Origin of the sequence: Exiguobacterium sp. TDN 0502, assembly GCF_050846835.1 — a bacterium.
Lineage (GTDB): Bacteria > Bacillota > Bacilli > Exiguobacteriales > Exiguobacteriaceae > Exiguobacterium_A.
The window spans coordinates 114,764-161,171 of sequence record NZ_JBOZGJ010000007.1; the positions used below are offsets into that span (position 1 = coordinate 114,764).

Below are 46,408 nucleotides of genomic sequence, written 5' to 3' on the forward strand. Positions count from 1 at the left end.
TGACGTTTATCGATTTTTTCTGGTTGAGAAGATGACATGTCCTTCACTCCTTTTGTTTTCTCTATTCGATAATATTGACACAATGTCAATTTGTTTGCTACGCTTTTGTCAAAATTGATTGAGCATTCATTTGAGGAGGATGACGTATGACACTGCAAGCAAAACGGAGCGATGCTGTTGCTCGGGACGAGCAAGATGCACTCGCCGCCTATCGTGATGAGTTTTATCTGCAACCGGGTAGTATCTATATGGACGGAAACTCGCTCGGCTTATTGTCGAAGCGTGCCGAGAAGACGTTGCTCGAGTCGCTATCAGACTGGAAAGAACTCGGAATCGATGGCTGGATGAAAGGACGTCATCCTTGGTTCGAATTATCAGAACGTCTCGCTGCTCTCAACGCTCCGCTCGTCGGCGCACAAGCTGAAGAAGTCATGGTCACTGGTTCGACGACCGTCAATCTCCATCAACTCGTCGCAACATTCTTCCAACCAACGGAAGGACGAGACAAGATTTTAGCGGACGCGCTGACGTTCCCGTCAGACATCTATGCCCTTCAAAGCCAACTTCGCTTACGTGGCCTGGATCCGGAGACACACCTCATCCAAGTAGCAAGTCGTGACGGTCGCTTTTTAGAAGAAGACGATATCATTGCCGCGATGACGGATGATATCGCGTTGATCGTCTTGCCGGCCGTGCTTTACCGAAGCGGACAAATTCTCGACATGGAGCGTTTGACGAAAGCAGCACACGACCGCGGCATCCTGATTGGTTTTGATGGTTGTCATTCCGTCGGAGCCGTTCCCCACGCTTTTCATGACTGGGGTGTCGACTTTGCCTACTGGTGTAATTACAAGCACTTGAACGGTGGTCCTGGAACGGTCGGTGGATTATTCGTCCACGAACGTCATTTCGGAACGTTGCCTGGTCTGACGGGCTGGTTCGGTTCACGCAAGGATAAGCAGTTCGATATGGATCATACGATGACACCGGCGGCGCATGCCGGTGCCTTCCAGATCGGAACACCACACGTCTTAAGCCTCGCTCCACAAATCGGTGCATTAGAGATGTTTGACGAAGTCGGTATCGAAGCCGTTCGGACGAAATCACTCGCGCTGACGCAGTACATGATGGAACTCGTCGAACAGGAACTCACACCGTACGGTTTCGTCATCGGGAACCCGGTCGACGATACACGCCGCGGGGCGCATCTCAGCCTCGAGCACCCGGAAGCAGCACGGATCTGTAAAGCACTCAAGGAAAATCGGATCATCCCTGATTTCCGGGCACCGAACATCGTCCGTCTAGCACCCGTCGCGCTCTACAATACATTTACCGATGTCTATGATGTCGTCGCGACACTCAAACGAATCATGGAAGATAAAGAATACGAACGTTTCGCGAATGAACGCGAAGTCGTTGCTTAAGGAGTACACCATGGAACAACCTACTGAACTACGGCGTGATCTCAAGACACGCCAACTCACGATGATTGCGATGGGCTGTGCGATTGGTACCGGTCTCTTCCTCGGAAGTGGACTTGCGATCGGACTTGCCGGACCGAGTGTTTTGATCAGTTACGCAGTCGGCGCCTTCATCGTCTTACTTTTAATGGGCTGTCTGGCTGAAATGACGGTCGCCCATCCGACATCTGGCTCGTTCGGTACGATTGCCGAACGATACATTAGTCCTTATGCGGGTTTTCTCGTCCGCTATTCATACTGGATCGCAAACGTTCTCGCGATTGGCGTTGAGGTCAGTGCGATTGCTATCTATATGAAGTACTGGTTCCCGGACGTTCCCGGGGTCGTCTGGATTCTCGTATTCGCTGCCGCGTTGATTTACATCAATGCCACGACAGTCAATACGTTCGCGACCTTCGAATACTGGTTCTCAGTCATTAAAATCAGTGCCATCTTGCTATTCATCCTGCTCGGTGCCTACTTGGTCATCGGTAGTCCAAGTCCTGAGATTGGTCCACAAAACTTCACGAACGACGGTGGCTTCATGCCGTTCGGTTTCTCAGGTCTCTGGATCGCAATCTTCATCTCCCTGTTCAGCTTCCTCGGAACGGAATTGATTGCCGTAACTGCTGGTGAAGCGAAGGACCCGGACGTCGCCGTACCGAAAGCATTAAAAGCGACGGTCTTCCGTCTCTCGACGTTTTATGTCATCACGATTGCTTTGATGTTGATGATCGTCCCGTGGCAACAAGCAGGCGGCGTCGATCAAAGTCCGTTCGTCAAAGTAATGGAGATGCTATCGATTCCGTATGCAGGCGGCATCATGAACTTCATCATCCTGACAGCGGCGCTGTCTGCGATGAACAGTCAACTGTATGCTTCGACACGGATGATGTATTCGTTATCGAAGGCAACGTATGCGCCAAAAGTATTTGGACGCTTGAATCGAAAAGGTGTACCACTCTTCGCACTCGCCTTGTCAACGCTCGGGATTTTTCTCGCAGCGATCATCAGCAGTCAATCGAGCGTCTCTTATCCATTCATGATGGGGATTTCGATGTTCGGGGCGATTTTCACGTGGTTCATGATTTTCATCTCCCATCTGTACTTCCGTAAAGCCTGGGAACGTGAAGGTGGACGGACGTTACCGGTTCGGATGATGGGCTATCCCTATCTGACTGCCCTCGGTGCATTGTTGTTATTCGCACTCGTACTGACGACATGGTTCACAGATTTCCAAATCGTCTTGAAGTTTGGTGTACCGTGGTTAGTATTCTTGTCGATCGCCTATTTCTTCTGGAAACGGGCGCATCCGGAACAACCACAGACCGCTGAAAAACGAAAACTGAATTAATTCGATAAAGGGGATGAATGGGAATGACAAAGACAGATCCTACGTCTATTGAAGCATCGATTCAAACGGATTTTAAGAAAGATATGTCCTACGGGGATTATTTGCAACTAGATCCATTGCTTACGAGTCAACATCGCTTATCGGGGCATCATGACGAGATGCTGTTCATCATCATTCATCAAACGAGCGAACTATGGATGAAGCTGATCCTGCATGAGATGCGAGCAGCGACGCAAGCGGTCGCAAACGATGATCTCGAATCATCGTTTAAGATGCTCGCACGGATCTCAAAGATTCAGCACCAGTTGATTCAGTCGTGGAATGTTTTGTCGACCTTGACCCCTGCCGAATATCTGGAATTCCGTGATGCGCTTGGGCACTCGTCCGGTTTCCAATCGTATCAAAACCGCCAAATCGAATTCGCCCTCGGCTTCAAGAATGAGCAGATGCTAAAAGTGTATGCGCATGACGAAACACTCTATCCGATGATGCTGGAAGATTTGAAGACACCAAGCATCTACGACGAAACGATCCGGGCGATGGCGCGCCATGGGCTACCGATCGACGAATCCGTCCTTGAGCGTGATGTCACGCAAGACTGGACGCCGAATGCAAGTGTCGAAGCAGCTTGGGCAAGTGTCTATCGGGATGTCGAACAATACTGGGATTTGTATGAGCTCGGTGAAAAACTACTTGATATCGGGAGCCAACAACAGATGTGGCGCTTTAACCATATGAGCACCGTCGAGCGGATTATCGGACAAAAACCAGGTACAGGCGGGTCATCTGGTGTCAGTTATCTACGGCGCGTGCTCGACCACCGGTTCTTCCCGGAACTGTGGTCGGTCCGCACGACATTATGAGGAGGATGCAGCAATGACGCGATGGATTGATGTTTCACAACCACTTGATCGCCACGTCACGACGTGGCCGGGCGATACACCATTTGAGGCTACACTGACATGGAATAAGACAGACACCGGTTCCGTCAACGTCGGCAAAGTAACGATGAGCCTGCATACCGGCACTCATGTCGATGCACCATTTCACTTTGATGATGCCGGACAAAGGATCATCGATCTAGATCCGGATCTCTATATCGGACATGCGCGTGTCATTTATTTGCCGGGTCGAACAGACATCACGGCCGCTGATTTGGAAGGATTTGATCTCACTGACGTCCGACGCTTAATCATCAAAACGGATGGCTGGATCGATAAGTCGACTTTCCCGGAGACGATTCCCGTGTTGACGCCAAGTCTTGCCGAGCGACTCGGAGAACTTGGAATTTCGCTGATTGGTCTCGATTTACCAAGCGTTGATGCAATCGATAGTAAGGAAATGGCCGCCCATCACGCCCTTGCGCAGCATGATGTCCATATCCTCGAAGGACTTGTTCTTGATACGATCACGCCCGGTGATTATCATTTAAATGCTGTTCCACTTCCACTTGTTGACGGCGACGGTAGTCCCGTCCGTGCCTTACTTCGTCCTTACTAAACAAAAATCCGCCCAGCAGAGCGTCTGCTGGGCGGATTTTTTACTGATGTAGCGGCTCAAACAAACTCACTTCGATCTGATGAATGACGTGTCCGAGGATCGCAAGCGACGCATCGACCTCAAATCCTTGATCGAGGGAATGATTGGCCCCTTCAATGACATCAATCTTCAGTTGCGAGGCCCGACACGTTTCGAGGAGCGATTCATCATAAAACTTATCGGCTGTCCCGATGACGAGGAGCCCAGCTTGCGACGAATTGGAGATTTGCTTGACCACTTCATTCAGGACGGGTGTTAAAAAGACAAAGCGTGCTTGCTGTAAGTTTGGTTTAGCAAGTAAAGCGGCAAGCGGAATCGTTCCTAACGACTTCGCAATGAACTGAACGTTCTCATATGGATGCGTCGCGAGTACTTCTGAGACGACAGCGTCGACCCGGCGCGTCATGCACGTATTCGATTCAGCGTCCGTCATCGCAAATAACTCTTCTGTCACATAATGAATACAGACGACATCGATGCCTCGGGCGAGTAATGCCATCCGGCTGTAGTAGAAGTAAGGATGATCGTATAGGTACGACGCTCCCGAAATCAAGAAGCAGACCTGTTTGGATCTCATTTGAAAATGATCATATGAAACGGTCGTCTGATCGACGACGATGGATGATTGTTCGATGCGCATGAAACCCCTCCACACTTTTTCTAGACTTTACCATTTCAGAAGTGGACTGTCATGCCTTTTTCGCTCTTTCTTTTTTCATGAATAAGGAGTGTGATGTAAGAAACCATCGGCTTATATCATCCCTAACGAAAGCCACTTTGTTGCTTTCTTTTCCTGTAGGAGTCGAGGATGAATCTGCTTCTTCTCCCATTTAACAAAAAAGGTCGCTTTCCGATTTTTCATTCGGAAAACGACTTTCTGTTCGTCAAATAGTTGTGGATTACCCTCTATCTTTTACTACTTATTAGCCAATCGGAGCAAACACCGACTGCTCGACTTGTTTTAACTCGTAAAACGCACCTTGTCGTGCCATCAATTCGGCATACGTTCCGACTTCGATGACCTGTCCTTGATCCATGACGATGATGTGATCCATCGCTTCAAGACCTACTAAGCGGTGACTGACGAGAACGAGTGTCGCGTCCGTTGCTCGCGCGAACAATCGATTGAGAATCATCTGTTCCGTCAAAGCATCAACGGAAGACGTCGGTTCATCCAGCAAGTAAAGCGATGCTTCCCGTAAGAGCACACGGGCAATCGCCAAGCGTTGTTTTTCTCCTCCAGACAAGTTCTCCCCTTTCTCCAATACACGGTCGTTTAATTCGAACGTCGTTAATCCGACATCGTCGAGTGCTTGTCGCATCGCTTCGTCCGTTGCTGCTTCATTTGCGAGTAACAAATTGTCGCGAAGCGTTCCATAAAAGTAGTGATTCTGCTGCAGGACGACATTTGCGTGCTGCCAGAGTCCTTCCGGATCAACGGTCTGACTGTCTTGACCAGCAATCGTCAATCCGTCCGTCGGATACATCCGTAACATCAATTGAAGTAACGTGGATTTCCCGGAGCCACTCGCCCCGACGATTGCCGTCTTCTTCCCGGCCGGAATCGAGACGGTGACGTCACGTAAGACTGGACGTGGGGCATCAGGGAACGTGAACGTCAACGCGTTCGTTTCAAAGGATGGTGCCTGATCGAGGACGAATGGAGGATACGTCGGCTCCTCTTGTTCGGTCACGACTTCATCAAGTCGTTTCGCAGCATGACGGCTATCTTCGAAGAAGCCCGGTAAAATCGCCATCGGTGCCGCATTTTCAAAAACGGTCAGCGATGTCATGACGAGTAAGGCGAGGAAGACCCCTTCGAGCTGTCCGCTCGCGACGAGATAGGCACCGACACCCAGAACGAGCCAGGAGATGATCAACGTCACCATCGTATTCAAGGCCAGGTTCGAAACGGCGTGTAAGCCATTGCGTTTTTCTTCCTCGACATACCGTTTTGCGACGGCATTCAAGTCCTGTTCTTTTTGATCAAGTTGCTGGTAAATCTTTAAGTCACGATAGCCTTGGAACAACTCTGTCACTTCTGTCGACAAGTCACCACGTCGGACACGGACTGAGCGGGCGAAACGCTGTTCACGGTACGCGAACCAACCTGGAATCAAGAAACCGGTCAGAATCAGACCAAGCAATAACAGTCCGGCAATCGTCCACGAGAAGAAACTGACGAAAAAGATCGTACAGAAGAAGACGAGCAACAACACGATCGGTGGATAAAGGACGCGTAAGAACGTATTTTGCAGACTTTCGACGTCACCGACAATCCGGGCAAGTAAGTCCCCACTGCGGTACTTCCCGAAAATCCCTGGCGCAAGCGGCTCGAGTCGACGGTAAAATGACGTCCGGATGTCACTGAGGATCGTAAACGTCGCCCGGTGCGAATAATAGCGTTCTGCATATCGACTGACGGCACGCGTCAGGCTCGACACTTTTTGCAGCGCAATCAAAACGGCGAGCGTCTGGATCGGTGGCAACAAGGCTGCCTTTGAAATCAGGTAACCACTTGCTGCGAATAACCCGACCGCCGTCACTCCGGCGAGGACACCGAAGAAGATCGACCAGGCGATATCCCGTTTTTGATGCACCATCAACCGAAAGACTCCTAGTAATTCCTTCATCGTGTTTCCTCCCCTCTCTGGACGCTCCGCATCCGCGCATATTCCGAATCGCGACCGAGCAATTCTTTGTGTGTGCCGCGGTCGACGATTCGTCCGCCGTCGAGGACGACGATTTGATCCGAGCGCTCGATTGTATGCAGGCGGTGTGCAACAGTGATGACCGTCGCTGTTTGTCCAAGCTGCTCAATTGCTTGTTGGAGTAGTCGCTCCGTTTTGACGTCGAGTCCTGTCGTCGGTTCATCAAAGACGATGACGTTCGGTCGTTTCAAGAATGCGCGTGCCAACGCAACACGCTGTTTCTCGCCACCCGATAGACCACGTCCGCCCTCTCCGATCACCGTGTCGATCCCTTCAGGTAACGTCGCAATCAGCTCCTCGAGCCCTGCTGCCTGCGCCGCCTCAAAAATCTCTTCCGGCGTCGCTTGACGGAGTTCACCGATCGCGATGTTTTCTGCCAGCGTTCCGGCATACAGATACGGATGTTGCGAGATGTAGCTCAACTGACGGAACCAACTTGCTTCCGCCACCTGACTGCGCTCGATCCCGTCAAGCAGAATCCGTCCTTCTTTTGGATCCGCGAGTCCGGCAATCAACTGTAAGACAGTTGACTTACCAGCGCCACTGCGACCGATCAACGCCACCTTTTGATACGGTTCGATCACAAGTGTCACGTCTTGTAAGGCAAAACGTCCTTCTTGATACGTAAAATCAACTTCATCCAAGGCGATTCGTGGTGGACGGTTCATCGAAAGTTCTGATTGACCGAAGGCAACGGGACGATCGTCTGCCGTCAGTTCGGCTGCGATCTGTTTCGCTGCCGCGACACTACCGCGTCCCGTATGGAAGGCAGCTCCCATCTCTTTTAAGGCAAGATAGTATTCTGGTGCCAACACGAGCATCAGGAACGCCGGGATGAAGGTGATGCTTTGGAACAAAATCAAACGCAGACTGACTTCAAGTGCGATCATTCCCATACTGAGCATCGAGATGAACTCAAGCATCAACGACGACAAGAAGGCGAGCTTCAAGACCGTTAACGTCGCATCCCGGAAATCAAGACTGCTTTTTTCGATGACGTCACGTTGTCGTTTCGCACGACCAAATAACTTCAAGGTCGTCAGTCCCTGCAACGTATCAAGGAACGTTCCCGAGAACGCCGTCATCTTCTCGAGTTGAGCATCGGCCCGCTTTTGCGTCATGATGCCGATGATGATATAAAACAACGGAATGAACGGTGCCGTGATCATCATGACGAGACCGGTGATCCAGTCATAGCTGAATGCCGCGATCAAGACCATCAAGGGAACGATCGTCGTCTGGACGACTTTCGGCAAGTATTGACTGTAATAGCTGTCCATCTCGTCTACGGCGTCGAGCAAGACACTGACTTTCTGTCCCGCTTGCCCTTGTAGCATCATCTCGACCGAGCGACCTGTGTATTTCGCAACGAGCGCTTCCCGGAGTGCCTGCTTCATGTGCGCCGATAACGTCGTACCGAGACGACCGTTCCAATACGTCACGGCGACCCGGAGCAACAGCATCCCGAGAACGACGAGCAGTAACGGAATGACGGCTTCAAACGGTTGACCTTTTAGGAAAATGCGATCGACCGTCAACACGATGCCATACGATTGACCGACGACCGCGACCCCCATCAGGAAAGCTGCAATGATGAATTGAACGAGAATACTGCGTGGAATCTGGACGATTCCTTTTAATGGATTCATATACAAACGTCCTTTCACAAAGTGTGAACGACTTTTAGTGAATATTTTCACATATCGTACATTTAGTATACCGAATCCAGAACGGGGATGCCATGCAGATGCTGTCGAAAAGGTGTGACGGTTTTGTGAGAGCATATGAATCGACAATTCTTTCGAATGAAACTATTATGGATATACATTATCCACGTTTAACGAAAGGGGACTTCTCATGCAAATGAAAACCGGGGTCGAGCAATCCGTTTATGCGATGTTGCTCTTGACCTTCCTACCGGAGCGCGCCGTGTTACCTGGCGAATTCATCAGTCAGCAACTTGGGGCTTCACCGACTTACTTCCAAAAGCTCTTACGAAAACTCGTCCAAGCGGATCTGTTGTATTCCGTACCGGGTGCCAAAGGGGGCTTTCGCTTACGGCGTCCGGCAGACGAAATTCAAATCTTTGATGTCTATCAAGCGATCGAGGGCAAACAGACGTTGTATGCGTCAAGCGGTGTCTTCGAGGATTTGATGGGGATTCAGGAACAGGAAATCGGTCTGCTCTCGAATCTGATGACAGAGGCAGAAGAGGCGTGGCAATCAACACTGAAACGTGAATCGATTGGCTCGATTCGTCAAGCGATCGATGCCTCCTGTCCACCGGAACACTTAGAACGGTTGCATGCGTTAATCACAGACCGGATGATGACACTTTAATGAACAGAAAGAGGTTATGACCATGGTATTAAATCGTTATTTTGACTTATTCGACGCGTCACGCACGGACGCACAAGCGTTTGAGGATCTCGTGTCCTTATTTACGACAGACATCACGTTCGTTTTGAACGGACAACCAAAGCATGGCATCGACGCCTGGAAACAATTCGTCCGTCATGTATTCACGGCGAATCAGGATATTAAGCACATGTATGCAGGCTGGGAAGAGACAACACCCGGAACGTATGAAACACGCTGGGCCGTGTGCGGGAAACGGGCCGACGGTAGTGTCTTCACGCAGGACGGAAAAGATATCGCACGTCTTGATGAAAACGGACGAATCGCTTACCTGGAGAACGTTCCGGATGATCCGACGATGTTCCGTTCATAAGGTAAGTTCCTATCAGCAAAAAAACGGGGTTCCGCTTTTAAGCAGACCACCGTTTTTTGCATATCCGTTACAGGTTTTTCGCTTTGAAGGTATCTCCACCTTCGATCGTGCCGCTATCAAAACCTTTTTGGAACCAACGCTCCCGTTGTGCCGATGTCCCGTGGGTGAAGCTTTCCGGTACGACATATCCTTGTCCTTTTTCTTGCAGCGTATCATCCCCGACAGCATTCGCTGCCGTCAACGCTTCTTCGAGATCCCCTTCTTCGAGTAAGTTTTCACCTTGCGCATGGTGTGCCCAGACGCCGGCATAATAATCCGCCTGTAGCTCGAATCGAACGAGGTACTTATTGAATTTCTCCTCACTCATCTGTTGTCGCAGTGGCATGATCTCGTCTGACTTTCCGAGTAACGTCTGGACGTGATGCCCGACTTCATGGGCAATGACATAGGCCATCGCAAAATCGCCCGGTGCCCCGTACTTTGTCTGCAGTTCATCATAAAAGCTTAAATCGATGTATAATTTCTGATCACCGGGACAATAAAAGGGACCGACGGACTTCCCTGCTTGTCCGCAAGCCGAACTGACTTGATCCGTATATAAGACGAGCTTCGGTTTTTTATAGGTTTTGCCATCCTCTTTGAATTCTTTCGTCCAGACGCGTTCCGTATCCGCTAAGACAACGGAAACGAAATCCGCTGCTTCTTTTTCCTGTGCTGTTTCTTCGTACGTCGTATTTTGCTGATCTCCGCCGGTTAAGTCTCCGAGTAATTCAGCTGGATTACCGCCCATCAAGGTGATGACGATCAGCAGGATGATTCCGACACCACCACCGATGCCGGCAATTCCTTTCCCTCCCATTCCCCGTCGATCCTCGACGTTTGAACTGCGTTCTCTTCCCTTCCATTTCATACGCTTTCCCCCTACTCGTTTCGTTGTAGGTCTTTACCCGAAAGCGTTCGTCCGTAACGCTCCGTCTTAGGATGGACGTTACTTCTCGTATTCATTGCTAAAATAAGTACATCCATTTCTAGGAATATCGCCCTCCTGTAGAGAAGAAGTTCAGCACGGATTTTCGCAGAAAGGAGTTGTCCGATGCACTCGTTCCGTCAACGTCTCAAGAACTTCATGTATACGTATCGTAAGGACATCCTCGTCCTATCTGGTATGTTTTTATTCATCTTAGCTTATAGCTTCCCATTGTTTCGTTCTGGCATGGTGACGTTCAGCGACATGTCTTTCGGACTGTCCTCCCATCGCTATTTAGAAGAAATTTATGGGGCATGGAACAACCGCTGGAGCACGACGACGCTTCTGAATGTCGCACGACTGCTCTACATCCTACCGTTTTATCTACTCAGTCTATTGTTTGGCTCGTCCGGTCCCGTCTTGATCAAGTCATTCATCATCGGACTGTTGACGATCTCTGCTTTATCGATGTTCGCTTTTACGAAACGACTCCATTCCGTTTATGTCTCGAAGCACTTTTCTTATCTCTCACTGATTGCTTTCGCAATCGCCGCGTTATTTTATGCCTTAAATCCGTGGGTGATCACGCGGATTCAACATATCTATCTATTATGTGGGTATTCCGTCTTCCCTTACGCTTTGATGTTGTTCTTCAATATCTTCGACCCAAAGTTTCGGGAACAGCTAGATCCCGGTTTTCGCTTGTCTGATCGGTTGAGTCGACGGACATGGATTGATATTACCGGACTGTCGATCGTCTTTGCCTTCATGGCGGCGGGCATTCATTATTTTTTCTTCTCGCTGATCTATATGGGCATCATGGTCGGACTCATTTTCTTAAAGACGAGTTGGACGCGTCGCAAAGAACGGATGTGGTCACCGTTACTGTGGTTTTATGTTCGGGCGACCTGTGCATTTGGTCTCGTTTTTCTGCTGTTCAACGGCTATTGGTTCTTGATGTATGTCGGCTCGATTCTGACTGGCTCGCAAGCCTCACAACATAATATCAATGTCTCTGATACGTTGATGTTGTTCAGTCGACACTCGAGCTGGACGAATGTTTTATTTTTGACGAGCTACTGGTGGCCGATGTTTGATTTGACGACGTTACCGCTGACGTTTTGGATTGGTGGTACCACCACCCTTTTACTCATCCTACTAGGAGCTATCGTCGCCTATCGCCAACCAATCCATCTGTTCTTTAGTCTGCTTGCGATTCCGCTGATTGTCTTTGCGACCGGTACCCATGAACAAGTTGCCGATGCGTTCGTTCTATTCGTGACGAAGACACCGTTGATCGGTGCGATGTTCCGCGACCCAAATAAGCTGGTTGGTCTCTTGATGGTCAGTTATAGCTTGTTGCTCGCCGTCGGATTAAATGCCGTCTTTACCCGCGCGTCCCGGACGATTCCCTTACAGCTGTACCGAATCGTTTCGATCGTCGGAACACTAATTGTCGTCGCCTGCTTTTTCCTCCCTTACCGGACGGTCTACATGGAAGGTTTTTATCATCCAGTCAAGATGCCTAAGGAATACACCACAATCCAAGATGAAGTCGATGGGAAGTGGTTGCAGTTCCCGATTGCGGACGAGATGACGCAACCGAGTACCGGTATCGCAACCCCACGCTGGAATCAAAATCCACGAAAAGGTGGCGAAATCAAGGCGACAGGTGACGTACAAGTCTATACGTCGGCACACGATACCGTCTTTCATCATGAAGGAGCATCACCGACGATTGGTTACATGATGACGTTCATGCAATATCTACTCGACACCGGTCGATCGGAACAAGCCGGTCAGATTGCAAAAGCATTCGGATTGAAGCAATTCGCCTACCGCGATGAATATACTGGGATGAAAGATCGACAGGACTTCAATCTAAAGGTTCTACAGGAGCAACGTGATCTCGTACAGACGAAACAAGTTGGCCTGTTCACCTTGTTCGACTTGATTGCACCGCTTGATACCCGGACTGTTCCACAATTGGTGTTGACCCCTTATGGACTCGAACGGTCAATCAGTTATCCAACACTGGATGGATACGATCTCGGTCGCCAATCGATTTTGTATGCGACACAAGCCCATCAGGACAGCCTCTCCTGGATGAAACAGGGGGATCTTGTCGAGATGATCGAGGAAAACGACCTCGTTCTCAGCCAGGTGCCGGAAGAATACTACTGGAAACCGTTCGATGCGATCGACTCAGCGAACGCTTTCCTGAACTGGGGGAAAACGTTTCTCGCGAACAATGACTGGCGCTGGTATTTACGGACGCAAGGCATGACGAATCCGTCGTTTGACCTCGACTTTGGAGACGGAATTGGTCTATCGTTTGCTTCTGCCCGGATTGACGCCCCGGTCTACAAATTAGATGGCTTAAAAGCGAAACAAGTCGCTTCCTTTAATTCGATGCTTGAGGATGAGACGTTCTTTAAAGCCGATAATCCGGACATCGTCGACTTATCTCCAAATCCGATGTCAAAAGATAATGACTTACCGGTCCTCCACGCCGAAGTCGCAGAAGGTGATCCAAAATACATCTGGCAAGTCGCGAAATCCGGTAAGTTGCCGGCACGACCGAATAACGCCTACCGCTTTGATATTACAGCGAGCGGTCGTGGGGTCGACCGGCTCCACGTCAAGGTCCGGTTCTTTGATGCGAAGGATCGCGAGCTGAATCAAACGTATGTCGTCGCTCCGCGTGATTCCGGTGATGTCGACGCGATCCACTTGCAAGGTGAATATGTCACACCACGAAACGCAAAAACGATGCGGATTGATCTACTCAGCTTCCAGCGCCCCGAGCGGAAAACGTATTGGTGGGTCCATGATATTAAAATATTCAGCTATGAGGATTATATGATTCCGAATACGTTTACGATGACGAAAAATCTGCCAGCCGGTCGTTACGCTGGTTTTGCTCGCGTACTGTTGAATCAAAAAGGCGGGCAACTCGATCTGACCTTTAATAAACGAGGCGTTACGATTCCGACTCAACAACGATCCGGTGCCAAACTCGCTTGGGTTCCGCTCGGTTCGTTCACGATACCGACCGGTCCTGCGACGCTCAGTGTGACGAACACGGAAGGCTTTAATGCCATCCAAAATATTGTTCTGATACCGGAAGAAAAGCTGACCGCTTTACGAAAACGCGTCGACGATACGCTCGCTTTCACGAAGACCTTAATGGTACTCGAGGCAGAGACCGGATTCGACTACACAGGGCACTTGCAGTCGGAACGAAACTATCCTGGACTGAGCTTTGGGAAAGGAATCGCTGCGCAACGGGGACGTTTACAACGTTCGATCGATATTCGCGAAGCGACCGATTATCAGCTCCAATTGATGTTGACTCCGCCACCAGGCAACGATGGTCGAATCACTGTCAAAATCCGAGACGGAAAGCAGGTCGTCTTCGAACGCGCTTTGTCTCGTGCTGATATTCTAAATGGTCAAAAACATCAACAGCAGATCGGGAATCAGACGGTGACGTATGATCCGCTACACTTAGCATTTCCGTACCGGATGACGAAGTTGAGTGATGTCTACCAGACGCTGTACGACGTCAAGTTATCCGATATCCCACTCAAGAAGGGACGTTATCAGTTAGAACTATCCTATGCGAGTAAGGTACCGTCACTCGTCGAGTGGAAGGATCTGCACAAGTTCGACCCGAACGAGATCGTCACTGATAAAGCCCTCGCCGCTCCGGAAGCAGCAGCAAATTGTGCGACGTGTGTCTCGATCACGGACGATATGTTCGACGCGAGTGAGACCGAAGACGGCTATACGATTGATTATGAACCGACCTGCTCGTGTGATTGGTATATTTATGCCTCGCAAAAAATGAAGGTGAAACCGGATCACGAATATTTGATCCAGTTCGACGCCGTCAGCAAGAACGTTCGTCAGCGACACCTTAAAGTGTATTACCTGGATAAAGATGATCGTGTCATCGGTACAGATTTCATCAATGAAGTCGAAGAAAAGAAAAAGAAGCAGTGGAATCATTATGAACAAATCGTCATTCCACCGAAGAAGACCGTCCGGATGCAGTTGCATATCTGGACGCGCGGAAACGAGAAAAAGGCTGGGCAGTTGCGTCTGAAAAATCTCGAAGTGCTACCGTACGATCAACTGATTCTAGTCGATCAACTTGTTCTCTCCGAGCAAAGCGAGATGTTGTTCGCAACAGAACCTGCGCGTGCGCTTGACGTCGATGCCTCACAGATGGGACGGGATATAAAAAGCGATGCGCCACTCGAGCGCTTCACGGTCAACGATTCTCCGACACCGTTATTTAAACTCCAGACAGATCAGGAAACGATGCGTGGTGACACGGCATTAAACGGAGTTAGTCAGTTGTATCGTTCGAACGAAAAGACGGCACATGTGACCGTCGTGTTGCGTCCGATTTATTACGCCGGACTGACCATCCTCGTCTTAGCGCTCCCACTTAGTATCTTGTTGATTTATTTCATGACAAGCAATCGTGGTCTGGCTGTGCAACAACGCCTATCGTCCGTGTTCAAGCAACGTCTTCCTCGTCTGAAACGAAAACAGAAATAGTTTATCTAAAAAGCTAAAAGGACAATGGAGACCCCTCGGATCCCCATTGTCCTTTTCATTTGACCGGTACTTCGTCTTTCCGGTGGCGCTGATACAGACTGACCATTGTTTTTAAGAAGGCGACGGAATCCTTGACGAGATTGACGTGCGATCCTTCGCGTTCGATGCAGGTCACAGGCTGTTGATAGACCCGTAAGCGTTCTTTTTTCGCTGCATACATCAGCTCCAAGTCAATCGCAAGACCACTCTCGACGTGTAGATAAGGCAACAGGCGATGAACGACACGACGGTTGATGATCTTCAGACCGGTTTGCGAATCCGTCACCCCTTTTGGCAGGAAGAAGCGTGTCAGATTCCGTTTGCCGAAGCTCATGAATCGACGGACAGCTCCCCGGTCTTCAATCGTCAAATCCTTCGTTCCGACGACGATGTCATAATACCCTTCCTGGGCAATCGTCAACAGACGGGCGATGTCTTCGATCCGAAACGAATTGTCCGCATCGACGAAGACATAATAATCACTTGAGATGTTTTTCATCCCTTCAATGAATAGACCGGCTTTTCGTGTATTCTGCTCGACTTGATGGACTTCAAGATAGCCGACGGTGAATAATGTATCCGTCGCTTCCATGACGATCGAACGATACTCCTGTAAGAGTGCCTTCGATCGGTCAGATGATGCATCATCAAAGAAGTTGATCGAGGCATGGATATAATCTTCGCTGATGAAGGTCGCAAGTGACTCCAAAAAATCTTTTACGTAATTAAAACGTTTCTCTTCGTTAAATATTGGCAATATAAAGGCTATAGTATCCTTTAAAATGGGATATTCAGGATGGATGATATGCTGGATTTCCGCAAATAATTCATTCGGATACGCGGGACGGTAGGAAAAGAGCCGTAACATACCGTCGCCTTGGACCAAATGATACGGAAAATCACCTTTTCGTCGAATCGCTTCTTTGACCAGCAGAATCTTTGATCGGGGACGTGTCGAACGAATCTGATTCGCGATGGCCAGCTCATCTTCACGTGTTTCATAATCAACGATATACAGTAAAATCTCATGCGTTTCCGCTTCCTGAATTTCTGTAATGGCAATTTGTTGGAAAGAAGCAGGACATTTCCCTGGTTGTGTATAAAAAAGAACAGGATAATAGGAAATCAGTGATTCGTAAGGAATCTGACGAAAATGATCCGTGAACACAGCAATGTATTCTTGACTCATAAGGCTCATCCTTTCCATGGAACAACTCTGACTGGTGGGAGGTGTACTGATGACAAGCTTTATCCAACGACATGCTGTCCTCTTAATTTTTCCGATTCTTGATGTGGCACTGAATCTCGTCAACTATGCCTATCACTTATTACTGGCTCGCGAACTCTCTAGTGCTGTTTACGGATTGCTCAACGCCTATTTAGCGTTCTTGGGTCTTTTACTGATCATCGGTAGCGCCTTACAATGGACCGTCACCCGGGACCACAGTCAACAAAAAACAAATGATTACAAAAATCTCAGTATACGCATTTTAGCGATTACAGGATCTATCTTACTTATTTTACTTTATGCATTACCCTATTTCCTGCCATTTACCAAAATAAACCTTCTGATTGTTTACTTTATTGTCGGTTTCCACATTCTTCTGTCCTTTCGCCGTGGTGTATTGCAAGCAACTGAACGCTTTTATGCACTCAATCTCTCGTATTACATCGAATCCGTCGTTAAAGTCCTAGCCACCTGGCTTTTGATCCAACAAACGAATGTCACCTATGCGCTCATTTTCATTCTGCTCGGTATGATTGCTTCCTATCTGTTAAGCCTTACGCAAGTCGCCTTTCCAGTTAGTAGCGGACAGATGCAAGCCGGCGGACTTCTCCACATGATTCATACACAGGTCGTCATGACCCTATTCTTCACACTCGATAGTTTGCTTGTCACACGCTATTTTCCACAGCTAGCAGGAGATTATTCCGTTGCTTTACGATTCGGTCAACTGCTGTTGTTCGTTGCACTCTCCCTGGCACAGCTGTTGTTGCCACGTTTAAGCCAAAAGAGCCAAGAGGACTCGTTCCATCTTTGGGAACGCCGTTTTTACGGTCTTCTCCTGAGCGGTCTTGTTTTTGCTGTTCTCATCTACTGGACAATCGTTCCATATCTGATTCCTCTATTGTTCGGTGATGGTTATGAAGCGGCAACACATTACATCAAATATATGGTTTTTGTCTATGCCGGTATTACCCTGATCCAGTATGAGGCCCTCGTTCAGTTTTCGCTTCATCGAACCGGTTACCTCAAAGGTTATTGGCTAATTCTCATTCTGTTTGCCATCGTACTGACGACGTTGCACGCAACGATTGAAACATGGTTACTTGGTCAGGCATCTGTCTTCCTGATCAGCGCCGTCGTACTACGCTTCACCTTGCCGCGACACCCTGATTTAGTGAAGGAGGTATGACATGAAACCCCATCTACTTTTTTTATCTTGGCGGGACATCAAACATCCAAAAGCCGGCGGTGCAGAGGTCTTTACCCATGAAATGTTACGTCGTGTCAGCGATGACTACGAGATCACACACCTCTCGCCTGCTTTTGACGGCGGGCACGATGTCGAATACCTCGACGGCATCACGTACATCCGTAAAGGCACATCGTTATCAATCGTTCCCTATGCTTTTTCTTATTATCAATCGCACGCTGCAACGATCGATCTCGTTGTCGATCAGATGAATACCCATCACTTCTTTACGCCACTCTATGTCCCACAGTCAAAACGTGCTCTCTTCATTCACCAGTTAACACGCGAAATTTGGCAAATCAATGTTCGACCACCCTTCTCGTATATCGGTGAATGGACGGAGACACCGCGTCTGAAGCTTTATCAAACCGGACGCGCCTTGACCGTCAGTCAATCCACGGCAGACGACCTGCTTGCTGTCGGCTTTTCCAAAGACGAGGTGACGATTTTACCGGAAGGTCTTTCTTTTACACCATGGCAAGAAGCCGACTGGCAACCAAAGGAAGAACATCCGACATTTCTATATGTAGGACGTATGTCTGCCTATAAAGGCATCAATGATGCGCTTCGAGCATTCGTCATGCTGAAACAGGAATATGCAGATGCCCGTTTCTGGGTCATCGGGAAAAAGGATGAGAACTATATCGCCCAGCAGCTTGATCCACTCGTTCCGGAAGAGATGCGAGCGTCCATCACCTATTTCGGCTTCGTCAGTGAAGAAGAAAAACTTAAACGGATGAGTCGTGCTACCGCTCTCCTCTTTCCTTCAAAACGAGAGGGATGGGGGCTGACGGTCAGTGAAGCCGCCGCTGTCGGAACTCCGACAATCGTCTATGATGCACCCGGATTACGCGACGCCGTCCAGTATGGGATGACCGGTTATATGGCAAAAAGTCAGACACCCGGTGCACTCGCTGCCGAGATGCGCGCCTGCTTACGTGAGCCGGAAGAATACGAAACGATTCGACTGGCCGGTCATCGGTTTGCGCAAACTCTGCACTGGGACCATACAGGTCAGGCATTCCGCCGATGGTTAGAACAGGAGCTATTACCCGTTGCACTAAAGGAGGATTACTCATGATTGGAATCGCGATGTCGACTTATGAAAACGAAGCCATCATTTCCGAAACGATTCGCTCTCTAAAAAGCCAGCAGGCTCCGTTCTGCTGTGTCATCGCAGATGATGGCTCAACGGATACGACCGTTGAGACGATCCGGCGACTGACAGACGGGGACGAACGTTTTGAAGTACTTGCCTTGCCACACGGGGAACGAGGCATTGCTCGAAAAACAGCAATCGACCGCCTCAAACAATTAGGTGTGCACTATCTATACATCATCGATTCAGACATGGTCCTCGAAGATCAACTTCTAAAGAGTTGTCTGCTCTATCTCGATGCCCATCCGGAAGTAGGTGCTCTCGTCATACCGGAGCTCGCATACAGTGATTATGCGAACTACTTCAGTCAGGTAAAGGTTTTTGAACGCAATCTGTTTAATGTCCCAAGTGATCAGCTCGATACACATACGATGGAAGCCGCACGCTTTTGGCGGCTCGACGCGTACATCGCTTCAGGTGAAATCAATCCGACACAAATCAGTTTTGAAGAGACGCAGCCGACGATCCGTTACTTGGAACAAGGTGGAGTCATCCGTCGCGCCACTTTTACACACGTGCGCCACAACGAAAAGCAGGTCGAATTAAACGACCTGCTCCGAAAGAAGCGCTATTACTTCGATGTGATGCCTGCGACGCTTGACGCAGAACAAGGTGGCTTCATGAAAGCCTTACGTCGCTGGTACTTTTTCCGCCCCGTTCTGTATCACCAGGCAAATTTAAAGAAGTATCGACGTCATCCTATTTTGACGATTGGTGTCATCTACATGTACCTGCGCCTCAGCTTTATTGGTGTCGAGTCTTTATTTTTCAAACGGGTTTCGTAATACTTCCGACGACTGATTGATACAAGATGTAGGTACCGAACTGCGTGGGGAATTCTAAACGCTCTATCTGGTCTTCTTCACGCACCTCTTGTTCGGAGTGACTAATGATCAAAGAGCGTTGACTGGCAATCGCTCCGTCTTCAAAAAATAAACAGTATGGACGATCTGAACTCAAAAGCACGCTCTCGAAATGGTTGACCAAATTGCGTTTCCGTTGCTTCGTTTCGACGACTTCATCACCAATGTTAGTCATGATGGAGAGTATTCGCTCATCAATTTTTAAAGGTTTTGTCATCATCCGACTGACATTTCCTGCATTTACTGCTGCGAGCAGCGTGTGCACCTGCATATAATCGGTCAACACGATTTGTTTCGTTAGTGGTGCACGTTGCTTCGCGATTCGTAATAATTCGACGCCGTCCATTTCTGGAAGTCGTAATTCCGTCAGTAAGACATCCACGTCGGATGCTGCGAGTTGCTCGAGTGCTTCTTCTCCCGATTTTGCCTCACAGACATCTTGCCCAGAAGCCAGCAATTTTCGACGCAAGATGTGTCGTGTCGGTTCATGAGAATCAACTAATAAATAAAGTGCCATATGTGATCGCCTCCATTTTGTTAAAAGAAAGGATGTTGAAAACATGTATATTCTCTTACTATCAGGTGGATCCGGAAAACGACTTTGGCCACTGTCGAACGATTTAAATTCGAAACAGTTCTTAAAAATTCTTGAAGATCGTGAGGGAAACAAACAATCGATGATGGAGCGGGTCTTCCAGCAACTCCAGGAAGTCGGCTTAGATGACCGGACCGTCATCACGACGACAAGCTCACAAGTCGATGCGATTGAAAATCAACTCGGTTTTCGAACGTCCATCATTCAGGAGCCTTCCCGCCGCGATACGTTTCCCGCCATCATGCTCGCAACGAGTTATCTCGCCGAGCGAATCGATTTAGAAGAGACCGTCATCATCATGCCGGTCGACCCTTACGTCGAACTTTCGTTCTTCGAGCGGTTCGACCAACTGGACCAAGCCGTTCAAGCGAATCCAGATGCATTACATCTGATGGGTGTCGAACCGTTGCATCCGACGTCTAAATATGGTTATATCATTCCGCAGACGGCAGAAACGATGTCCATCGTCGAACGCTTCCAGGAGAAACCGACGGTCGAGGTCGCAGCAACCCTGATTGACCAAGGTGCACTTTGGAACTGTGGTGTCTTTGCCTGCCGACTTGACTTTTTAATGCGGCGTTTAGAAGAACAAGATGTTCCAACGACGTTTGAAGCACTGCGTTCGGATTATGAGACACTGGAAAAAACTTCGTTTGATTATGCTGTCGTCGAGAAAACGGATGCTTTATTCGTTCATCGGTATGATGGCTACTGGAAAGATCTCGGAACATGGAACACTTTGACGGAAGAAATGCCACACCCACTTCACGGAAACGCCCGGATGCTCCACTCGACGAACACACATATCGTCAACGAGTTGCAGGTACCCGTGTTAGGCATCGGACTTGATAACCTGATCGTATCCGTGAGTCCGGACGGTGTCCTCGTTGCTTCAAAAGATGAAACGCCTGCCTTAAAGGACTACTTGACAGATGCGACACTTCCACCACAATTTGAATGGAAGCGATGGGGATATGCGACGATCTTACATCAACAACAATTAGAAGACGGACGGTACGCCGTCACCCGACGTTTGCATATCAAGGCACATCAACAAATTAGTCACCATTATCACGCACACACCGATTCGACGTGGAGTATTTTACAAGGACGAGCGGAGGCGTTGATTGATGGACAGTTGCAACAACTCGGTCCGACTTCCGTCGTCCACATCCCGCAAGGTGTTCCGCATACGCTGACAACCCTTGACGACTTGATCATGATTGAAATCAAATATTCCATCGATTGGACAGAACAAGATAACTATCCGCTACCGACGCCCCTCCGATCTAACCCTTGACTACAAGAACGACGCCAGATGAGGCGTCGTTCTTTTTAGTTCAAAAAAACTTCACTGGTCACGAACGTCACTGGACCTGTCATTTCAAAATCTCCAGCATGACGCGGGAGAAAGAACTGACTACCTTTTTGTAGATGTATATGTTGTTCTCCTTGACATGCTTCGCCTTCCCCTTCAATGACCGTCAACAAGCGAAAAACCGAATGATCCCGCAAGACATAACGCCCCGTCACATCATGGCGGATGATCGTGAAGGAAGGTACTTGTAAAAGTTTCGTCATCACGCCGCCCTCTTTTTCAATGGTTTCTAACTGATTCATCCACGGTTCATCTGGAATCGTCGTGACCGCAATGGCTTTTTCGACATGCAACTCGCGTGGTTTTCCATCATCACCTAGCCGGTCGTAATCATACAGACGATACGTTCGGTCACTCATCTGTTGAATCTCAAGAAGAACGATGCCGGGTCCTAACGCATGAATCGTACCACTTGGAATATAGTAAAACTCTCCTTTTTTTACACGTTGATGCCGTAATGACGTATGCCAATCCTTTTCTTGCGCACAACGGAATAGATCATCCCGTGTTTTTAGATTATGACCAAGAATGATTTCTGCATCGGGTGTGGCTTCTAGGATATACCAACATTCGTTCTTGCCGTATGGTTCTCCTTCAAGCCGTCGTGCTTCCTCATCATTCGGGTGCACTTGAACGGATAAGTAAGCCGATGAATCAAGCAACTTCACGTGCAATGGAAATGCATCGAGCAGATAATCACCAAACAGTTCCGTTCGATCCGTGCTCCATAGTTCATCTAGCGTCTTTCCTTGATAAGGTCCATCTAAGAAGGGCGTCCGACCACTTGCATGGGCGGAAGCCGTCCAACATTCTCCAATTTGCCCTTCCGGTAAATCAAACTGAAACAACGCTTCTAATCGTCGACCGCCCCAAATCCGTTCTTTAAAAACTGGTTGAATGGCATACATATCGACGCGGACTCCTCATCAATCCGGAGTGACGCTTCACCTCCATTATGTTTAGTTACCTCTTTATACCCATTTACATGTATATATTATCCAAGTGAAGGTGAATTGATGCATAAAAAAACCAGGTCACAGATGTTTCTGCGACCTGGTTTAGAAATAAGTTACGATCCGTCATTCATAAGTTGATTTGTTCAATGATCGTCTGCGGATCAACGCGCTTTGTATAATCCGATGGTACTTCTGCAAAACGAATCACACCGTCCGTATCAATAATGAACGTCGCCGGTTTCGGTAACTGCCAATCCTCATTTCCGTTGTGTTTTGCTACATCAAGTCCCGATGCCTTGTAAATCTCGATCAAGTAATCTGGCAGGTCGAACACTAAATCAAATTGGCTTGATACATGTAAATCAACGTCACTCAAGACAGGGAAACTTAACGCATTCTTATTTGCTGTCTGCTCAGCAAATTCAGGTGTCTCTGGACTGATCGCAACGACGGTCGCTCCCTGAGCACGGATTCGGTCGATTTCCCGTTCGTACGCGCGAAGCTCGAGATTGCAGTACGGACACCAGCCGCCCCGATAGAACGTTAAGATGACAGGACCTTGCTCGAGTAATGTCTCGATTGCCACCGGCTCCCCTGATACATCGGGTAACGTAAAGTGTGGAATCGTATCACCGACCCCTAAACCTTTAGCGATACCGGAAGCAGCGAGTTCAGCTGTCGCTTCCGCCATCAAACGTTGTTTTTCAGCAGGTGCCTTTTGTCGGAATTCCGATTGATACTGTTTGATTTCTTCGAGTAATCGTGTCATGTGTTCTCCCCCTTTATTGCTGTATAGAATAACAAGGAGATTACTCGTTTGTCTCTTCTGACGACTCTTCTGCCTTCTTCCGGAATCGTTTCACGAAGCCCATCAGTTGTTCCGGTGTCAGTTCAAGCTTATTCTCATAGACATATTTTGTTCCATATCCGAGTGCAAGGGTCGCGGTCGAAGCAACTCCCGCTGCAATGACGGCACCATACCCCGGAACCAGCTTCGCAATTTGCCGAAAAGCGGTCTTTCCGGAGTTTCCGACGATCGTCACGACAAGTAATTCCTTCGCACTCTCTTTGGATAACTGTCGTTCATACAGATTCGATAACTTGAGCATCAAACCGATTTGAATTGAAGTCAACGGAATGATATCAGCTCCCGGGAACGGCACGGCACCAATCGCCCCAGCGGCTGTTCCGGCACCAACGATCCAGTTGTTGGCGATCTTTCCGCGAACGGTCGGATCCATCTGGCGAACGAACACATTATCCTTGTCGAACTTTTTTAAGATGTCGAGGACCTCCCGGCGCAGCCGATCGATGTTCGTTCCTTCTCGTGCTGATACGGGAATGATTTTCGGTCCTGGTAGTTTTTCTGCAATATGGCGGACGATTGTATCAACATCATTCGTCGCATCCATCTTCGTGACGACAATTAAGACGTTTTGATTATGTTGATAAATCTTCCGGAAATTTTTCGTCTCCGTCTCGGATAAGACGGTACCTGCCGCATTTAAAAAGTAAAGGATGACATCGGCACTTTGATAGTACGTCCATGTCGCTTCCGAGTTCTGTGTATTGGCATCATTCAATCCCGGTGTATCAACGAAGATGACTTTATCTTCCGGGTGCTGTCGAACCTGATCGATGCGAACCGTTTCGCCTGGACGTGCTCCGACCGTTGCTACCTCCCGACCGAGAATTGCGTTTAAGGTCGAGGATTTTCCCGCATTGACGTCTCCGATCAACGCGACGGTCACGTCCTGCTCCAACGATTGATTAAAATCCCGTCGCTCCGCTTCAAACGACTGATCAAAGATTTCCTCCAGTTTACGTTTCCGCTTTTGTTGATTGGTCTCGAGTCCTTCACCAAAAAAATCATCCATCGTGATCCCTCCCCCTTCTTCTACTGTCTGTCTTTTCCCGTTATCCCTTGCTTTCAACACAAAAAGGTAAGTGAACACGATGTCCACTTACCTTCTAAATTTGTGTACTGCGTCGCTCAAGCAACACCGTATCGCGCCATCTGCCGCCGAGCCGACCAATTCGCTCCCGGCGTCCGACTTCTCGAAACCCGAATCGCTCATGAAGGCGCAGACTCGCTTGATTTTCTGGGAAAACTTGCGATTGCAGGGTCCAGATTCCTGCTGCTTCACTTGCTTGAATGACGTCGTCCATCAGGCGTGTGCCGACACTTTTACCGCGTGCTTCTTCTGCGATATAGAGGCTGATTTCAGCAACACCGGCGTATGCCGGGATCGAAGAAAATGGACTTAACGCGACCCAGCCGAGCAGTTGCTCGTCTTCCATCGCAACGAGACGGCTGTGTGCGTGGTGATGCTGCGTCCATTCTTCGTACGGTAATGCTTCCGTGCGAAACGTCGCGTTTTCCGTCTTTATTCCTTGTTCATAGATCCGAACGACTTCCGGATAATCCGATTCTTTCATTAGTCTAATGTGCATGGTGTCTCCTCTGTCCGTTCTATCATCTTATCAAGTTCTATACTTCTAATCGCACTGCCATTTCCCGACCGAATCGGTCCCCGTGGTCGATGAAGCCGAGACTCGCATATAAACGGTGTGCCGCCTGATTATCCGGTCGATAACCGACGACGATTCGTTTCGCTGCGGGTAACATTCGCATCTCGCCAATCACGGCTTGCATCGCCAATCGCCCAATTCCGTTCCCTTGCTGCGCTTGATCGATCATGATGCGGTAAATCCAGTAGCCGTCGAGTTCTTCTAGCTCCGTGTTGTACATCACAAAACCAACGATGGTTTCATCTGCAATGATCGCCCGAAGGACGAGGCTAGGTTCGAACTTCGCTTGCGCGATCGAGTAGACGTTCGCTTCCATGAAGTCCTGTTGTTCCGTCGTCAGCGTCAGCCCACAACACGCTTCCCAGTTCTCTGCTGTTACCGGTACAAGTTGAATCATGTTCATTTCCCCTTTTAGTTAGACGGGAGTTGCCTCCAGCGTCTGTTGATCACATCGTTGCACGGTGATCGCCCCCTTTCCTTCTCTTTCCTATCGGCTGACTCGCTTCATTGTTGAAGGACTGCTGCGTTTTCAAGCACCGCAGGTAGTTCGGCTAATGACGTAATCGTAAACGTCGGCTTGATATCCGTCGCTGGTTTTCCGTCTGGATTAAACCAACAGGTTGCGATACCAGCTTGATTGCCACCTGCGATGTCAGCTGACAAGGAATCTCCGACGATGATTGTTCGCGCCGGGTCGAATTGCGGAATCCGCGCAAACACATGATTGAAGAACCCTGCCATCGGTTTTTGAAAACCTGTCTCCTCTGACACGAAAATCGTTTCAAAGAAGTCTGTTAATCCGGCGCCATCAAGTCGTGCGCGTTGCGTCTTCGAAATCCCGTTCGTGACGACGTACATCGTGACGTTTCCGGCTAGCTGCTCAAGCAGCGCCGTCGCACCGGGAATCAATTCTGTTCCTTGTGCGAGATAGCCGCGATACGTTTCGTCAACTTCTCGTCCGTCGACCGTTCGTCCTTCTTCCGCAAAGAACGTCACGAATCGCGAATGAATGACGTCTTCACGTGTCACTTCTCCCCGTTCGAGTGCTTTCCAAAGCGCTTGATTGAGTGTTTTATAGCGCGCTTCTCGCTCCGGCGTCCACTGCAACTCTTGCTGCTCAAGCAGACGGCGAAAGGCACTCCGTTCCGTCGCTTCAAAATCAAGTAATGTATGGTCAATATCGAATAATATCGTCGTGTAAAACATGTTCAGGCTCCTTTTCGTACGTGTTGTACAGTCGTTGTTTTGCCACCTAGTTGAAATAACAGCACGCCGCCACCAATCAATAGGACACCGAGTGCTTTTGTCCATGTAAACGGAACGGCTTGTAATCCGAACCAGCCGAGCGTATCCCAGAGTAGGGCAAACAAGATTTGCGATACCATGACGATTGAAATCGCACGGCTCGGTCCGAGTTGTTGAACCCCTTGCGTCACACAGAGGACGACACCGACACCAATGATCCCGCTGAACCAAAACCACGTTTGCGCATCTTTTAGTGCAAATAGTTGTGATCCTTCGACGATCAGTCCAATCGTCAGTGAAGCGAGGAACCCGAGTCCAAGGACTAGCGTCGTCGTCGCCCAAGCACCGACATGTTCTTTGACTTTAGCGTTAAACGTGTTTTGAATACAGACGAGCATGCCCCCACAAAGGGCAAGGATGATTCCCGTAACCATGTCGCACCTCCTTCATTCGTAAATGCTTTCTCCGACTCGCTCCATCAATCCGTCTCGATCAATGATTTCAATCGTATGCTGCGTCCGGCGAATCAACCCATCATCGACGAACTGGCGTAAGACACGATTGACATGACGGTAACTCGTTCCGATCAAATCCGCCGCATCGACGAGTTCCTTACTTGCAAAAGCATCCGTATTAGGTGTCATCGACAGCAAATAACTGGCGAGTCGAACTTCGACCGGGTACAACAGATTGAAGCTGAGCGTATGCGATTTCAATTCAAACTTTTTCGTGATCGTCTCGAGTAAAAATAATAAAAAGGCAGGATGATGGACACGTGCCTCTTCCAAATCCGGATAGGCAATCCGTAAGACGGTCACTGGTGTCACGGCCTCGACCGTGTTCATCAAATCAATCTTTCGGACGAACTCAATATCGCCGACGAGATCAAACGGATGCTTGAAGGACAACACGAGACGTTTCCCTGTTGCCGACATATGCGTGATCTTCAATTTCCCTTCGACGAGCAGGTAGAGTTCATGTGCAACATCCCCTTGCCGGCACAACGTCTCCCCTGATGCAAACGTCTGGACGTGCATCGCCTTGCGTAAGCTTTCATCAAAGACATGTGATAACTGATAGCGTTCCAAATAGGTCATCATGTCCGTCACGCTCTCACCCCCTTAGCTCTTTAAGATGAAGATCCCTGCAATCATCATCGCGATACCGATGATTTGTGGTCCGCGCAGTCGCCGCTTTATGACGCCAAACCAGCCTCTGCCGTCAATCCAAAGCGCCAGCGCCAATTGCGCCAGTAAAAAGAGCGAAATCGTCAAGGTCACACCCATCCGGTGGACCGCTGTCATGTTGCTGAATAAAATGATTGCCGCAAAGGCACCGCCAGCTAGATAGAGCGGTTTGACACGTCGCATCGCTGAAAAACTGCGGTCCCGTAAGACGATTGCTAAGAGGATCGCAACGATGAACCCGGTCATCTGAGTAATCGTCGCCGCTTGCCATGTCCCAATCGCTTGACTGATCCTTGCATTGGCAACACTTTGGAGCGTTAAGAAAAAGCCGCCGGCCATCGCAAATAAGATACCACGCATATGCATACTCCTCTCCTGTTCCATGATACTCTCATTTAACGAGAGTCACTCGGATTTGAACAGGACATTTGTCCTGAGATATTCAGAAGTTCAGACTTTATGTTGACTAAAAAGGATTTTATACAAAGCCAAGTGTATCAAAAAAGCGATTCTTCTCAGCAAGAGAACAATCGCTTTGGGTCTAAATGATTTATACTTCTTCTTCCAATCGTTTAATCGCTTCATCTAGCTGTTGCTGATCCTCATCCGACAGCTTCGGGTATTGCGGATCGAGTTCTTTCAATACATCATTCATGACTTCCGTAATAATATACCGCGAGTACCACTCATCATCTGCCGGCAAGATATACCATGGCGCATACGATGTCGATGTCGCCGTGACGAGTTCGGCAAAAATGTCATGGTACTCGTCCCAGTGTTTCCGCTCCTCGATATCATTGAACGAAAACTCGAAGTTTTTCGTCGGATCTTTCAAGCGGTCCAACAACCGCTTTCGCTGTTCTTCTTTTGAGACGTGGAAGAGAAACTTGACGACACGGAATCCGTTCTCAACGAGATACCGCTCAAAGTCATTGATTTGGCGGTAACGCATCTGCCAGACATCCCCGTCACTTGGTTTCTCTTCATCTTCAATCAAATCATGAATCCGGGGCGCGATGACTTCTTCATAATACGAGCGGTTCAAGATGCCGATCTCGCCTTTTCCCGGTAATCCTTCATGGATTCGCCATAGATAATCATGTTTTTGTTCCGTATCCGATGGCTTCTTGACGGAAATTGTCCGAAGTCCCTGCGCGTTCAAGTTGGAAAAGATGTAACTGATGGCTTCATCCTTTCCCGCTGCATCAATCGCTTGCAAGATGACGAGTACTCCGTGTTTTTCTTCAGCATGTAGCCGCCAATGTAATTCCTTCAGCGTTTCAACGCTCTTCGGAATCTTCTTCTCTCGTAACTCCTCTTCTGAAACGGTATGTTCTTCTGACGTCGGATAGTTCGCAAACGAAACTTGCTCGCCTTCCTGAACACGATAGGATGATAGTTTCACGATATGACCCCTTCCTGAATGCCTTCTAAAGGGGGTTTACCCTGCCCACTCACTCTAAAAACGTTCAGATGAACTTATCTTCCTAAAAGAACGCGGACTCCTTCTTCAAGTGTCATCACCGGACGGCCGAGTAACGCTTCAAAATCATCACTTTCAACGGCTAATGTGCCGGCAGCGATATCTGCCTGAATCCCGATCAGCATCGGAAGCAAGAAATCAGGTAATCCGGCTGCTTGCATCCGCTCCCCATATGTCGCACTATCAACCTGATCCAAGACGACGGATTGATTGAGGACCGATCCGACTGCTGATGCCAGTTCTGCTTGTGTGTGCAATGGACCGGACAGTTCATAGATTGATCGCGGATGTTCAAGCGTCAGCCCTGTCGCGATTGCCCGTGCATACTCATCTTGTAATGCCCATCCGACTTTTCCTTCGCCGGCTGCCGTTAACCAGTCTGCGCCTTGCGCAACGGCATCAATCGTTCCGAGCTCATTTTCAAGATACCAGTTGTTGCGGAAAAAGACATACGGAATACCTGTCGCCTGAATCGCTTCTTCGGTGACACGATGTGTCCGTGCGAGTCCGTTCGTGCTGTGTGCCGCATTCGCGATGCTCGTATAGCCGATCAGTTTGACGCCTGCTTCTTTTGCTGCCGTGACAGCGGCTTGGTGTTGCCGGATCCGCGTGCTCTCTTCACCGTCTGTCGAGATGATCAGCAGACGGTCGATGCCTTGAAATGCTTGTCCGAGTGTTTCCGGCTGATCAAAATCACCATGCCGGACGTCGATTCCTTGCGCTGCAAGCGACGCTGCTTTTTCGACGTCACGGACACTAACCGCTACGTTTTCGTTGCCGACTTGTTCACTGAGATGTTGCACGATCCGCGCCCCTAATTTTCCGGTTGCTCCTGTAATTAACCATTTCATGATAAAACCACTCCTTTGAAGTTTGATGTTGTTCTTCATGATACGCCAGGTGATACACTAAAAAAAGTAGGCACTTATCTGAAACTAGGTCCCTCAAAACGAACCAATGGGAGAGGATAAACGTGGCTGTATTCGATTCAACGACCAATCAACGGACGGCTTGTCCGGTCACTCGGGTCCAACAGATGGTTGCTGGCAAATGGAAGATCATCTTGCTCTGGCACCTGACACACGGGACGCATCGTTTTCATGAACTGCAACAATTAACAGGTATCTCTAAAGGAACATTAACGCGTCAGCTTCGCGAGCTCGAGGCGGATGGTTTGATTCAACGACACGTCTTTGGCGAAGTTCCTCCTCGCGTTGAATATTCCCTGACGGATGCCGGACATAGTTTTTTACCGATTCTTGACCAAATGGCAGCTTGGAGTCAGCAACACTTCCAGGGGGAATGATCGTGAGTAACAAAAAAACATGCGCTTCTTCTCGATTCAGAAAAGAAGTGCATGTTGTCATTCATTCCGTCGCTGTCACCGTCTGACGTAGGTGAGTGTCGATGGCTTCAGCAACACGTAATCCGGAGATGACAGCACTCTCGACGCGCGTCCGTCCTGACGCATCATCAGCTTCAAGAAACGCATCACCAGCAAGCCAAAGCGGGTGTGCCGTCAGTTTCAAATGCGGTGTCCGGTAAACCGCGCGTGCCTGGGCGTAACGCCAACGCTTGAGCTGACGCGAGACAATCGTCACCGGTCCGAGTTGCTGTTGTAACAGACGCTCGACTTCAGCGAGTGTCTCTTCTTCCGGACGCTCGTACCAGCCTTCACTGAAGCGGGCTGTCATATAGACGCTCAGGAGTGTCGTCTTCGAAATCTGTTTCTCGGCATTATTGACGAGTTTTAACATCCCATCGACGAGTTGTTCGTCTTGTAGGCCGACTTCCCCGATTGTCAGTCGCTCTTTGATTTCAAACAGACCGACGAACGTCGGCTCGAACGTCACCTGACGTAACTGATCGTGATCGTCATCAGTGAGCGTCAAACGAGAAGTCTGCAACAGTTCATATGCTTGCGGCACCGGTGCCGTCACGAGTAGCGCATCGTACGCACCTTGATGATCCGTCGCCTGTGTGACGAGGTCATTTTCCGTTGCCGTAATATGCGTGACCTGTTCGTTCAACCGGACGGGAATCCCTCGACCAATCGCTTGGACGAGTTGATTCATCCCGTTCGTCGCGATATAGCGTGGAAAATCCGTTCCGAACCACTTGCGGACCCAGCCTTTTTCAAGCCAGTCGTCGACTTCACGTTCCAATTCTTTCGTTCGGACTGTGAAGAAGACGGCACCATGATCCGCTGTTCCTTCATCTATCCGCCGTGTCGCCATTCGCCCCCCGACGCTTTGGCTCTTTTCGATGATTTCAACAGCATGTCCTGCTGCCTGTAATTGACGTGCCGCAAAGATCCCGGCGAGTCCACCGCCGATGATTCCGATTCGTTTTCCTGTCATCTTGCTTCCCCCTCAGATTCCTCATTTCCCTAAGTATAGAGGTTTCTTCCAAGACATGGGTGAATCAATACCCATCCGATATGCTCGTCTGTAATTCCAGCTGGATGAGCGCGATGTTTTCCTCGAAGAACGCCTGGTGCTCTTCTAAGCCACGCTTAACACACCAGCCGACGGCCGTGAGCGCTTCCCATAAACGATAGTATGAAATATACGTCTCGATCGGCACGTCTGGGTGTAACGTCGCGTATCCTTCTTGAAATGCCGTGACGTAAACAGAACCACATGTATTGAGATTACGGACGATCTTCGTGAAGTCCATCTCGACGGCCCCGTAGCGGGTCGTCTCGAAATCGATCACCCCTGTAACTTGATCACCTACCGTCAGTAAATTTGCTAGGCGGAAGTCACAATGTGTGGCAACGGGACGTGAAGGCTCCGGTAACGACTGTTCTCGTCTGACTAACTCATTTTGGATGTTCTCTAAAAAAACCGAATCGAGTTCGGATCTGATGAACGGTAGGAATCCATCGAGTTTTTCATTCCGGAAGCGTCGCCAGTCCTGAACCGGATAGGCATAAAATCCATCTTCCGTATACTCGCCGTAAGCTTCTCCTGTACACGTATGCAGCATTGCGAGCGTTCGACCAATTTCGTACGCCAATTTTTTAGTCATCGTGACCGGTGCCTGTCCCGGTAAGGCAGCAAGCACGAACGCCCCGGTCGTCTGTCCGGGAGCTGCTTCAGCTAAAATGTGCGGTACTGGTACATGTCCTCTCAGTGCATGAATCCAGCCGCGCTCCCGGTGCCACTTTTCCGCCGTATAGGGTCGCTTCAGGAAAATGACCTGACCATCCGCTAAAACGAGACGGTCGACTTCGGAACTATACGATTCGTCAACGGTTGCGTACGCCGCGACATCGAGTTGAAAATGTTCAATCCATTCGTCTCGTGTCATTTCGCAGTGCCCAGCATCTTCTGTAACGTTTCCCCTGGCAGTCCGTCAATCGGTCCGATATAGGTCGATTCAAAGCCGAGTCCCATCAAAATACGACGCGACGCCTCATGCGCTGGATCAATCGTCGCCGTGACGACCTGCAACTCTTCTTCTATCGCTAGCTGTAACAGGCGCTTAGCAATCGCTGTACCGTATCCTTTTCCCCAGTAATCCGGCAGTAACATATAGCCGAGTTCTGCTTCGAACGGCTGGGTTTGACTCCGTGTCATGTGTCCGATCCCAATCCATTCCTCTCCCGCAAACGTGAGGTAGGATCCAAGTTGGTCGTGCTGTTGCTGCTCAAGGATGCGCGCAAAACGCTGTTTCGTTTCTGCCTCCGTTAACGCCTGTTCCGTGATGTAACGCATGACACGTTCGTCTTGCACGAGCGTCGCGTATCGTTCGTAATCGGGCGCTGTCATTTTTCGTAATTCAATCATCTTACTCTCCTTTTCATGTCCGGTAGTCATTGTGAATCGGGCTGAAGACATCTTCCGTCGACGGACGGACGATCGCAAAGTGCTCAACATTGTAGTGTCCGTGTAAGACTTGATTGTGATGTGCGATCATTTGCTCCGGCGTCAGGACATCGGAGCCGTTTGTTGTATGCCCGTCGGCGACGAGTGTGACATCAAAACCATGCACCGTCGCGCTGCGCACCGCGGTATCAATGCAGTGTTCCGTCTTACAGCCTAAGACAATCAGATGGTCAATTGATGCTTGCTGCAGATGATCAAGCAAGGGGGTGCCATGAAACGCATTCGTCGCCGCTTTATCGAACGTGACACTGGACGCTGGAACGGGAATCGAGTCATGGACTGCAAACCCAGGTCCTGTTCCACCGGCGACGTCGAGATCCCGAATAAAGACGACCGGGATGTTCCGATCGTCTGCTTCGAGTACGACCGCTTCGATGACGTGCGCGACTTGTTCTTTTAAGTATACCGGACGTTCTTCCGTATTCCCGTCGACGAGTTCCTGTTGAAAATCAATCACTAGGACCGCTTGTTTCATCGTCGTGTTCCTCCTTGTAGAATGGGTTGCTTGTTCCCTTCCCGTTCGCACGAGCAATCTCCTGCTACTTAAGATTATGAAACTTTTAGGTTTTGAGTTTCGTTAAGAAAAAGGAAAGGATGTGTCTGGATGATTTGGTTTGGCGTCATCTTCTTATGTGTGCTTCTCGTCAATCTGACACTGGAGAAACTGATCATGAACCGGACGATGACAGGGCGCTGGTTCGTACGTAACCTATTCATTTGTCTTGGAATCACCTTATTACTATTCGGAATCGAACGTTATGTCCTATCCGGACTCTAAAAAAAGCAGCTAGCGATTTTCGCTACCTGCTTTTTGGTTTAATAGACTTCGTAGTTTTGCCCCGTCTGTGCCCCTTCGACACTTTTCTCAAACGCCGTCGCAACACTTGACGCCGGAACGGCTTCAAAACCACGGAAGAAGGGTCCGTACTTTTCAAGCGACTCGATCAGTACGTTCGGACTGACACTGTTGATCCGAATACCTCGTGGCATCTCGATCGCTGCTGCATGAACGAACGCTTTGACTCCACCGTTCGCAAGCGCAGCAGATGCGCCTTGACGGATCGGATCGTCCATCATGATACCGGTCGTTAGTGTAAAACTTCCCCCGTCTCGTACGGACTTCAAACCAAGCAAGACGAGATTGACCTGACCTTTTAGTTTACTGTCGATCCCGATTTGATTAAGCTCCGGTGTTAAGTCCGTCAATGGACCAAAATGAGCGCCACCGGTCGCACTGATGACGGCATCAACAGAACCGACCGTTTCATACATCGCCCGGATACTTGCTTCTGATGTGATATCGACTTGTACATCTGCTCCGCTTCGTCCGGCACGAATGATGTCATGTCGCTCACCCAACTGCTCGACGACTGCCTGCCCAATCGTTCCGCTTGCCCCTACTACTAAAATTCGCATGATTCCTTCCCCTTTCACGTCTAGCTTACTTATCTAGCCTACTGCACAGTAGCTGATGGTTTCAAGGAATCTACCGGGTGCGTCTTCAAGAAGACAAGGATTTCATCAAACAGACGTTGTTTATCCCGATCGAGCGTCAGTAAATGTTTACTGTTCGGAAGAAGGACCTTTTTCTGATCTCGGCTCGGCACCGTCGTTTCGATTCGCTCGAGACTTGCATGATAGACGGCATCATCTAAGGCACCAAGGAACAAGGCGATGGGTTGTGTGATCTTCGGCAAGACGACTCCTGTGTCGAGGATGAACTGTTGCAGTGCCTGTAAGTCTTTCTCCGGGCGTAGAAAATGATGGTCAACAAAATCTGCGATCCACTCCGGTGAACGATCGTCAAACTGAAAATACCGTTCTGTATAGCGACGAACGCGGTGCTCAAGTCCGGCAATCGTCCGCTCAAGAATCGGCGTCGAGAGTAAGATGAGTCCTGCACATCCTGACTGCTCTGCCAGTCGAAGTGCCATCACCCCACCGAGTGATTGTCCGATCAAAAAGATGTCGTTGTGCCCTTGATCACGTAAAAACGCGAGTCCGGCTTGCGCGGACTGCCAGACGTCTTCGATCGTCGTCGCAAACAACCGCTCCGGCGATTCCCCGTGTCCGGCATAATTCGGTGCATAACAGGTATAGCCGGCTGTATGTAAAAAGCGAGCGAGACCCCGCATCTCATTCGCACTACCCGTAAAACTGTGCAACAACAAAATAGCAGGTCCAGGTCCTTCTAAGTACAAATCCTTTGATTTGGTGATCAAGCGCGCCCCTCCTTTTCATCTCTTCAGACTTCCTCTACCGAAACACCCTCCCGTAACGATTCTATAATCCGAAAGCCTGGGTAGTTTGCTTCGGATCGTCGTTCGCCAGAGCGGTAATAAGCATTCCAGTAACTGATCATTCGGTCTTCGATCCGCTTCATGTATGCCGGATCATCCTCGACGAATCGCCGCTTCACTTCCGGATCCCATTGCTCGATTGCGGATACGATGATATCAACGATTTCACGGACATACTCACTAGCGAGTTCGATGAGATAGGCGAGGACCCATCCGTCGCGCGGACGAGTTTTAAGTAACTGCTGGAGATAATGCTCACGAACATGACCATCATGGTGACGGGTGTAAAGGCAATATAAAATCGTCTGTTGCGTCGACGTCAACTTCTTAATCCGCTCCGAGTCGATTTCTGAAACGTATACACGCATCGGAATCTGTATCTGTTCGTGCTCTATCTTCACTTTGATTGTCCCTGGTGATAAGCGTCTCCATCCAAACGGTAGACATGCTTTAACGACCCGAACGTCCTGTTCGTACCGTTTAGGAAATGCTGTAATCCATCGGTTCATCTTATTCTCCTCTCATCTAAAAAACTCCAAACGGCAGACGCTTTGATGCGCCTATCATTTGGAGTCGATCTGTTTTCTTATTCAACCGTTACTGACTTCGCCAAGTTACGTGGCTTATCGACGTCACAGTCGCGACCGAGTGCCGCGTAGTATGAGATCAATTGAAGTGGTAAGACAGACAAGAGCGGTGACAAGAGTGGCTCGACTGCTGGGATGACGAATGCATCCGTCGGCAATTCAAGACCTTCTGCTGCGATGACACACGCGTTTGCCCCACGTGCGACGACTTCTTTGACGTTCCCACGGTTGTTGAGGTGAACGTGTGGTTGTGTCACGAGCGCGATGACCGGTGTGTTGTCTTCGATCAATGCGATTGGACCGTGCTTGAGCTCTCCCCCCGCGTATCCTTCTGCTTGGATATACGAGATCTCTTTAAGTTTCAATGCACCTTCCATCCCGACGTACGCATCTTGTCCGCGACCGATGAAGAACGCGTTACGTGACTCAGACAAGTATTCTGTCGCGATTTCTTGGAAACGATCTTTTTGAGACATGACCGATTCCATCGCACTTGAGATTTTACCGAGTTCCTTCATGAGATCGAAGTTAACGGCAACTCCTTTTGCTTGAGCGAGGTCAAACGCAAGGACAGCGAGAACAGCGATTTGAGCTGTATATGCTTTTGTTGAAGCAACGGCGATTTCTGGACCCGCGTGGAGCAATAATGTTGCGTTTGCTTCACGTGACAATGTCGATCCCGGAACGTTCGTGATCGTCAGTGCCGGGTGACCGAGTTTCTTCGCTTCAACGAGAACCGCACGGCTATCCGCTGTTTCACCTGATTGTGAAAGGAAGAGGAAGAGCGGTTTTTCTGTCAATAATGGCATGTTGTATCCGAACTCAGAAGAGATATGAACTTCTGTCGGGATGCCAGCGATTTGTTCAATCAACTGTTTTCCGATCAAACCAGCATGGTAGCTTGTTCCGCAACCGATGATGTAGACACGGTCACGACCGAGTACGAGATCACGGACCGATTGGTCGAGTGTGATGTCGCCTGATTCGTTTTGATATTTTTGAACGATGTTACGGATGACAGCTGGTTGCTCATCCATCTCTTTGAGCATGTAGTGCGCATACGTTCCTTTTTCGATATCTGATGCATCGATTTCAGCCGTATATGCTTCACGCTCTTGAACGTTCCCGTCGAGATCTTGAATCGTAACGCTATCACGCGTCAAGATGATCATCTCACCATCGTGCAACTCAACGAATTGATCTGTTACTTGTAACATCGCCATTGCGTCTGATGCGACAACGTTGAACGTACCATCCCCGAGACCAACGAGAAGTGGTGATTTGTTTTTTGCGACGTATAAGACGTCCGGATTTTCCGCATCGATCAATGCGAGGGCGTACGAACCGTGCAAGACACGAAGTGTTTGACGGAATGCTTCCGCAACATCACCTGTTTCGTTGAAGTTCTTTTCGATCATCTGAACGATGACTTCTGTATCCGTGTCGCTGAGGAGATCGACGTTTAATTCTGCTTTCAATTGTTCATCGTTCTCGATGACACCGTTGTGCACGAGTGTGAAACGTGCTGACGCACTTTGGTGCGGGTGCGCGTTTGGTACGCTTGGCACACCGTGTGTCGCCCAGCGTGTATGTCCGATTCCGACTGTTCCGTCTGCCTCTGCAGGAACGATATCGCGTAGCGCAGCAATCCGGCCTACTTCCTTGTGGACTTGAACGCCATCGTTGACGAATGCAAGACCTGCCGAGTCATAGCCACGGTACTCGAGTTTTTCGAGACCCTTTAATAAAATTTCTTTCGTGTTGACTTGTCCGATCATACCTACGATTCCGCACATGTTACATCTCTCCATTTACAAGTATTTCCCTAAAGAGGAAACGGCTCTTGTTGAGAGGATCCCGATCGGTCTGTTTGTCCGTCCAATCACTTGGACGATTTCAGAACGATTTACGGTACGGATCTGGTACCGGGAGGCATCCGCCGAATGATTCGATAAACCTCCACCTCGTCAGCTTTCTTTCTGCGAAGAAAGCCCTGGCGCTTCTTGTTTCCGTCCGACCCCGTTTCTGTCCGACTTCACCATCATACGAACTTTAATCTGAAAAAGCAAGAAAGGTAACGTATTTGTAACTATTCCCGATATTTTTCTATTCAATACGCATAATCCCTATTTTTTGTAAAAATCTCAAGCTATTCTTCTAAAATAATTGTAAATAAAAGAAGCAGAGCAATCGCTCTGCTTCTAGCTACTTAGTTTTCTTGTAACGCGTAGTTCTCACGAACGACGTTTGCGATCCGCTCAACATATGCATCACATGCTTCTTGTGTCGGAGCTTCCGCCATGACACGAACGAGCGGTTCTGTTCCTGAAGCACGTACGAGGATCCGTCCGTTACCCGCCATCTCTGCTTCGACTTCAGAAATGATGGCTTGCACGGCAGGACCGCTCATTGCACCGTTTTTGTCGGAGACACGGATGTTGACGAGACGTTGTGGGAAGATTGGCATCTCAGCTGCGAGTTCCGATAACTTCTTCCCTGTCGCTTTCATGATTTGCAATAACTGGACGCCTGATAACATACCGTCACCTGTCGTTGAATAATCCATGAAGATGATGTGACCCGACTGTTCGCCACCGAGCGTGTAATCGTTCTTCCGCATCTCTTCGACGACGTAACGGTCACCGACTGCTGTCTGAAGCGCCGTCATGCCGTTTTCTTCGACGGTTTTATGGAAACCGAGGTTACTCATGACTGTTGCGACGATCGTGTTGTCTTTTAGACGACCGAGTTCGTTCAAGTATTTCCCGCAGATGAACATGATTTTATCACCATCGACGATATCGCCGTTCTCATCAACTGCAATCAGACGGTCACCGTCGCCATCAAACGACAGACCGACGTCTGCCCCCTTCTCTTTGACGAAAGCAGCAAGGTGTTCAGGATGTGTTGAACCAACACCATCGTTGATGTTCAAACCGTTCGGCGTCGTTCCGATCGTTGAGACTTCCGCTTCCAAGTCACCGAACAGACGTGGCGCGAGGCTTGACGTCGCCCCGTGTGCACCGTCGATTGCGACATGGATGCCTGAGAAATCTTCATCCGATGTCTGACGAAGCATATGCAGGTATTTTTGTGCACCTTCATAGTAGTCATGGACAAAACCAAGTTCTGTTCCGGCTGGGCGCGGTAATGTATCTTCCGCTTCATCGAGCAATGCTTCGATTTCAAGTTCTGTTGCGTCATCAAGCTTAAAGCCGTCTGAACCGAAGAACTTGATTCCGTTATCTTCAACTGGATTGTGTGACGCGGAGATCATGACTCCTGCTGTCGCATCCATCGTTTTTGTCAGATAGGCGACGCCCGGTGTCGAGATGACACCGAGACGCATGACTTCTGCCCCGATCGATAATAACCCTGCGATCAGTGCGTTCTCAAGCATTTGACCCGATACGCGTGTGTCACGTCCAATCAAGACTTTCGGTCGCGTGCTTTCGTGTTTCGTCAACACGTAACCGCCTGTCCGTCCAAGACGAAATGCGAGTTCTGGTGTCAGTTCTACGTTTGCGACGCCGCGTACGCCGTCAGTTCCAAAATACTTACCCATGTGTTAGTCCTCATTTCACTAATTTGTTTTAATTGGTCGGAACGGATGTCCGGGGAACGGCTTTTAACGTGACATCCATGTTATCTGGACGCAAGACATCAAACGCTTTTGATGTCTGGTAGGAAATCGGTAATCCATGCGTTCCTTCCTTTAGTCCCGTCACATCGATGACCGCTTTGATGTCCGTCGCATCGATCGATGCTAAATCAGACTCTTTCCCTCGGACGATGACATCGACCGTTTGGTTATAATCAATCGTATATTTCGACTCGTCAAATCCGTTCAGTGTCACCGGCACGCCTGAGATTGTTTTCTCGGCCCGATCTTCGACGGTTTCCGTCGTCGCTTTCGCATTTTCCTTCTCGACGACGATATTGACGGTGATACGTGTCGGATCCATCGCCGTTGCATTTTCCGGTTCAACGAGTTTGACGGTTTTTTCCGTCGTCTTCGTTAATCCTTTCAAGGAAACGGTCTCCGTATCGACAGAACCGATTCGTTCGAGTTCTTCTTTTGAGCCATACAAACGGGCTTCCGTCGTGACCGGTACGATCTTAACGACTGTATAACCCTTTTTAACGCTATCTTTCGTCTTGACGTTAATCGGAACGGTTTTACTTTCCTTATAGACCGGTACCGTGATTTCAAGTTGTTCTGGACGATACGCCGCACTGATCGTATTTCCATTCGCGTCCGTCGCTTTGGCATTAAACGTTTCCTTGAACGTTTCAGCTCGACCTGTGACGTCGATCGGGACTTGAATGGCTGAGATCGCCTGCAACTTCTCAGCACCACCGGTCACTTCGACCGTTTGTTGGTTCGGTTGGGCTTCCCCCACGACGTACCCTTCAGCAATTTTATTTTTATTCAGCAACGCGACCTGAACCGGAACTTCCTTTGTAATCTTCTTATCGAGGAAGACTTCAATCGTCTCTTGTTTCGGCGTCACCTCGACATCTTTTCCGAATCCTGTCGGTGTGACACGGACACGATGATAGCCGGGGTCAAGTCCTTCTAAATCAATCGTTAATCCAAAATCCTGGACGAGCCGGAGCATCGTCAGACTACTCGAGGGACCCTTGACGGTCACCTCCATCGTATTTGGAATATTATAGGCGACCCACTGCGATTCATCATACTGGACCGTGACAGATACGTCAAATTTCGTTGATCCTTGTCCTGCAATCGGTAACAGACTAGCGGCGTCACTTTTTCCCGTCGGATTCGATCCGGCGACCATCAAATACAGCATGACCGCTAGTGCGATTGCGACGATCCGTAAGAACCAGCGTTCATTGAACCACTTTTCGAACATTATTTTTTCGCCCCCATCCAGTTCAAGAAGGAAGTATTCGTCGGTTCGACCTTAACGATCGTTTCAAGTAATTTCGCCCGGAGTGACTCTTCGTCGAGCTCACGATACAGACGTCCATTGATAGCAAGGGAGACGCCTCCCGTTTCCTCCGAAACGACGAGCGTGACGCTGTCCGTCACTTCACTGACACCGATTGCAGCGCGGTGACGTGTTCCGAGTTCTTTCGAAATATGTGCACTCTCAGAAAGCGGTAAGTAACAGGCAGCAGCAGCTAACTTACCTTGCTGGACGATGACAGCACCGTCATGAAGCGGTGTATTCGGTATGAACAGATTGATCAACAACTGACTCGTGATTTGTGAACCGAGCGGAATCCCTGTCTCGACGTATTCACTCAGCCCTGTCTCGCGTTCAATCGTCACGAGTGCGCCGATCCGGCGTTTTGACATGTATTGAGCAGACGATACGAGCGCATCGACGATTCGGACTTGTTCGTCCTCATCACTGATCGCACTACGCGAAAAGAATTTACTCGTTCGCCCAAGATGCTCGAGTCCACGTCGAAGCTCAGGTTGGAAGATGATGATGATACCTAATAACCCGTAGGTGATGATTTGATTGAGCAAGAATTGTAATGTTTTCAGACCAAAGAATCCGCTCAGGAACCAACTGATCAAGATGACCGAGATTCCTTTAATGAGCTGGACGGCTTTTGTCCCTTTGACGATGATCATCAAACGATAGATGACGAACGTCACGACCGCGATATCAATGACATCATTAATATAATCGTACCAATGTACGTTTTCTCCCAGTTTCAACAATTGAAATTGAAGTGGTTGCCAGTTGAAGTCATTCACCAACCGTGCCCCCTATCTCATCTGATTTAAACAGTTTCCATTATAGCACAAAGGGACGAGTACGACTCGTCCCAGATAATTATTGAAATAGACGTTTGATTCCGTACCACACGCGCTCGAATAATTGATCAATCTCCTTGATTTCTCCCGTCACACTACCGGCACTCGCCGTGTAGGCTTTTCCATCGACGGTCATGACATCACCATTGACTTTTCCTTCGATCCGGACGTTTCCACCTTCGACGTATAAATCCTGATCGACCGTGACGCCTTTTGGAACGACGACCTCACCATTTTGAGCGACGATGCCCGGTGCATTCGTATACGATAAGTCATGTTCTTCCTGTGCCATGTAACCCCCGAGACTACCGACGGATAATAAGAGGAAGACAGCCGCTGCAGCGAGCAACGGATACTGTTTCATCTTCCCGCCGAAACGAGACGATTGTGGTTGGTGCAGCAAGGCGACGTTCGGCGTGTCCACCTGGTCGGGCAATTGTGCCAGCACGCGGGATGTAAAATCTGCCGATAGCTTAGGTGCCGGAAGTTGACGCAGCCGAGCATCAAGGAGCCGATACTCTTCGAACTCGTCCATCGCATCTGCTTCCCGTAGCTCTGCTTCTAATCGTTCAAAATCCTCGGGTGGTTGATTGTTGTCTAAATAATCCTGAATCCGTTCATGTACATGCTCTCGTGACATGGTGAGTTCCTCCTTCTCATCGTTTACCAAAATGCTTCTTCAGCGCTTCCCGTCCACGATGAATTCTAGTTTTGACAGTAGCGACAGGTAAATCGATCATTTCACTGATTTCCTTTAGCGAAAGATCCTCTACATATTTCAGAACGAGTGGGACACGGTATTTTTCTGGTAAAGCCGCAATCGCATCCCCGACTTCGTTTCGTTGCTCGTTATCGACCACTTGGTCCTCTGGCAAAGTGTCCTTGGTCTCAAGCTGTGAATACAAGGTCAGTCCTTCAGTACCTGACATCTCAGCATCAAGAGAATAATCCGGTTTCTTTTTCCGTAACCGGTCAATCGAGACGTTCGTGACGATTCGGTATAACCAAGTCCGGAACTTCCATTGTGCATTATACGAATCAATTTTCGTAAATACACGGATGAAGGCTTCTTGAGTCGCATCCTCCGCTTCCATTCGATCGCGCAAGACGCGGAAAGCCACAAGAAAGGCACCTTCCTTATATAGATCAACAAGTGCCGCAAATGCGTCGCGGTCCCCCTGTTTCACCCGCTCAATTAAGCGTAGTGTCGTTTCTTCCACTTTAAATACCCCCCGCTCTATGCGGTCAATCTCTTATACGAAGTCGACCGATAAATGTTTCAACTCTTTTTAAATTGTAACAAAAAAACTTGAACCCCGATGAAAAGAGTTCAAGTTCTATCCATTATTTTACTAAATGTTTTGTTTCCATTGCCAGGAGTAAATCCCCAATTAATTCATTGGCAAGTTCGGCCGTTCCGTTTCCTTCTTCAAGCAACGGATTGACTTCGACGAATTCTGCCGCAATGAAATCATCTGCTGCTGCGCAATGCTTGAGCACCGTCTTTGCATCGTCTAAGAAAATACCATCGGCGACACGTGTTCCGGTTCCGACGACGAGTGATGGATCTAGACCATCCATATCGAAGCTAAGATAGAACGCATCCGTCGTTTCCTTCAAATAAGCAATTGCTTCTTCCATGATCGCGTCCATTCCCCGAGTTCGGATCGCTTCCATATCATAGACACGAATACCAAGACGATCGATCAGCTCTTGTTCCCCTGGATCAACGTCACGTAATCCGATGAAGACGAGGTGTTCCGGTTGCAGCTTGATATCTGTCCCTCCGACTTCCGTTAAACGCTGATGTCCTTCCCCAAGGGCTACAGCGAGCGGCATACCGTGGATGTTACCAGACGGTGATGTTTCCGGTGTATTCAAATCACCGTGTGCATCGAACCAGATGACGCCAAGACGTGGTACAGTCTGACGTAACCCAGCAATCGTTCCAATCGCCATGCTGTGATCGCCACCAACTAACAACGGAAAACGTTGTTCCGATAACGCGTCACGTACGATCAGGTGCAAGTCATTCGTCGTATGGACGACGCCTTCAAGACGTTTCAGCTTCGGATCTTCTTCCCGGACTGCATCCTCGGATAAAACAGCCGCTTCCCCGTAGCGTACTGCTTCTTGTCCCCGTGCTTCGAGTGTCGCGAGTAGACCCGCTTTTTCGACAGCTGCAGGTCCATGTTCTGTCCCCGGCTTTCCTTGTCCATAACGATACGGTACGCTGATATACGCAATGTTCATCGATATTCCCCCTATATCTTAGTCACTTCTATATGTATTGTAAGCGGTAACAAATAGGTGGTTCAACTCGACAAAAAGACGCATGAATATACAAAAAAAAAACACCGTGAAGGGAATCACGGTGTTCTTACGTACGTACTCTGGTTATGCGTGGCATTTCATATAAAAAAAACTTAAGACGAACGAAACTCGCTTAAGATCTTTTAAATAAAGTTGGTGGAGCCTAGCGGGATCGAACCGCTGACCTCCTGCGTGCAAGGCAGGCGCTCTCCCAGCTGAGCTAAGGCCCCGAAAATAAAGCGGAAGACGGGATTCGAACCCGCGACCCCGACCTTGGCAAGGTCGTATTCTACCACTGAACTACTTCCGCAAGAAATGAGCCATGCAGGATTCGAACCTGCGACCCTCTGATTAAAAGTCAGATGCTCTACCAACTGAGCTAATGGCTCGACATGGTGGGGGGGGGCGGATTCGAACCGCCGAACCCGAGGGAGCGGATTTACAGTCCGCCGCGTTTAGCCACTTCGCTACCCCCCCAGTTTGTCTAGGAAACTATACAATTGAGAAAAACAGTGCCGGCAACAGGAGTCGAACCCGCGACCTACTGATTACAAGTCAGTTGCTCTACCAGCTGAGCTACACCGGCACAAAAAGTATAATGGTGACCCGTACGGGATTCGAACCCGTGTTACCGCCGTGAAAGGGCGGTGTCTTAACCGCTTGACCAACGGGCCGTTGGCTCCGCAAGTAGGATTTGAACCTACGACCTACCGGTTAACAGCCGGTTGCTCTACCGCTGAGCTATTGCGGAATAAATATGCCTGGCAACGTCCTATCCTCACAGGGGGAAGCCCCCAACTACTTTCGGCGTTCAAGTGCTTAACTTCCGTGTTCGGCATGGGAACGGGTGTGACCACTTGGCTATCGTCACCAGACGATCGGGCTCGCGCCCTCAAAACTGAAGTCATCAACAAGCATCTGCTAGAACAAGGCCTCGACCGATTAGTATCACTCAGCTCCACATGTCGCCATGCTTCCACCCGTGACCTATCTACCTCATCGTCTCTGAGGGGTCTTTCTTGATTACTCAAAGGGAAATCTCATCTTGGAGGGGGCTTCATGCTTAGATGCTTTCAGCATTTATCCCGTCCGCACGTAGCTACCCAGCGATGCTCCTGGCGGAACAACTGGTACACCAGCGGTGCGTCCATCCCGGTCCTCTCGTACTAAGGACAGCTCTCCTCAAATTTCCTGCGCCCACGACGGATAGGGACCGAACTGTCTCACGACGTTCTGAACCCAGCTCGCGTACCGCTTTAATGGGCGAACAGCCCAACCCTTGGGACCTACTCCAGCCCCAGGATGCGATGAGCCGACATCGAGGTGCCAAACCTCCCCGTCGATGTGGACTCTTGGGGGAGATCAGCCTGTTATCCCCAGGGTAGCTTTTATCCGTTGAGCGATGGCCCTTCCATGCGGAACCACCGGATCACTAAGCCCGACTTTCGTCCCTGCTCGACTTGTAGGTCTCGCAGTCAAGCTCCCTTCTGCCTTTGCGCTCTACGAATGATTTCCAACCATTCTGAGGGAACCTTTGGGCGCCTCCGTTACTGTTTAGGAGGCGACCGCCCCAGTCAAACTACCCGCCTGACACGGTCCTCCAGCCGGATCACGGCTGCGAGTTAGAGACTCTATGCATGAAGGGCGGTATCCCAAGGGTGACTCCTCCGAAGCTGGCGCTCCGGGCTCGACGTCTCCCGCCTATCCTGTACATCATGCACAAAGCCTCAATATCAGGCTGTAGTAAAGCTCCATGGGGTCTTTCCGTCCTGTCGCGGGTAACCTGCATCTTCACAGGTACTATGATTTCACCGGGTCTCTCGTTGAGACAGTGCCCAAATCGTTACGCCTTTCGTGCGGGTCGGAACTTACCCGACAAGGAATTTCGCTACCTTAGGACCGTTATAGTTACGGCCGCCGTTTACTGGGGCTTCGGTTCAAAGCTTCGCTTGCGCTAACCCATCCCCTTAACCTTCCAGCACCGGGCAGGCGTCAGCCCCTATACGTCATCTTGCGATTTAGCAGAGACCTGTGTTTTTGCTAAACAGTCGTTTGGGCCTATTCACTGCGGCTCTACTCATGTAGAGCGTCCCTTCTCCCGAAGTTACGGGACCATTTTGCCGAGTTCCTTAACGAGAGTTATCCCGCGCGTCTTAGAATTCTCATCTCGCCTACCTGTGTCGGTTTACGGTACTGGCGCCTTCCCCCTCACTAGAGGCTTTTCTTGGCAGTGTGAAATCGTGACCTACGTCCCTACGGGACTCCGC

At 49.3% G+C, this 46,408-nt stretch carries 45 protein-coding genes, 7 tRNA genes and 2 rRNA genes (1 of these 54 only partly in view); 13 read left to right on the forward strand and 41 right to left on the reverse strand.

Going from position 1 to position 46,408, the window contains the following annotated elements; genetic code table 11:
* A protein-coding gene (locus tag ACRPK8_RS09390) for a TetR/AcrR family transcriptional regulator (RefSeq protein ID WP_432237994.1) crosses the window boundary here: on the reverse strand, positions 1 to 38 show its beginning. Its footprint begins 592 nt before the window's first position; 38 of the gene's 630 nt are visible here — the first part of the coding sequence; it begins with the start codon at positions 36 to 38; the stop codon falls past the left edge of the window.
* A gap of 108 nt (positions 39 to 146) precedes the next feature.
* Between ACRPK8_RS09390 and kynU the strand changes: the two genes are divergently transcribed.
* From kynU to kynB, 4 genes are read left to right on the forward strand one after another with little or no spacing between them, the layout of a single operon-like run.
* The gene (gene kynU / locus ACRPK8_RS09395; RefSeq protein ID WP_432237995.1) at positions 147 to 1,424 is read left to right on the forward strand and encodes a kynureninase; all 1,278 of its coding nucleotides are present in this window, start codon (positions 147 to 149) and stop codon (positions 1,422 to 1,424) included.
* Between the two features lie 10 nt (positions 1,425 to 1,434).
* The gene (locus ACRPK8_RS09400; protein ID WP_230088895.1) at positions 1,435 to 2,814 is read left to right on the forward strand and encodes an amino acid permease; all 1,380 of its coding nucleotides are present in this window, start codon (positions 1,435 to 1,437) and stop codon (positions 2,812 to 2,814) included.
* A gap of 23 nt (positions 2,815 to 2,837) precedes the next feature.
* Positions 2,838 to 3,677: a tryptophan 2,3-dioxygenase gene (gene kynA, locus ACRPK8_RS09405; RefSeq protein ID WP_432237996.1), complete on the forward strand. Its 840-nt coding sequence runs from the start codon at positions 2,838 to 2,840 to the stop codon at positions 3,675 to 3,677.
* 13 nt (positions 3,678 to 3,690) lie between these two features.
* Complete coding sequence (kynB, locus tag ACRPK8_RS09410; protein ID WP_432237997.1) at positions 3,691 to 4,314, forward strand: arylformamidase; 624 nt, start codon at positions 3,691 to 3,693, stop codon at positions 4,312 to 4,314.
* A 40-nt stretch (positions 4,315 to 4,354) separates the two neighbouring features.
* Here kynB and ACRPK8_RS09415 read toward each other — a convergent pair whose 3' ends face one another.
* The 3 genes from ACRPK8_RS09415 to cydD all read right to left on the reverse strand — a co-directional run bounded on the left by ACRPK8_RS09415 (position 4,355) and on the right by cydD (position 8,713).
* Positions 4,355 to 4,993 carry a cyclase gene (locus ACRPK8_RS09415; RefSeq protein ID WP_432237998.1) on the reverse strand — a complete coding sequence of 213 codons (639 nt, stop codon included), beginning with the start codon at positions 4,991 to 4,993 and terminating at the stop codon, positions 4,355 to 4,357.
* A 283-nt stretch (positions 4,994 to 5,276) separates the two neighbouring features.
* Complete coding sequence (cydC, locus tag ACRPK8_RS09420; RefSeq protein WP_432237999.1) at positions 5,277 to 6,986, reverse strand: thiol reductant ABC exporter subunit CydC; 1,710 nt, start codon at positions 6,984 to 6,986, stop codon at positions 5,277 to 5,279.
* A complete protein-coding gene (gene cydD, locus ACRPK8_RS09425; RefSeq protein WP_432238000.1) occupies positions 6,983 to 8,713 on the reverse strand; it encodes a thiol reductant ABC exporter subunit CydD in 1,731 nt (576 codons plus the stop codon). The genes cydC and cydD overlap by 4 nt, the downstream gene beginning before the upstream one ends.
* Positions 8,714 to 8,921: 208 nt before the next feature.
* On the opposite strand from cydD, the gene ACRPK8_RS09430 reads away from it, so the two are divergent.
* Both ACRPK8_RS09430 and ACRPK8_RS09435 read left to right on the forward strand, forming a co-directional pair.
* On the forward strand, positions 8,922 to 9,404 hold the full coding sequence (locus tag ACRPK8_RS09430; RefSeq protein ID WP_432238001.1) for an Rrf2 family transcriptional regulator: 483 nt from the start codon (positions 8,922 to 8,924) through the stop codon (positions 9,402 to 9,404).
* 22 nt (positions 9,405 to 9,426) lie between these two features.
* Positions 9,427 to 9,795, forward strand: a complete 369-nt coding sequence (locus ACRPK8_RS09435) for a nuclear transport factor 2 family protein (protein WP_029343141.1) — start codon at positions 9,427 to 9,429, stop codon at positions 9,793 to 9,795.
* Positions 9,796 to 9,862: 67 nt separating this feature from the next.
* Here the strand turns inward: ACRPK8_RS09435 and ypfJ are convergent, their stop codons facing one another.
* Positions 9,863 to 10,705, reverse strand: coding sequence for a KPN_02809 family neutral zinc metallopeptidase (gene ypfJ / locus ACRPK8_RS09440; protein ID WP_432238002.1), 843 nt, complete (start codon positions 10,703 to 10,705; stop codon positions 9,863 to 9,865).
* Positions 10,706 to 10,888: 183 nt separating this feature from the next.
* Here ypfJ and ACRPK8_RS09445 point away from each other — a divergent pair, with 183 nt between their 5' ends.
* Entirely contained in the window at positions 10,889 to 15,334 is a 4,446-nt protein-coding gene (locus ACRPK8_RS09445) for a hypothetical protein (protein WP_432238003.1), read from the forward strand.
* Positions 15,335 to 15,389: 55 nt separating this feature from the next.
* Here ACRPK8_RS09445 and ACRPK8_RS09450 read toward each other — a convergent pair whose 3' ends face one another.
* Entirely contained in the window at positions 15,390 to 16,562 is a 1,173-nt protein-coding gene (locus ACRPK8_RS09450) for a glycosyltransferase (protein ID WP_432238004.1), read from the reverse strand.
* Positions 16,563 to 16,611: 49 nt separating this feature from the next.
* Here ACRPK8_RS09450 and ACRPK8_RS09455 point away from each other — a divergent pair, with 49 nt between their 5' ends.
* The 3 genes from ACRPK8_RS09455 to ACRPK8_RS09465 are packed head-to-tail and all read left to right on the forward strand — an operon-like array spanning position 16,612 to position 19,794.
* Positions 16,612 to 17,790 carry a hypothetical protein gene (locus ACRPK8_RS09455; protein WP_432238005.1) on the forward strand — a complete coding sequence of 393 codons (1,179 nt, stop codon included), beginning with the start codon at positions 16,612 to 16,614 and terminating at the stop codon, positions 17,788 to 17,790.
* Between the two features lies 1 nt (position 17,791).
* Positions 17,792 to 18,931 carry a glycosyltransferase family 4 protein gene (locus tag ACRPK8_RS09460; RefSeq protein WP_432238006.1) on the forward strand — a complete coding sequence of 380 codons (1,140 nt, stop codon included), beginning with the start codon at positions 17,792 to 17,794 and terminating at the stop codon, positions 18,929 to 18,931.
* Positions 18,928 to 19,794, forward strand: coding sequence for a glycosyltransferase family 2 protein (locus tag ACRPK8_RS09465; protein WP_432238007.1), 867 nt, complete (start codon positions 18,928 to 18,930; stop codon positions 19,792 to 19,794). Before ACRPK8_RS09460 ends, ACRPK8_RS09465 begins: the two co-directional genes overlap by 4 nt.
* On the opposite strand, the gene ACRPK8_RS09470 is transcribed toward ACRPK8_RS09465, so the two are convergent.
* The gene (locus ACRPK8_RS09470) at positions 19,778 to 20,389 is read right to left on the reverse strand and encodes a response regulator (protein ID WP_432238008.1); all 612 of its coding nucleotides are present in this window, start codon (positions 20,387 to 20,389) and stop codon (positions 19,778 to 19,780) included. The two genes, ACRPK8_RS09465 and ACRPK8_RS09470, sit on opposite strands and share 17 nt — an antisense overlap.
* Positions 20,390 to 20,432: 43 nt before the next feature.
* On the opposite strand from ACRPK8_RS09470, the gene ACRPK8_RS09475 reads away from it, so the two are divergent.
* Positions 20,433 to 21,767 carry a sugar phosphate nucleotidyltransferase gene (locus ACRPK8_RS09475; RefSeq protein ID WP_432238009.1) on the forward strand — a complete coding sequence of 445 codons (1,335 nt, stop codon included), beginning with the start codon at positions 20,433 to 20,435 and terminating at the stop codon, positions 21,765 to 21,767.
* 35 nt (positions 21,768 to 21,802) lie between these two features.
* On the opposite strand, the gene manA is transcribed toward ACRPK8_RS09475, so the two are convergent.
* From manA to ACRPK8_RS09530, 11 genes are all read right to left on the reverse strand, one after another.
* Entirely contained in the window at positions 21,803 to 22,753 is a 951-nt protein-coding gene (gene manA, locus ACRPK8_RS09480) for a mannose-6-phosphate isomerase, class I (RefSeq protein ID WP_432238010.1), read from the reverse strand.
* 175 nt (positions 22,754 to 22,928) lie between these two features.
* Positions 22,929 to 23,570, reverse strand: coding sequence for a peroxiredoxin-like family protein (locus ACRPK8_RS09485; RefSeq protein WP_432238011.1), 642 nt, complete (start codon positions 23,568 to 23,570; stop codon positions 22,929 to 22,931).
* 40 nt (positions 23,571 to 23,610) lie between these two features.
* The gene (locus ACRPK8_RS09490) at positions 23,611 to 24,678 is read right to left on the reverse strand and encodes a YcjF family protein (RefSeq protein WP_432238012.1); all 1,068 of its coding nucleotides are present in this window, start codon (positions 24,676 to 24,678) and stop codon (positions 23,611 to 23,613) included.
* Between the two features lie 94 nt (positions 24,679 to 24,772).
* Positions 24,773 to 25,255 (reverse strand): N-acetyltransferase family protein, encoded by a 483-nt coding sequence (locus ACRPK8_RS09495; protein ID WP_432238013.1) that lies wholly within the window; start codon positions 25,253 to 25,255, stop codon positions 24,773 to 24,775.
* Between the two features lie 37 nt (positions 25,256 to 25,292).
* Positions 25,293 to 25,730 (reverse strand): GNAT family N-acetyltransferase, encoded by a 438-nt coding sequence (locus tag ACRPK8_RS09500; protein ID WP_432238014.1) that lies wholly within the window; start codon positions 25,728 to 25,730, stop codon positions 25,293 to 25,295.
* 107 nt (positions 25,731 to 25,837) lie between these two features.
* The gene (locus ACRPK8_RS09505; RefSeq protein ID WP_432238015.1) at positions 25,838 to 26,539 is read right to left on the reverse strand and encodes a YjjG family noncanonical pyrimidine nucleotidase; all 702 of its coding nucleotides are present in this window, start codon (positions 26,537 to 26,539) and stop codon (positions 25,838 to 25,840) included.
* Positions 26,540 to 26,541: 2 nt separating this feature from the next.
* Complete coding sequence (locus ACRPK8_RS09510) at positions 26,542 to 27,012, reverse strand: DMT family transporter (protein ID WP_432238016.1); 471 nt, start codon at positions 27,010 to 27,012, stop codon at positions 26,542 to 26,544.
* A 12-nt stretch (positions 27,013 to 27,024) separates the two neighbouring features.
* Positions 27,025 to 27,678 carry a Crp/Fnr family transcriptional regulator gene (locus ACRPK8_RS09515; protein WP_432238039.1) on the reverse strand — a complete coding sequence of 218 codons (654 nt, stop codon included), beginning with the start codon at positions 27,676 to 27,678 and terminating at the stop codon, positions 27,025 to 27,027.
* Between the two features lie 21 nt (positions 27,679 to 27,699).
* On the reverse strand, positions 27,700 to 28,125 hold the full coding sequence (locus tag ACRPK8_RS09520) for a DMT family transporter (protein WP_432238017.1): 426 nt from the start codon (positions 28,123 to 28,125) through the stop codon (positions 27,700 to 27,702).
* A 190-nt stretch (positions 28,126 to 28,315) separates the two neighbouring features.
* Positions 28,316 to 29,170, reverse strand: coding sequence for a PPK2 family polyphosphate kinase (locus ACRPK8_RS09525; RefSeq protein ID WP_432238018.1), 855 nt, complete (start codon positions 29,168 to 29,170; stop codon positions 28,316 to 28,318).
* A gap of 74 nt (positions 29,171 to 29,244) precedes the next feature.
* Entirely contained in the window at positions 29,245 to 30,099 is an 855-nt protein-coding gene (locus ACRPK8_RS09530; RefSeq protein WP_432238019.1) for an SDR family oxidoreductase, read from the reverse strand.
* 122 nt (positions 30,100 to 30,221) lie between these two features.
* On the opposite strand from ACRPK8_RS09530, the gene ACRPK8_RS09535 reads away from it, so the two are divergent.
* Positions 30,222 to 30,554 carry a winged helix-turn-helix transcriptional regulator gene (locus tag ACRPK8_RS09535; protein WP_406748345.1) on the forward strand — a complete coding sequence of 111 codons (333 nt, stop codon included), beginning with the start codon at positions 30,222 to 30,224 and terminating at the stop codon, positions 30,552 to 30,554.
* A 61-nt stretch (positions 30,555 to 30,615) separates the two neighbouring features.
* Here the strand turns inward: ACRPK8_RS09535 and ACRPK8_RS09540 are convergent, their stop codons facing one another.
* The 4 genes from ACRPK8_RS09540 to ACRPK8_RS09555 all read right to left on the reverse strand — a co-directional run bounded on the left by ACRPK8_RS09540 (position 30,616) and on the right by ACRPK8_RS09555 (position 33,616).
* On the reverse strand, positions 30,616 to 31,608 hold the full coding sequence (locus ACRPK8_RS09540) for an NAD(P)/FAD-dependent oxidoreductase (protein ID WP_432238020.1): 993 nt from the start codon (positions 31,606 to 31,608) through the stop codon (positions 30,616 to 30,618).
* 64 nt (positions 31,609 to 31,672) lie between these two features.
* Complete coding sequence (locus ACRPK8_RS09545; RefSeq protein WP_432238021.1) at positions 31,673 to 32,563, reverse strand: phosphotransferase family protein; 891 nt, start codon at positions 32,561 to 32,563, stop codon at positions 31,673 to 31,675.
* Positions 32,560 to 33,042, reverse strand: a complete 483-nt coding sequence (locus ACRPK8_RS09550) for a GNAT family N-acetyltransferase (RefSeq protein ID WP_432238022.1) — start codon at positions 33,040 to 33,042, stop codon at positions 32,560 to 32,562. The genes ACRPK8_RS09545 and ACRPK8_RS09550 overlap by 4 nt, the downstream gene beginning before the upstream one ends.
* Before the next feature lie 13 nt (positions 33,043 to 33,055).
* A complete protein-coding gene (locus ACRPK8_RS09555; protein ID WP_432238023.1) occupies positions 33,056 to 33,616 on the reverse strand; it encodes an isochorismatase family protein in 561 nt (186 codons plus the stop codon).
* Between the two features lie 129 nt (positions 33,617 to 33,745).
* Between ACRPK8_RS09555 and ACRPK8_RS09560 the strand changes: the two genes are divergently transcribed.
* Complete coding sequence (locus ACRPK8_RS09560; protein ID WP_432238024.1) at positions 33,746 to 33,919, forward strand: hypothetical protein; 174 nt, start codon at positions 33,746 to 33,748, stop codon at positions 33,917 to 33,919.
* Positions 33,920 to 33,957: 38 nt separating this feature from the next.
* Here the strand turns inward: ACRPK8_RS09560 and ACRPK8_RS09565 are convergent, their stop codons facing one another.
* From ACRPK8_RS09565 to ACRPK8_RS09655, 19 genes are all read right to left on the reverse strand, one after another.
* The gene (locus tag ACRPK8_RS09565) at positions 33,958 to 34,557 is read right to left on the reverse strand and encodes a short chain dehydrogenase (protein ID WP_432238025.1); all 600 of its coding nucleotides are present in this window, start codon (positions 34,555 to 34,557) and stop codon (positions 33,958 to 33,960) included.
* A 38-nt stretch (positions 34,558 to 34,595) separates the two neighbouring features.
* Entirely contained in the window at positions 34,596 to 35,363 is a 768-nt protein-coding gene (locus tag ACRPK8_RS09570; RefSeq protein WP_432238026.1) for an alpha/beta hydrolase, read from the reverse strand.
* Between the two features lie 23 nt (positions 35,364 to 35,386).
* Positions 35,387 to 35,950 carry a hypothetical protein gene (locus ACRPK8_RS09575; protein WP_432238027.1) on the reverse strand — a complete coding sequence of 188 codons (564 nt, stop codon included), beginning with the start codon at positions 35,948 to 35,950 and terminating at the stop codon, positions 35,387 to 35,389.
* Between the two features lie 77 nt (positions 35,951 to 36,027).
* A complete protein-coding gene (gene glmS, locus ACRPK8_RS09580; RefSeq protein ID WP_432238028.1) occupies positions 36,028 to 37,824 on the reverse strand; it encodes a glutamine--fructose-6-phosphate transaminase (isomerizing) in 1,797 nt (598 codons plus the stop codon).
* A 413-nt stretch (positions 37,825 to 38,237) separates the two neighbouring features.
* Positions 38,238 to 39,593, reverse strand: coding sequence for a phosphoglucosamine mutase (gene glmM / locus ACRPK8_RS09585; protein WP_432238029.1), 1,356 nt, complete (start codon positions 39,591 to 39,593; stop codon positions 38,238 to 38,240).
* A 28-nt stretch (positions 39,594 to 39,621) separates the two neighbouring features.
* Complete coding sequence (locus ACRPK8_RS09590; protein WP_432238030.1) at positions 39,622 to 40,908, reverse strand: CdaR family protein; 1,287 nt, start codon at positions 40,906 to 40,908, stop codon at positions 39,622 to 39,624.
* A complete protein-coding gene (gene cdaA, locus ACRPK8_RS09595; RefSeq protein ID WP_432238031.1) occupies positions 40,908 to 41,768 on the reverse strand; it encodes a diadenylate cyclase CdaA in 861 nt (286 codons plus the stop codon). Before cdaA ends, ACRPK8_RS09590 begins: the two co-directional genes overlap by 1 nt.
* 79 nt (positions 41,769 to 41,847) lie before the next feature.
* Positions 41,848 to 42,468 (reverse strand): anti-sigma factor, encoded by a 621-nt coding sequence (locus ACRPK8_RS09600; protein ID WP_432238032.1) that lies wholly within the window; start codon positions 42,466 to 42,468, stop codon positions 41,848 to 41,850.
* A 16-nt stretch (positions 42,469 to 42,484) separates the two neighbouring features.
* Positions 42,485 to 43,048, reverse strand: a complete 564-nt coding sequence (gene sigW, locus ACRPK8_RS09605; RefSeq protein WP_432238033.1) for an RNA polymerase sigma factor SigW — start codon at positions 43,046 to 43,048, stop codon at positions 42,485 to 42,487.
* 124 nt (positions 43,049 to 43,172) lie between these two features.
* A complete protein-coding gene (rocF, locus tag ACRPK8_RS09610; RefSeq protein ID WP_432238034.1) occupies positions 43,173 to 44,081 on the reverse strand; it encodes an arginase in 909 nt (302 codons plus the stop codon).
* A 214-nt stretch (positions 44,082 to 44,295) separates the two neighbouring features.
* Positions 44,296 to 44,371, reverse strand: a tRNA-Ala gene (locus ACRPK8_RS09615).
* Between the two features lie 8 nt (positions 44,372 to 44,379).
* Positions 44,380 to 44,451: transfer RNA gene (locus ACRPK8_RS09620), tRNA-Gly, on the reverse strand.
* Between the two features lie 6 nt (positions 44,452 to 44,457).
* Positions 44,458 to 44,530 (reverse strand) — tRNA-Lys (locus ACRPK8_RS09625).
* Positions 44,531 to 44,534: 4 nt separating this feature from the next.
* A tRNA-Tyr gene (locus ACRPK8_RS09630) sits at positions 44,535 to 44,618 on the reverse strand.
* A 36-nt stretch (positions 44,619 to 44,654) separates the two neighbouring features.
* Positions 44,655 to 44,727 (reverse strand) — tRNA-Thr (locus tag ACRPK8_RS09635).
* Between the two features lie 13 nt (positions 44,728 to 44,740).
* Positions 44,741 to 44,815 (reverse strand) — tRNA-Glu (locus ACRPK8_RS09640).
* Between the two features lie 2 nt (positions 44,816 to 44,817).
* Positions 44,818 to 44,892, reverse strand: a tRNA-Asn gene (locus ACRPK8_RS09645).
* 8 nt (positions 44,893 to 44,900) lie between these two features.
* Positions 44,901 to 45,016 (reverse strand): 5S ribosomal RNA (gene rrf, locus ACRPK8_RS09650).
* A 47-nt stretch (positions 45,017 to 45,063) separates the two neighbouring features.
* Positions 45,064 to 46,408: ribosomal RNA gene (locus ACRPK8_RS09655) — 23S ribosomal RNA — on the reverse strand; the annotation flags it as partial.

Excerpts from the sequence above, each read along its gene's own strand:
- kynU (WP_432237995.1), top strand. The coding sequence starts at position 147 with ATGACACTGCAAGCAAAACGGAGCGATGCTGTTGCTCGGGACGAGCAA.
- ACRPK8_RS09400 (WP_230088895.1), top strand. The coding sequence starts at position 1,435 with ATGGAACAACCTACTGAACTACGGCGTGATCTCAAGACACGCCAACTC.
- kynA (WP_432237996.1), top strand. The coding sequence starts at position 2,838 with ATGACAAAGACAGATCCTACGTCTATTGAAGCATCGATTCAAACGGAT.
- kynB (WP_432237997.1), top strand. The coding sequence starts at position 3,691 with ATGACGCGATGGATTGATGTTTCACAACCACTTGATCGCCACGTCACG.
- ACRPK8_RS09415 (WP_432237998.1), bottom strand. The coding sequence starts at position 4,993 with ATGCGCATCGAACAATCATCCATCGTCGTCGATCAGACGACCGTTTCA.
- cydC (WP_432237999.1), bottom strand. The coding sequence starts at position 6,986 with ATGAAGGAATTACTAGGAGTCTTTCGGTTGATGGTGCATCAAAAACGG.
- cydD (WP_432238000.1), bottom strand. The coding sequence starts at position 8,713 with ATGAATCCATTAAAAGGAATCGTCCAGATTCCACGCAGTATTCTCGTT.
- ACRPK8_RS09430 (WP_432238001.1), top strand. The coding sequence starts at position 8,922 with ATGCAAATGAAAACCGGGGTCGAGCAATCCGTTTATGCGATGTTGCTC.
- ACRPK8_RS09435 (WP_029343141.1), top strand. The coding sequence starts at position 9,427 with ATGGTATTAAATCGTTATTTTGACTTATTCGACGCGTCACGCACGGAC.
- ypfJ (WP_432238002.1), bottom strand. The coding sequence starts at position 10,705 with ATGAAATGGAAGGGAAGAGAACGCAGTTCAAACGTCGAGGATCGACGG.
- ACRPK8_RS09445 (WP_432238003.1), top strand. The coding sequence starts at position 10,889 with ATGCACTCGTTCCGTCAACGTCTCAAGAACTTCATGTATACGTATCGT.
- ACRPK8_RS09450 (WP_432238004.1), bottom strand. The coding sequence starts at position 16,562 with ATGAGTCAAGAATACATTGCTGTGTTCACGGATCATTTTCGTCAGATT.
- ACRPK8_RS09455 (WP_432238005.1), top strand. The coding sequence starts at position 16,612 with ATGACAAGCTTTATCCAACGACATGCTGTCCTCTTAATTTTTCCGATT.
- ACRPK8_RS09460 (WP_432238006.1), top strand. The coding sequence starts at position 17,792 with ATGAAACCCCATCTACTTTTTTTATCTTGGCGGGACATCAAACATCCA.
- ACRPK8_RS09465 (WP_432238007.1), top strand. The coding sequence starts at position 18,928 with ATGATTGGAATCGCGATGTCGACTTATGAAAACGAAGCCATCATTTCC.
- ACRPK8_RS09470 (WP_432238008.1), bottom strand. The coding sequence starts at position 20,389 with ATGGCACTTTATTTATTAGTTGATTCTCATGAACCGACACGACACATC.
- ACRPK8_RS09475 (WP_432238009.1), top strand. The coding sequence starts at position 20,433 with ATGTATATTCTCTTACTATCAGGTGGATCCGGAAAACGACTTTGGCCA.
- manA (WP_432238010.1), bottom strand. The coding sequence starts at position 22,753 with ATGTATGCCATTCAACCAGTTTTTAAAGAACGGATTTGGGGCGGTCGA.
- ACRPK8_RS09485 (WP_432238011.1), bottom strand. The coding sequence starts at position 23,570 with ATGACACGATTACTCGAAGAAATCAAACAGTATCAATCGGAATTCCGA.
- ACRPK8_RS09490 (WP_432238012.1), bottom strand. The coding sequence starts at position 24,678 with ATGGATGATTTTTTTGGTGAAGGACTCGAGACCAATCAACAAAAGCGG.
- ACRPK8_RS09495 (WP_432238013.1), bottom strand. The coding sequence starts at position 25,255 with ATGCACATTAGACTAATGAAAGAATCGGATTATCCGGAAGTCGTTCGG.
- ACRPK8_RS09500 (WP_432238014.1), bottom strand. The coding sequence starts at position 25,730 with ATGATTCAACTTGTACCGGTAACAGCAGAGAACTGGGAAGCGTGTTGT.
- ACRPK8_RS09505 (WP_432238015.1), bottom strand. The coding sequence starts at position 26,539 with ATGTTTTACACGACGATATTATTCGATATTGACCATACATTACTTGAT.
- ACRPK8_RS09510 (WP_432238016.1), bottom strand. The coding sequence starts at position 27,012 with ATGGTTACGGGAATCATCCTTGCCCTTTGTGGGGGCATGCTCGTCTGT.
- ACRPK8_RS09515 (WP_432238039.1), bottom strand. The coding sequence starts at position 27,678 with ATGATGACCTATTTGGAACGCTATCAGTTATCACATGTCTTTGATGAA.
- ACRPK8_RS09520 (WP_432238017.1), bottom strand. The coding sequence starts at position 28,125 with ATGCGTGGTATCTTATTTGCGATGGCCGGCGGCTTTTTCTTAACGCTC.
- ACRPK8_RS09530 (WP_432238019.1), bottom strand. The coding sequence starts at position 30,099 with ATGAAATGGTTAATTACAGGAGCAACCGGAAAATTAGGGGCGCGGATC.
- ACRPK8_RS09540 (WP_432238020.1), bottom strand. The coding sequence starts at position 31,608 with ATGACAGGAAAACGAATCGGAATCATCGGCGGTGGACTCGCCGGGATC.
- ACRPK8_RS09545 (WP_432238021.1), bottom strand. The coding sequence starts at position 32,563 with ATGACACGAGACGAATGGATTGAACATTTTCAACTCGATGTCGCGGCG.
- ACRPK8_RS09550 (WP_432238022.1), bottom strand. The coding sequence starts at position 33,042 with ATGATTGAATTACGAAAAATGACAGCGCCCGATTACGAACGATACGCG.
- ACRPK8_RS09555 (WP_432238023.1), bottom strand. The coding sequence starts at position 33,616 with ATGAAACAAGCGGTCCTAGTGATTGATTTTCAACAGGAACTCGTCGAC.
- ACRPK8_RS09560 (WP_432238024.1), top strand. The coding sequence starts at position 33,746 with ATGATTTGGTTTGGCGTCATCTTCTTATGTGTGCTTCTCGTCAATCTG.
- ACRPK8_RS09565 (WP_432238025.1), bottom strand. The coding sequence starts at position 34,557 with ATGCGAATTTTAGTAGTAGGGGCAAGCGGAACGATTGGGCAGGCAGTC.
- ACRPK8_RS09575 (WP_432238027.1), bottom strand. The coding sequence starts at position 35,950 with ATGAACCGATGGATTACAGCATTTCCTAAACGGTACGAACAGGACGTT.
- glmS (WP_432238028.1), bottom strand. The coding sequence starts at position 37,824 with ATGTGCGGAATCGTAGGTATGATCGGACAAGTCAACACGAAAGAAATT.
- glmM (WP_432238029.1), bottom strand. The coding sequence starts at position 39,593 with ATGGGTAAGTATTTTGGAACTGACGGCGTACGCGGCGTCGCAAACGTA.
- ACRPK8_RS09590 (WP_432238030.1), bottom strand. The coding sequence starts at position 40,908 with ATGTTCGAAAAGTGGTTCAATGAACGCTGGTTCTTACGGATCGTCGCA.
- ACRPK8_RS09600 (WP_432238032.1), bottom strand. The coding sequence starts at position 42,468 with ATGTCACGAGAGCATGTACATGAACGGATTCAGGATTATTTAGACAAC.
- rocF (WP_432238034.1), bottom strand. The coding sequence starts at position 44,081 with ATGAACATTGCGTATATCAGCGTACCGTATCGTTATGGACAAGGAAAG.